This is a genomic window from Blautia fusiformis, assembly GCF_020686995.1.
Classification (GTDB): Bacteria; Bacillota; Clostridia; order Lachnospirales; family Lachnospiraceae; genus Blautia_A; species Blautia_A fusiformis.
Window position 1 is genome coordinate 113,710 of record NZ_JAJEPT010000006.1, and the last position, 44,546, is coordinate 158,255.

The following is a 44,546-nucleotide window of genomic DNA, read 5'->3' on the forward strand; positions in this document are numbered from 1 at the left end:
ATCTTAGATAATGCCTCGCAGAAGAACTGATTCACTTCGGCATCTTCATAATTCAGAACATTTGCATGATAGGCATAGGCAGCCATTCCGCGGATACCAAAGAGAATAAGAGATTTCAAGGAGCGGATATCTTCATTGGCATTCCACAGCTGCTGAAGATCATATTCCTTTGTTCTGCAGTCAGGAGCCAGTCTTTCTTTTTCAGCTCTGACTTTTTGTATCATATTTTCGATTGCTGCATTGTCAAAACTTACATTTGTAACTGTAGTAAACAGTCCTTCGATTATGATCTGTCCGGTTCTTTTTGAAATAGTTTCCGTGCTGTCGGCAGCTTTAGCCAGACTGATCAACGCACCTGTCAGTTCATCCTGTAATTTCGCTGTATCTGCTTTTTTTCCACAGACACCGGCATTTCCGGTGCAGCCGGTACACCCGACAGTCTGTTCACACTGAAAACAAAACATTTTTTTATCCATTATTGTATTCTCCTTTTATTCTGTGATTTTTTCGGAGGATCTTTCTTATTATTTTATCCTCGACCAGTAGTATTTATCCTTGGTTTCTGTTAGGAGTATAGTATAATAATTACAACGTGTATGTTTGATTTCCAACAGGAGGATTAATTTTGAAAAAATATTTACCCATTCTAAGAACGAGCCCTTTCTTTAAAGGTCTTACTGATAATGAGATATTATCCATACTGCATTGTGTAAATGCAGCAACGATCTCCAGAAAACGGGATTCTTATATTTTCAGAGCCGGAGACTCTACCGAAGTAATGGGACTTGTGGTGGCAGGCTGTGTTCTTGTTATTCAGGAAGACCTGTGGGGACATCGGAATATTCTGTCAAAATGTCATGCAGGAGATTTTTTTGGTGAACCATATGCAGCAAGTCCGGGAGCTGTTCTGAATGTCAGTGTGGTAGCAGACGAAGATTGTGAGATTATTTTATTAAATGTTCAAAGGCTTCTGGTTTCCTGCCCAACAGTATGTGACCATCATCAGAAGCTGATCCGTAACCTGGTCGGTGTCCTGGCAAATAAGATCCTGATCCTCAACGATAAGATCACACATGTGGGCAAGCGAACGACAAGGGATAAGCTGTTGTCCTATCTGTCGTCGGTATCTATCAGACAGGCATCGTTATCCTTTGATATTCCTTTTGACCGGCAGCAGCTGGCAGATTATCTTTGCATTGACCGTGCGGCAATGTCTTCGGAGATATCAAAGCTGCAAAAAGAAGGACTTATAAAAACAAACAGAAACCATTTTGAGCTGACTGTCTGTAATGATACGGATTCAGGAATAAAAATGTGATATACATCACGGAAAACGATAAACTTTTTCATTATAATACAAAAGGAAAGTGAGACTGCTTAAAGTGATCCTATTGTTATAAGCGTTCACACGATGGTATTATGGTGTATGTATAAAGAATCTATGAAACCAGTTATTGAAAAACAGGAGGAAAAATATGCTCATCAGAAAAGCAGAAGAAAAAGATATTCCGAGGATCCTGGAATTGTTAGGACAGGTGCTGCAGATCCATGCAGATATAAGGCCTGATATTTTTATTCCGGGCACAACAAAATATACGACAGACGAATTGACAGAGCTTTTGAAAAATGAAGAAAAGCCAGTATATGTTGCAGCGGATGAGGCTGATGTTTGTGTGGGGTATGCATTTTGTCAATTAAAGGAGCAGCCTTTTTCAAACAATATGGTACCGTTTAAATCTCTTTTTATAGATGACCTGTGTGTCGATCAGGAGACACGAGGACAGCATATTGGGGAAAGTCTGTTTGAATATGTAAAAAAAGAAGCAAAGCAGCTGGGATGCTATGAAGTGACATTGAATGTGTGGGCAGGAAATACTTCAGCAGAAAAATTTTATGAAAAAATGGGAATGCGGACAAAAGAAAGGCAGATGGAATACATATTATAAGATGTTGAATTGTTCAGGAAAAAACAGCCGGCTAAGATACAGACTGAGATGTCTGTACCTTAGCCGGAAAATTTATCACTGTAATGAACATGCATAGCTTCCCAGTCCATAAACAATACATAAAATACTCTTCCGTATTGCTGGCTGTCCACAATCCTTCCGTGATCAAGAACAGAAAGGTAAGAGCCGTCCGCTTTTCGGAGATGAAAGTGGATGTAATCATTTTTATTGCCGGCATCGATCTGTTTCCAGATGCTTGCTTCTATCTGCTGCTGTTCATCCTCACGGATCAGGTTGTGGAAGCTTTTATTTGTAAGGCTGAAGAGTTTATCTATAGTTTTATATCCGGTCATTTGAAGGAACTCATGGTTTGCATACAGGAGTTCATCATCATCTTTGTCCGCTCTGTATATGATAAATGCACCCGGAAGGTGTTCAGAGATATCCTTGAATGCAAATCCGAGCTGTTTGCGGACTCCTGACCGGAGCCCCTCCCTGTAAGCCATACATCCGTTTTTTCCGTGAAGCTTTATTTCATAAAGTGCTGCATCTGCACAGCGCATAAGCTGTGAACGGCTGGATGCAAAGGTTGGATATTCTGCATATCCGAGAGAAATAAAAAACGGATATTCTTTTCCCTTGCATGAAAATGTCTTTGGAAGCTTGGTAAATTGCAGCAGCAGTTCTCCCGCTTCTTTATAGGTATGATCCGGCAGAAGAATGCAGAACTCATCGCCACCGTTTCTTCCCAGTAATGTGTTTTTTGGGAAAAAAGCCTTCATGCTATCTGTAAGACTCTTTAGTGCCCTGTCTCCATAGACATGTCCGTAAATATCATTAATAAACTTAAAGTCATCAATATCAAGGAGTGCGGCCACAAAATGCGTTTTTGGATTTTTAGTGATCATCCTTTCGGCTAATTCATCAAATCCATAGCGGTTGTAAATATCGGTGAGAGAATCTGTGTGTGCCAGTATTTGAAATTTGTTTTTATTTTCTTTCGATACTAACCATACCCGGGTAAGACCTGAGAAAAGTAAAACGACAGTAGTAAACATTCCGCCGACGATTATCAGTAATCTAAGGTCTCTCCATCCGCTTTCAGGAGCTACTTCTAATTTCCAGTTCTCTTCCCCTATCGTAAAACCATAAGAAACAGTATGAGTTAATTGGTCGTCTGACTGATAAACAACTTTATAAGTATCGCTCCAGGGAGCGTCGGTTTTTGAGAGTCTGTATTCATATCCGAAATCCGAAAGTGCACTGATCGCATCTGAAAAAATGTCAGGAACACGCAGGATAACAATGGTAAATCCCCAGAAATATTCCTGGTTGTTTTCATCTTTCAGGTAGACTGGATTGCGGACAGCAATTCCACAGCCGCCCCGTTTTAAATCGAAAGGACCTTGTGTAATGATCACGTGATTGTCTCTTGCGTAACAGGAAATTTTGCTGCAATCTTTATCCTGGAGCAGATCGATCTTACTCGCTTCCGTTCCCTCAGAAGGATAAATATCTGTTACATTACCATCCGGAGCAAGCTGTATGCTTTCAATAACGTCAGACATAATATTTTCCGCAATTGTGTCAAACTGACTGATCTTTCCGTTTTCACTGATCAGGACCTGCTTTAGCGTATCTGTGATCGCAATTCCATTTGTAATCTCATTTTTTATACGTTCGCCGTAGGTTGTTGCATTTAATTGTGCTTTTATGTGTTGTTGTTCAGTTTCATGTGAGTCTATTTTGTATACAATTAAACCAACAAGGCATATGCCCAGTAAAAAAACGATAAGAGGTACAATTGTTTTTTTCTTCACCTGGTTCACCTCGTTTTATTAGTTTCACAATAAAATATTATATCATAGAAGTGAAAAAATAGAATGATTTTTTGCGTTAAAGTGATATTGTTTTTTTTATGTACAATGGAAATATGACCAGAGGGTAAAATATAGTATACAATTGAGAATTATATTGGAAAGAATACTGAAAAAACCTCGCGGTTTTGTAGGGTATATGATATACTATTCTTTATAAGTAAATATCTTATCGGAATTCACGGAGGATCTGACCGATGCTGAATAAAAAAGATTTTTTAAAATATGCATCAAAATTAGCATTTCCGATCATGATCCAAAATCTGATCGGAACATTAGTAAATGTTGCGGATACTGTAATGCTGGGATATGTAAGCCAGACTGCCATGTCAGCTTCATCTCTTGCCAACCAGTACACATTTATTCTTTTCTGTTTGTATTATGGCATGGCTACAGGTACTTCGGTTTTATGTGCCCAGTACTGGGGAAAGGGTGATAAAAAGACAGTAGAAAAGATTCTCGGCCTGGCGGAGCGGATCTCACTGATCGTTTCTCTTGTATTTTTCGTTATCTCCTTTTCCATGCCGACTACGATCATGAAGATTTTTACAAACAGTCCGGATACGATTGCTGCCGGCAGCGAGTATTTGAAGGTGATCTCATTTTCCTTTATGTTTATGGGATTCTCTCAGGTTTTCATGAGTGCCCTTCGAAGTGTCGGAAAAATAATGCTGCCTTCTGTTACATACATTGTATCGCTTTGCGTCAATGTATTTTGTAATGCCACCTTTATCTTTGGCCTGTTTGGACTTCCAAAGCTTGGTGTTACCGGTGTTGCCCTTGGTACTGTTATTGCCAGGATCGCAGAGGTATTGATCTGTCTCATCTATTCATTAAACAGCTCCGATGTCAGATTTCGGATAAAATATTTCTGTGCGAAATCCGGTATTCTGTTCAGGGACTTTATGAAAATTGCTTCTCCGGCTGTGATAAATGATGTTGTCTGGAGCTTTGCCAGTTCAGCGTTCGCAGCGATCCTTGGCCACATTGGCGATGATATGGTTGCCGCAAATGCAGTTGCTGTTATGGTGGTAAACATTGGTGCCATCGCCTGTCGCGGTTTTGCCAACGCTACTACCATCATTATCAGCCAGGAGCTTGGTAAAGATCACAAGGATACAGCCAGAGAATATGGGAAACGTATGCTGAGAATAACAATTATCGTAAGTCTCATCGGATGTGCCATTATTCTGGCAGTCCGCCCTATGATACTGGACTTCTACCGGGATAAACTGACAGAGACAGCCATTTATTATCTTGGTATTTTTATAATCATGACAACCTGGCGTCTTGTAGGAGAGGGTATCAATACCTGTCTTATATGCGGATGCTTCAGAGGAGGTGGCGATTCCAGGTTCGGAATGATCGTAGATTCCATATTTATGTGGCTTGTTGCAGTTCCTCTCACCTTCCTTGCCGCATATGTTTTAAAACTGCCGCCTGTCTGGGTATATTTTATAATGACCCTGGATGAGTTCGAAAAAATGCCTGTGGTGTTCATCCACTATTTCAGAAATAAATGGCTTACGAATATTACCAGAGATTTTGACTGATTATGTAACTAAGCAGGAGGCTTTTATAGAAATGAAATACTTTGAGGCAAAAATGTCTTATCCTCAATTTTTAAAATATCTGGTTCCATCGGTGCTGACCATGATCTTTTTATCATTTTATACAACGATAGATGGATTTTTTGTATCACGGTATGCAGGCTCTGACGCGCTTGCAGGAATTAATATTGTTATTCCGATCACCTGTGTTATTTTCGGAACATCTGTCATGCTTGCAACGGGATCAGGTGCCATCATAGGAGAGAGGATGGGACAAAAAAGAGAACAGGAAGCAAATGAGATATTTACTTTTATCACGATCGTGCTGTTCGTACTTTCAGTTGCTTTTACAGCTGTGGGAATCCTTTTTCTGAAACCGATCTGTATTTTTTTAGGAAGCAGTGAGCGCCTGATGGAGCATGTGGTGCCATACGCATTTGTCATATTTTTAGGATCAGTTTCGATGTCATTCAAGCTATTTTTTGAATATCTTGTGAGGACGGATGGGAGATCGTACATCGGAATGATCATGTCTCTGACAGGTCTGGCTTTTAATATTGTTTTCGACTATATTTTTGTGGCTGTATTCAGACTGGGAACGCTTGGAGCTGCATGGGGAACATTTCTCTCCATTACAGTAAGCATGTTGATCGGCTTTATCTATTTTCTGAAATACAGCCATATAAGGTTTTGCAGACCGAAGACCGACATGAGTGTTCTTCTGAAATCCTGCACCAATGGAAGCAGTGAAATGCTGACGGAGATGTCTACCGGGATCACTACATTTTTATTTAATCTTATTATCATGCAATATTTTGGTGAAGATGGAGTTGCGGCTGTGACGATCATTATGTATATTTACTATTTTTTCATCGCTTTTTATATGGGAATTGCCGTTGCAGCGGCTCCGATCATAAGCTATAATTACGGCTCTGAAAATCATGACAAGATCAGAGAAATAACACGATATAGTTTTATTACGATTGCCATCAGTTCAGTATTGATCCTCACGGTATCACTTGTATTTGGAAAACAGATCATCCATTTATTCGTTGGGGAGGGAAATGTATTTACATTGACATGGGATGGCCTGAAGCTGTTTAGTCCGGTCTTCCTGTTTATTGGTTTAAATGTATTTCTTTCCGGATATTTTACTGCCCTGGGAAATGGTTTTATTTCGGCATTGATCTCATCAATGCGTTCTTTGATCCTGGTGGCTGTGTTCATATTGATCCTGCCAAAGCTTATAGGGGTTGCAGGCATCTGGATGACGATGCCGCTGGCAGAAGCCGTGACTATTTTCATGGCGGTTTATCTGTATCGAACATACGGAAAAAGTTTCATGCAGGAAAATTCCAGAGCCACGTCTTAATGATATTTTGCAAAACTTTAACAAAAAAGAGGCCGTCAAGTACGACCTCTTTTTTGTTATGGCTTTATCATGTCATGGGAGTATTTATAACTCCTGTGGAGATATTTCCAGGTATTCATAGGATGGCTGGAAATCATGGCTGTCACACTGACAGTAATATTGGGTAAAAATACGTTCTATGATGTCCGGGATATGCGTTTCGTCAGGCTCAAACAGTATGATGAGATACTGCAGGGAACTGTAGCGTGTACAGATATCCACACGGCGGATATTCTGCCGGATGGCCTGTTCCATATACTCCAGAGCCTGCTCAATGGATTCGATATCAGGAACTGTATCCACAAGTGTCTCGATGGTGATCATCGCCAGATAACATCTGCACTGGCTGCGTGTGACAAGCTGACTCATGTATTCATACTGTCGTGCGAAATCCCGGTAATTCAGATCAAGAGCACCTACATAGATGCCGCTTTTCTGAAGGGACTCTGCCACAAGCGCCAGATCCTTTCCGGAACCGGATGCCGCAAGAGTGCTACGGTCGATCTGCTGGTAGAAAAAGAACTGGTTTTTGCCGTTTTGTTTTACGTAATACAGAGCTTTATCTGCTTTGGAATAGCAGTCCTCAAAGGAATCATCGGTGCTGCACAGACACAGGCCTGCGGACAGTGTGGCAAACCGGAGTTCCGGATCATCGGTAGTGATGGTGTGAAATTTCTGGAACAGATCGTCCATCTGCAGAGACAGGGAATCAGGATCTGTGTCCGGAAGGAACATCAGGAATTCATCGCCTCCAAGTCTGCAGGAAATTCCCTGATCTGCCCGTTTCTGGAGCAGCTTTCCAAGACATTTCAGTGCACGGTCGCCGGCTTTGTGGCCATAGATGTCGTTGATCTTTTTCAGGTTGTCCATATCAAGGAATACCAAACATCCATCATGTGTCTGCATAAATTCCGCGGTAAGACGTTCGCCCAGGTTACGCATGGGAAGACCGGTAAGGAAATCATAGCTTTTTGCGTCTTCCTGACTTTTTATGGTGGCCATTATGTCCGAGATGAATTTGCTGACGGTAAGCTGCATATCCGGAAGGTTATAAGTGTCCGGTTCTTCCTGGGAAGGATCCCACTGAGGCAGCCGTTTTTCATTGAGCAGTTTCAGAAAAATGTCTGTGATCTCCGGGTCGAACTGTGTACCACGGTTTTTGCGGAATTCTTCGTAAACAACCTCCGGTGGAAGCGCATTACGGTAGATTCGGCGGGAGTTCATGGCATCGTAGCAGTCGGCAACAGCCACGATCCGGGCATGGATGGGGATTTCTGTTCCGGCCAGCCCGTCCGGATAGCCTTTTCCGTCATAACGCTCATGGTGACTTCTTGCGATTTCTGCCGCATGTGGGATCAAGGTTATATCCTTCAGGATCTCGGCACCGATAACGGTGTGTTTTTTTATAAGGTTGTATTCATCATCGGTCAGCTGTGCAGGTTTGTTCAGGAACGGATCCGGGATACCGATCTTACCGATGTCGTGAAGGTGAGTAGCACGCTTCAGATTCAGGATCTCCTCCGGTGTCCAGCCCAGCTCCTCTGCGATCAGGGCTGCATATTGTGCAACCCGGTAGGAATGACCGCGGGTGTACGCATCCTTTGCCTCAATGGTGGTGGAAAGGGTCTGAATCATCTGCAGAGACATTTTTTCATTCTGTTCCTGGTTTTTGCGGATTTCGCTTTGCTGGCGTTTCAGTTCTATATCCTGGACATTTTTGATGGCTCTTACAATATTGACAAAGAGCAGGATCAGCATGCCGGCGCCCACAAACAGTCCGGACATTAATGTGACAAAGTATACGGAGGTTGCCTCAACGGCAATACACAGGATCGCTGCCAGCAGACCAATGAGCAAAAGCCGGTCGGCCTTGTTTTTTTCGGTGCGTATATATTGGAAAAGGTGTACAAATATTGTGGCAACGGTGATCGCCAGGATTCCGTGACTTACAGGCATGGTTTCGATATAATCTGCGATACCTGCAGCAGTGAGGATCGTACAGACTGCAAAGTTTATCATTGCGATGCTTCCAAGACAGACATAAAATCTGTGATGCAGCCCTTTCTGGAGACTGTCCGCAAAAAACAGGATCGGGAGCGGACACAAAAGGATCATAACGAAGCACAGAGATCCGAGAGCGGAAGCGTTGGGGACCAGGAACTGACGGAGCTTGGATTCACCCAGCATCCAGACGGCGCCCATAACCATGCACCATCCAAGATATTCCATGTCAAATCGTGTATGATAGACCAATCCCAGAGCGAAACTGAACAGGATCGTGACGATTCCGGCAAACAGGATAAAAAAAGCAATGTAGGTTTCCAGTCCGTATCTGCCTTGTTTCCACAGTAAACAGGATTGACAACTCCGGTGTAATTGGAGGTGTAGGTGGTCAGTTCAATACGGAGCTCTTTGCCGGCATCGGAAGCATAAACCGGGCAGAAAACATAACGGCTGGCGGAGTTTTTGCCCACAAGCCTTGTTTTATGCGTGGAGTAGCTGGTCCTGAGGTCGTCCCCTACATAAAAATCCACATCCTGCAGGGAAGAACGGATGGCAAAGCAGGTATCTGTAAGATCATCGGGAAGCTGGATGTTGAGGACCATCGTGTCACCGACGGGAACCTTGTAGGTGCCCGGAACGGAGATTTCCTGGGTGGTTCCATCCGGTTTCTGCCAGGTAACGGTACCGGAATAGATCACAGAGGCTGCTGAGGTGTCGGAAGAACGTTCATCCGCACCAAAAATCTGCATAAAAATGAACCAGCCAAGGATGGCGAACATCAGAATATAAAAGAAATATCTTTTTCCCTGGTTAAAGGTTTCGGTTTTTTCTTTCATGGCAATATGCCTCCTTGTAGTGGGAAAGGAGTGGTTTGTAAATTGAAAAACTCCTTTAGATCGATTATACCAGACCGGAGTGGAAAAATCAGTATAAACAGACTAAGACGGGTAATTTGGTAAGATTTTACCAAATTTTTTATGAATTCGGTGGTATTATATAAAGCAGATAGAAAACATATCCGATGCATCTGCGTGCAGGATATGATACAATGGGTAAATGTGGAGTATGACATGTAAAGCATGATATATGCAGGATAAAGGATCAGAATAAAGAATGAGAGTAAAGCGACAGGAGGAAGGATCATGAGTAAGATCGTAAATATCACATCAAAAGAGGACAAAGATCAGAAGCTGCAGGACATTGCAAATTCACTGGAAGAGCTGAAGGATGTAATGGCTGAAGTGATAGAGGCCTATGAGGAAGAAAATGCGGACAGCCGGAAGATGGACACGCTGACAGAGGCACTGGATGCGCTTGAGGACGCTTATGAGGCCGTTAACGATGTGCTGCTTGAGGAAATCTGATCATGCAGTATAAGGTTCTGAAGATAGAAGAAGACATGGATTTCGGCTGTGAAGAGCGGCAGCCGGGTGAAGCACTTATGTCAGTAGTGCTGATGGAAGATGAAAATGGAAATGAAACAAGTCTGCGACATGATGACGGCCTCCTGTATGAAAGAGATATCAATGAGGGAGATCTTGTTACCATGGACGGGCAGCATCAGCTGTGGAAATTGTAAAACAGAAAGGGACGTACATCATTGGATTTTGTCATGACTGCGTTGTTTGTGGTTATGTTCATTGATCAGTGGGAAGATGCACAAGATCATAAGCCGGCGCTGGTCGGAATTGTATGCTCTGTGATCTGCCTGGTGATCTTTGGAAGAGGGAAGTTTATCCTTCCGTCAATGGCATCGATCGTTTTATGCTTTCTGGGAATGAAGAAGCATGAGGAGAAGAGAAAAAAAGAACGTATACAGAAGTCAGGAGAATATCAGGCATGACAGTTGGGATATAGCCGGACAGGAGGGATAAGGAATGACTATGACAATAACACAGCAGATCATAACGGTTGTGGTAGTGGTCCTGGGGACTATGACAACGCGATTTTTGCCGTTTATCATATTCCCGGAAGGAAAGGAACCGCCGGCCGTGATCACCTATCTGGGAAAAGTACTGCCCTGTGCAGTGATCGGATTGCTGGTGGTATTTTGTCTGAAGGATGTGCCGGAAAGTACGCATTACGGACTGCCAGAGCTGATCGCAATACTGTTCATTGTGGTATTACATAAATGGAAGAAGAGTACATTGCTCAGCATAGGAGGGGGAACGGTGTTTTATATGGTGCTGGTGCAGACCATATTTGGTTAGTCAGAAATATGCGAAAAACAGAAAATGAAAAGCTAAGGCAGGATACGATAACCGTATCCTGTTTTTTGATTGCTGCAGTAATTTATGAAAATGCTGTAGATCAGATAAGCAGGCGCAGGATTGTATGTAAAGGTGCAATAAGCCGTGAAAAGAAGCGAGCGGTCGTGAAAATGAGCGCGTCCGCAAGGGACGCACAGATGTATTTCCTTGTTCCTGGAAAATACAGAGAAAATATGCTGGGATCAGAGGAATCTGTAATTGTAACAGAACAACGATACCCCTTACTTGTCTGTGAATCCGATTGCACAGGTCTAAAAGCCTCAGCGTAGCTGGAGGCAATAAATAGTGTGTGTGGAATGGTGTGTTATGAAAATAACAAAAATGAGTAACTTTTGCTCTCACAATGGAATAAAAAACGACAAGACACTATGCGTTTTTATGGCTGTAAATGCATGCGTTTCAAGAGTTTATACAGGGAACATGGAATACCATGAAATGTGAATAAATTAACACATAATTTCGGTAAATATACTCAAAATATAACCATACTATATTGACAAAATTAAAAATAAATGATAATCTGTGATCAGAACAAAACGAGAATGACTAAAATTTTTATGAAGTTAAGAATAAAAAGGTAAGCACGAAAGGAGTATCTTAAAATGGCTGAGATCAAAAAAATGGGTTACTGTGTAAACGGTGAGTGGAAAGAGTCAAAGGCAGAGAAATACATGGATGTTACAGATTCCAGTACAGGTGAGGTGATCGCGCAGGTTCCCTGCTGTACACCGGATGAGGTAGAAGAGGCGATCGCTTCCGCACAGGCTGCATTCCCGGAATGGTCCTCACTTTCTCTTGCAAAGAGACAGCAGTATATGTTCAGATGGAGAGATGTTCTTTATGCTCATAAGGAAGAACTTTCCGTACTTTGTGCAAAAGAGCTCGGAAAGAACATCAAAGAGGCAAGAGGAGATGTTCAGAAAGCAATTGAGCCTACAGAAGAGGCATGTGCACTTCCGACAATGATCCAGGGCGATGCTGCAATGCAGGTAACTACAGGATATGATACAGCTACATATCGCAAACCACTTGGAGTAACTGCTGGTATTGTTCCGATGAACTTCCCGGCAATGATCCCATGGGGCTGGATGGTTCCGCTTTCCATTGCATGTGGAAATACAGTAGTACTGAAAGCAAGCTCCCAGACACCACTTACAGCTATGAGGATCATGGAGCTCTTCTATACAGAGGGCGGATTCCCGAAGGGTGTTGTAAACCTTGTGACCTGCAGCCGTGTAGAGGCTGATATCCTTCTTACAGATGAGAGAGTAAAGGCTGTTACATTCGTAGGAACAACAGGTGTTGGTAAACAGGTATATTCCAAGGCAGCAGCTCATGGCAAACGAGTTCAGGCACAGTGTGAGGCAAAGAACCATGCACTTGTACTTGAGGACTGCAACCTTGAGGCTACTGTTAATGCGATCATCAACTCTACATACGGATGCGCAGGTATGAGATGTATGGCTCTTCCGGTTGTATGCGTACAGGATAGTATCGCAGACGAATTTGTTTCACTTCTTAAGAAAAAAGCAGAGGCTATGAAGCTTGGCTGTGCATATGATGAAGATACCGATCTCGGCCCGGTTGTAAATGCAGGTCATAAGGAGAAGATCTGCAACTGGATCCAGAAGGGTATCGATGAGGGTGCGGAGCTTGTACTTGACGGACGTAATGTAGTAGTTCCGGGATATGAGAACGGATTCTTCGTAGGACCGACAATTCTTGATCATGTAACACCGGAGATGACAGTTGGAAACCGTGAGATCTTCGGACCGGTAACCTGTATCAAACGAGTAAAGGATTATGAGGAAGGCATCGCAGTCATGAATGCCAATCCATTTGCAAATGGTTCCTGTATCTTTACACAGAGCGGATATTACAGCCGTAAATTCGCTATGGAGACAGATGGCGGTATGGTAGGAATCAATGTAGGTATCCCGGTTCCGACAGCATACTTCCCATTCTCCGGAAACAAGGATTCCTTCTTCGGTGATCTGCACGTTCTCGGAAAAGATGGCTATCGTTTCTTCACAAGAGCAAAAACAGTTACAACACACTGGTTCGATGAAGCTGCCGGAAAGAGAAAGGTCGGCACATGGGAAGGAAGTACTGAGGCTTAAGAAAGCTTCATAAATAAATTTATGACACTGAAAGGCAGATCGGGTAAGATCTGCCTTTCAGATAAAATCCTCTAATGAAATGAGCATATTCAAAAACGGTGCATCTGCTGGATTTCCGGCAGATGCACCGTTTTTTAGGGTCAATATCCCATTTAATCGATTGTCATAACACGGATGCCGTGCTCCTGGCAGAAGCTGTCGTATTCTTCAGGAAGTGGCTGGTCGGTTACGATGGCGTCCAGCTTTTCCATGGAAGAATAGGTCATAAGCGAGATCCGGCCGAATTTGGAATGGTCTGCAAGAAGGATCATGCTGTTGGCATTCTCTGCAATGGCTTTTTTGGTGATGTATTCCTCGGCGCTGGCATTGGTAAGTCCGCTCTTCATGGTTACACCTGTGCAGGCCATAAAAGCCATGGAAATGTTGTAGGTCTGCAGATAATCCTTGATATCCGGTCCTGTGAAGGACAGGGTCTTGCGGTTCAGCTTTCCGGGAACGGAAATGATATCCAGGTTCGGATAGGATGCTGCCTTGTTGAAGATAAGCAGGCTGTTGGTCAGGATCGTACAGTGCTTATCTGCAATAAAATCAACCAGGTTCAGGCAGGTTGTACCTGTATCGATATAGATGGTATCGTCTTCTGCCACAAGCTCTGCGGCACGGCGGCAGATTTCTTTCTTTTCGTCAGGAAAACGTCCGCCACGCTCTTCGTAAGACAGAAGGGGAAGAGTCTGTGGAGTTTCGAGTGCTGCGACACCGCCATATACTTTCATGATACTGCCACGTTTCAGAAGGATATCGACATCTCTTCTGATGGTGTTTTTGGATACGTTGAATTTCTCACATAATGTATCGAGAGAAGCGTTCTTATGCTCCAGCACATATTCTTCGATCATGTCCAGTCGCTGTGATTTCATAGAGGTCTACCTTCTTTCTATTGGTTAAGTCTTGGTTATATTTTATCATAAAAGAAGGTAGAGATAAAGTGCTTTTATAAGAACATACCAAAAATTATTTCCCTTCAAAAATATCTTGACGAAATTCTTATTTGAATGTAATATGAAAACGGTTTTCAAATTCAAATCTGCCATGTAAGGTGCAGTTGATAGAAGAGAGTAGGAAATATAATGGAAGAAAAAATGAAATACAGCACCAGGCAGCAGAAAATAATTCTGGAATGCCTGCAGGAATATGGAGATACATTTTATACCATAGATCAGTTTATGGAGCTCCTTCGTGGAAAAGAGATCCGGATCGGAAGGACAACGGTATACAGAGGACTGGAGCGGCTGCAGAAGGAGGGAGCGGTGCTGAAGGTTCCGTCTGTGGAGGGAGCGCCTGCCCAGTATCGTTTTATACGTGATGAGGAGCGGAAGAATTACGGTAAGCTTGTGTGTCTGGAATGTGGGCATACGATTCCTCTGCAGTGTGGATGTATCGATCATTTTGTGGGACATGTGCTGGATGAACACGGATTTGAGATTGATCAGAGCCGGACGATCTTTTATGGATATTGTGACAGCTGCAGGAGGCTTAAAAAATGAATGTTAACAGAGGGAAGATGACAGCGGTAGCAGTTCTGGCAGTGACGCTTCTTGTTGTGGGCGGTGTGACCGGATATGGTTTGCACAGGGCCGGAACGGTGGGACAGCCATTTGTGGAGGATGGCCGACTGAAGGTGATGGCCAGCTTTTATCCAATGTATGATTTTGCCCGGAAGGTAGGGGGTGACAGGATTCAGGTGAAGGATATGGTTCCGGCGGGAACGGAGCCTCATGACTGGGAGCCGGCGGCAACGGATATCCGGAATCTTGAGGATGCAGATGTGTTTGTCTATAATGGTGCGGATCTGGAGCACTGGGCGGAGGATGTACTGGATACTCTGGAGAATCAGGATCTGGTTGTGTCTGAGGCATCGGATGGTGTGGAGCTTCTGGATGGAGGACATGATCATGCTCATGGTGATGAAGGAAAAGATCCGCATGTCTGGCTTGATCCTATGCGTGCAAAGCAGGAAATGAAAAATATCAGAGATGCTTTTGTGAAGGCTGATCCTGGGAACGGTGATTATTATGAAGCAAATTATGAGAAATATGCCGGTGAATTCGATGAGCTGGATCAGGAGTTCAGAGATGGTCTGAAAGGTACGAAGAGCCGGGATATCATAGTGGCGCATGAGGCTTTTGGATATCTGTGCAATGCCTATGATCTGAAGCAGCTGGCTATCGAAGGGCTGACACCGGATTCAGAGCCTGATCCTGCCAAGATGCAGGAAGTGATCGAGTATGCGAAAAAATACGACATCCATACCATATTTTTTGAGGAGCTGGCAAGTCCCAAGGTGGCGAAGACAGTGGCGAAGGAAGTGGATGCGGTGACTGCTGTGTTGAATCCGATCGAGGGATTAAGTGAGGAGGATATCGAGGCCGGAGAGGATTATTTTTCTGTGATGAGGAAGAATCTGGAGGCGCTCAGGAAGGCATTGAACTGAAGGTGCAGGACAGCAGCTGTAACAAAAAAGGAGAAATTATGGGAATTTTGATAGAAAATCTTTCGTTTCACTATACAGGGACACCTGTGCTGGATCAGGTGAGTCTGGAGGTGAAGGATGGCGATTATGCCATCCTTACCGGTGAAAACGGAAGTGGAAAAAGTACATTTCTGAAGCTTCTTCTGGGCGAACTGAAGGCGCAGGAGGGAAGTATCACCGTAAATGGAAAAGATATTTCTGCCACATTCGGAAAAGGAGATCTGGGATATGTTCCACAGAACAGTATCAGCAGAAACCAGAATTTTCCGGCGACTGTGGAAGAAATCATGATGACAGGTGTGTATTCCTCTTCCTGGAAGGCACGTTTCCGGGCAAAAAAAGAGATCCCGCGTTTGAAAGCCGCACTTGCGGAGATGGAAATGGAAGAGTTCTGGAAAAGAAGGATCGGAGATCTTTCCGGAGGACAGCAGCAGAGGGTCATGCTGGCACGTGCACTGGCAGGAAAACCGAAGATCCTGATCCTGGATGAGCCTACCACAGGAATGGATATGGTTTCTGTGAAAACACTTGCAGAAGTTCTGAGGAAGCGGAATGAGGAACAGGGGTTGACGATCCTTATGGTTACTCATGGAAATTCAGGTGAGTTTAAAGGAGCAAACCGGTTCTTTAAAGCGGAAGAGGGGAGGATCGACGAAGTATGAGTATTTTACAGTATGGATTTATGCAGAGGGCTTTTCTGGTGGGAATCCTTCTGGCTGTGATCACGCCCTGCATCGGGATCACCATTGTTCTGAAACGGATGTCCATGATCGGAGATGCGCTTTCCCATTCTTCACTGGCTGGTGTTGTGCTGGGACTGATACTTGGAGTGAATCCGGTAGCCGGTGCAGTAGTGATGTGCATCGTAGCTGCTCTTGGAATTGAGGCTATCCGCAAAAAAATTCCGCGTTATTCGGAGGTGGCGATCTCCATCGTCATGTCTGCCGGGATCGGACTGGCCGGTGTGCTGTCCGGCTTTGTGGAAAACGGTGCCAGTCTGAACAGCTTTTTGTTCGGAAGTATTGTGTCCATCAGTGAAGGAGAGCTGGCGCTGGTAGTTGTGATCAGTGTGCTGGTACTGGCAGCAGTGCTGTTTTTTTACAGGGAACTGTTTTATATCGGCTTTGATGAAAATGCGGCAAGGATCTCCGGTGTTTCCGTGCGGAATATTAATTTTCTTTTTACTATTCTGACGGCTCTGACAGTTTCCATTGCGTCCCGTACAGTAGGAACCCTGATCGTTTCCTCCATGCTGGTAGTTCCGGTGGCGTGTGGGATGCAGATGGCAAAAAGCTATAAGGGTACACTGATCTGTGCCATTATCGTGGCGGTATGTACCACCATTGCCGGACTGTTTCTTTCCTATTATGCCGGACTGAAACCAGGTGGAATGATCGTTCTTCTTGAGGTTGCGTGGTTTGTAGTTGTGATGACAGTGAAAAGTTTTAACAAATAAAACACATTTTTCCCACAAAGTAAACACAATTAACCCATATACTTTGAAGCATCAAAAGGAAACAGAGAAGAATTTTTTCCCAGGGAGGACTTAACCATGAACAATAACAGAAAATTAAAAATAAAGAAAATGATGAAAAAGGGTGCAACCATCAGCCTGTGTGCAGTACTTGCCGGCGGCATTGGAGTTGGTGCATATGAAGGTATAAATTATTTCTCCGGTGCACAGTCCGTACAGGCGGCAACCGACAGCTCCGAGAATCTGACTCTTATGAAGTCTGATAAAAAATCAAATAAAGACAGCGAAGATACAGAGGATACAAAATCCTCCGATACAAAGGGCAGTCTGGATGTATCAGATGTTGCTGAGAAGGCAATGCCTTCTGTAGTTGCCATCACAACCAAGTCCGTTCAGGAGGTTCAGGATTATTACAGCATGTTTGGTTCCCAGTATGCGCCGAGCCAGGAGCAGGAAGTTGAAGGAAGCGGTTCCGGTATTATCATCGGAAAAACAGATTCTGAGCTGCTGATCGCCACAAACTATCATGTTGTGGATGGTGCCGATACCTTGTCAGTTGCCTTTGCAGATGGTAATGCTTATGAGGCTACGGTAAAGGGCTTTGATGAAAGCGAGGATCTTGCAGTTGTTTCTGTTGCAACGAAGGATGTTTCGGATGATACAATGGATGCAATTTCTGTTGCAAAGATCGGAAGCTCTGATGATCTGAAGATCGGTGAGCAGGTTGTTGCCATCGGTAATGCACTTGGCTATGGCCAGTCCGTTACTACTGGTATTGTCAGTGCTAAGAACCGTAAGACAGATGCATCAGGACAGATCGAGGGTGATTCTACAGATAACAGCAGCAGTATCAACAAAGGCGTGAACCTGATCCAGACAGATGCGGCTATCAATCCCGGTAACAGTGGCGGTGCGCTTCTGAATATGGATGGTGAGGTTGTTGGTATTAACTCTTCCAAGCTTGCTTCTACTGAGGTTGAAGGTATGGGTTATGCCATTGCAATTTCTGATGTTGCGGATTCTCTTGAGAACATGATGAATGCCAAGGCAAGAGATAAAGTGGATAATCATGGTATCCTTGGTATCACAGGCAGTACAGTAAGTACGGAGGCAGTACAGATTTATGGTATCCCGCAGGGTGTATTTGTTTCGAAGGTAACCGAGGGCGGCCCTGCCGATGATGCAGGTATTACCAAGAATATGGTCATTACAGAGTTTGATGGTAAAACGATCACCAGTATCGATCAGCTGGTTGAGCTGCTTCAGTATTATGAGCCGAAGGAAAAGATCGATGTGACGGTTGCAGTTCTGGATGGTAATGAATATAAGGAGAAGACACTCACTGTAAAACTTGGTAAAGATGACAGTTCCAGCAAGGATAGCAAGGACAGCTCTGAGGATAGCACGTCCCAGGATTCCCAGGATGCAGATATCCCAGATATCCAGGGAGGACAGGATGACTCCGATCAGGGGGATGCAGATGCATTTGCTGATGATGGAGAAGCTAGCCTGTTCAGAGATTTTGAGCAGAATGGCTTGTATGACTGATCAGTCCCTAAATTATAGATGGAGAGCATTTTCGAGGTGAAGAACCGCAATCAGTTCATCCCCTCCATGAATCCGCAGGAAAGAAACCAGAAATACAGCGGATGGAAAGACGCAGTAGAAAAAGTTCTCGTATAATAAAACGTGAGCTTCAGGCAGCGGCAATTGCTTGACCCCATGTGTATGTCAGATTATAATAAAATAACAGGCATTTTCGGATGCATTCCAGATGTATCGGAAATGACGGAAAGCCGGTCTTTGCCAGTATCATGTGCAGAGGCCGGCAAAAGTTATATTCAGAGATAAATAATCATCCATTTGCAGTAGCTGTGCAGTGGCATCCGGAGATGATGTATGATTCTTCGGAGCAGCTGAAGCTTCTACGGGCATTTGTGGAGGCAGCAGGGAAGGAGACGGAAGCATGAATATTTGTATCTATGGAGCGTCCAGCGCAGAGCTGAAAAAGATCTATTATGAGAAAACGGAAGAGCTGGGACAGCTGATGGGAAAGCGAGGACACGGCCTTGTTTTCGGAGGTGGAAAAGAGGGGCTGATGGGGGCGGCAGCCCGGGGTGTTGACAGAGAAAAAGGCTATATCCTGGGTATCGCACCGAGATTTTTTGACCAGCCGGGAGTGTTGTATGAGCATTGTACAGAGTTCATTTTTACTGAAAATATGCGTGAGAGGAAGCACCTGCTGGAAAGCCGCTCGGATGCGACCATCGTGGTACCTGGGGGAATTGGTACTTATGAGGAGTTTTTTGAGATTCTGACATTGAAGAGTCTGGGACGGATCGACAGGCCGATCGTTCTTTATAATATTCAGGGATATTACGACAGCATGCAGGCACTCCTGGAATACACAGCAGGGGAAAAATTTATGTCCAGAGATGTTGTGGGTATGTGCCGGTTCATGAAAGACCCGGAGGAGATCCTGGATTATATTGAGAATTACCGGAATTATGGGGGAAGGCTATAAATAAAATACAGTACGGCTGATACAACAGCCCTGTATATAAGATCGTGCGAAGGGGATTTTTACAGGAGAAGATATATTTTATGAGGAAAATAATGTTAAATGGCCAGTGGGAGCTGGCAGAAGCAGGAAATGACAGATTATGTGAGGTACAGGTTCCGGGATCTGTGCTTTCCGGGCTCTATGGTGCCGGGAAGATCGAAGATCCTTTTTACCGGACAAATGAGGATGTGACAAGGGAACTGTTCCGGAAGGATTATGAATTCAGCAGAACATTTGTGGCTGCAGAGGATATCCTAAAAGAAGAAAAAATAATTCTGGTCTGTGAGGGGCTGGATACTCTTGCAGATATTTATATCAATGGGCAAAAAGCCGGATCTGCAGATAACATGCATCGTACCTGGAAGCTGGATGTGAAAGAATTTCTTCATTCCGGGGAGAATCAGATCCGGATCGTATTCCGGTCGGTATTCAAGTATATCGAAGCTTATGAGTATGAAGATAATAAAGAGATCCACTATGTTCCCTGCGGTGGAATGAAAGGAAACCAGCTGATCCGGAAGGCTCATTGTATGTTTGGATGGGACTGGGGCCCCCAGACCATTGATGCCGGGATTTTTCGGGATATTTATCTGGAAGCATACAGTCATCCGAGAATTGAGGATGTGAAGATCACACAGGTGCATGGGGATAATGCTGTGGATGTGTGTACAACTGTGGCTGTAAGCGGAGATGCTGTGGATAAGTGTCAGGTGAGGGTGACGATCCAGGAGGATGCAGAGAGCGTCTGTGGACATAGAACAGGTGCTAACGACCGAAAAACGGAAGCCCATGTATGCAAAGTGGGGGAGACTGTATCAGCGAATAATAATCCAGCAGTGCTGACATCTTCGATCCACAACCCGAAGCTCTGGTGGCCAAACGGCTACGGCGATCAGCCGTTATATAAAGTTCAGGTGGAACTTCTGGACGAGTATGGCACAGTTCTGGAAACCATAACGAAGCGCATCGGTCTCCGTACCCTTACCATCAGCCAGGAAAAAGATCTCTGGGGAAAAGAGTTCGCGTTCTGTGTCAATGGCGTGAAAATTTTTGCCATGGGGGGAAATTATATTCCGGAGGACTGCATCTATTCCAGGATCACACCGGAGGTCCAGAAGTATCTTCTGGAATCCTGCAAACGTGCCAATTTTAACTGTGTCCGTGTGTGGGGCGGCGGTTATTATCCTTCGGATCATTTCTATGATCTTTGTGATGAGATGGGACTGATCGTATGGCAGGATCTGATGTTCGCATGTAATGTTTATGATCTTACAGAAGAATTTGAAGATAATATCACGAAGGAGATCACGGAAAATGTAAAACGTCTCCGTCATCATGCATCCCTTGGCCTGTGGTGCGGAAACAATGAGATGGAGTCTGCCTGGGATCACTGGCCGGAGGTACAGAGTGAGTCGAAATATCTCCGTGCGGACTACATAAAAATGTTTGAGTATGTGATTCCGAAAGCAGTGAGGGCGGCAGACAGCGAGACCTTTTTCTGGCAGTCTTCCCCAAGCTCCGGAGGCTGCTTTGATGATCCGGACGATGAGAACAGAGGAGACTGTCACTACTGGGATGTATGGCATGGTCAGAAGCCTTTTACAGATTATCAGAAGCATTATTTTCGTTTTTGCTCGGAGTTTGGCTTCCAGTCTTTTCCGTGCCTGAAAACTGTGGAGAGCTTTACGGAAGAGAAAGACAGGAATATTTTTTCCAGGGTGATGGAGAACCACCAGAAAAATCCTGCAGCTAACGGAAAGATCCTGTATTATCTTTCCGAGAATTTCCGTTATCCGGAGAATTTCCGCAAGCTTCTCTATGTGAGCCAGATCCTTCAGGGAATGGCCATGAAGTATGGAGTAGACCACTGGAGACGTCACAGAGGCCGCTGTATGGGTACCCTTTACTGGCAGATCAATGACAACTGGCCGGTGGCATCCTGGGCAAGTATCGACTACTTTGGCCGTTGGAAGGCACTTCATTATATGGCAAAAAATTCTATGGGCTACAGGCGGTGAGTATGTGCATGGATGGGGATATCATGCAGGTGTATCTGGAAAATGAAAGTATGGACGCACAGTCATATCAGGTTGCCTTTTATGTGAAAAATATGGAATGCGAGATTCTTGAGAAGCTTACCGGAACGGGCACTGTGGGTGTGCAGGAGTCCGCTCCGATCCTGGCGGTGGATGTTTCCGGATGGGAAGACAAGAAGTATGAGATCTTTCTTGAGGCGGAAGTGACACTTGCTGGCGGAGATGTGCTCTGTGATGTGGAGACCCTTGTTCCGTATAAATATCTGGAGTTGGATAAACCGGAGATCACTGCCGAGGTGGAGGAGCAAGGTGATGCATTTGTGATCCATTTAAAAAGCAGCTGCTTCAGTCCGTTTACAGCTATTGGATTTACTGATGCGGATGTTACTCTGGAGGATAATTTTTTCCATATGACAGATGGAGAGGAAATGTGTGTCCGGCTTGATAAGAAAGATATCCGAAATGGAGAGATTCTGGATGCAGCGGATCTGACACAGCAGATGGAGATCCTGACGCTGGCATAGAAAGCTTTTAAATAAAAAAGACGCGGCCTTTTATCGGAGGATAAAAAGGTTCGCGTCTTTTTTTATATGATATTAGGGGATCATCATGGGTTTGCGCGTGTTTACATTTGATTACGATATTTGGGATCAGAATTCGTAATTTTTATGTCTTTTGAAGAAATCCTTAGTTTCCTTTACAACCACACCGCTCAGGGCAAGAAGAGCGATCAGGTTCGGGAATGCCATCAGGGCATTGAAGATATCTGCGATGTTCCATACAGCTGCTACAGTCATATATGGTCCGATGAATACGCAGATGATGTACAGCCAGCGGTATGTTGTAACTGCGGCTTTGTTTCTGTTGAACAGGTATTCCAGACATCTTTCACCGTAGTAATCCCATCCAAGGATTGTTGTGAATGCAAAGAATACCAGGCACAGCATCAGTGAGAAGGATGCTACAAACGGCGGGAAAGGAAGACCTTTCTGGAAAGCAGCTGTTGTGATGGCAACACCCTCAAGACCTGTGTTCCATGTCTCTGTGATGACGATGGAAAGACCTGTCATGGTACAGATAACGATAGTATCAATGAATGTACCTGTCATGGATACAAGACCCTGACGTACCGGCTCCTTTGTCTGAGCTGCAGCGGCTGCGATCGGGGCACTACCAAGACCGGACTCATTGGAGAAGATACCGCGGGCGATACCCTTCTGCATAGCTACGACCATGGTTCCCATTGCGCCACCTGCAAGTGCACTTCCTGTGAAAGCAGATTTTACGATAGTTACGATCGCTGTAGGTACTGCAGTGATGTTTGTGATCACGATGATCAGTGCCAGTGCAACATAGAGAACTGCCATAAACGGTACAACGACCTGGGATACCTTTGCGATTCTCTGGATTCCGCCGAGAACGACAAGTCCTACACATACGGTAAGTATCAGACATGCAACTACAGTTGCCCAGGAATATGTATTTCCGAAAAGTGCTACTGTGTGTGCTTTATCCGGGTCAAAGAAATTGGTAACTGCAGATGAGATACCGTTTACCTGTGTAAAGGTTCCGATACCGAAAAGTCCCACACCTGCTCCGAAAAATGCGAAGATCTTGGCAAGCCATCTCCACTGTTTTCCCATACCGTTTTCGATGTAGTAGAAAGGTCCGCCGAGAACGTGGCCTTCTTTGTCAATGGTACGGTACTTGATCGCCAGAAGTCCTTCTGCGTATTTGGTTGCCATTCCGAAGAATGCGGCTACGATCATCCAGAAAAGTGCTCCTGGTCCGCCGGCTGCGATAGCAGTTGCGACACCTACGATATTTCCGGTTCCGATGGTTGCTGAAAGTGCAGTACACAGAGCTCCGAAGCTTGTGACCTCACCATCGCCGCCTTCTTCATTTTTTACCATGAATTTCAGTGCCTTTCCGAGGTGCCTTACCTGTAAAAGACCTAACCGAGTGGTTAACAGAATTCCTGTGAACAGGATCAGAATGATCAGCGGAAGTCCCCAAACGACTCCGTCAAACCATGTGATAAAGTTGTTGATTTGTGTAAACATTACTCTTTCCTCCATCCTTTTGCCTGAGAGATTTACAGCATTTTGTGTGCTGCGTACACCTTCGGCGCTCTTCCCTTTTGATTTGAAGAGACTCTCCTGAGTTTTTTTATTTTTGAATGATGCCAGGACCTTTTGTGTGCGGTGGTGGCGGTCATTCGTTTTGTGTAGAAAAACACTGTAACACAGAGTATCACATGAATTGATGGATTTCAATGGTTTTTTAAAAAAAATTGCATTTATTAGAAAAATTAATCGACATATAATTGGAAGTTTTGGGATTTACTTTTCTATCAGCGGATGTTCTTTGTAATACATGCGGGTGAAATGCAGAAATGTCAGCATATCGCCGCTGATATATTTGCTTTTTTTCCATACCATGCCGATTTTTATGCGGACAGGTGGATTGAGCGGGATACCGGTAACATTGGAGGTGGAAAAGTTATCGGTCATGCTGGAGTAGAGAAAGCAGCCATATTTTCCGGTTTTTACAAATTGTAGGGTGGTGTAGATCTGGCTGCTCCGCATAACGATATTGGGTGTGTGGCCATCCATCTCAAAACGCATTTTCAGGATCTGATTCTGGACGGAGTCAGCATTGAAAAAGATCAGCTGCTCTTTCGCCATATCTTTTGTTGTGACTGATTTTTTTTCTGCCAGCCTGTGGTCGTTGCTCACACAGAAAACCACTTGGTCGTTGGCCAGGACGGTGTTGTGAAATTTATCTATATTATACTGTTCCATATTGACCAAAGCTACATCCAGGGTGTCATCCTGTACCAGATTGCAGGCACGGACAGATCCGTATTCTTCCAGTACTACGGCAATTTCCGGGTGCTTTTCGTGAAACGCCGTAAGCAGCTCCGGAAAAAATACGGTACTCAACATGGGAGGGATCCCGATGCGAAGAGGGGGCTTTATCCTGGACATGCTGGAGTAATCGGCCTGAAGCTCATTACAATATTGAAGGATATAGGTAGCTTTTTTGTAGAAGGACTCTCCCTCCTGGGTCAGACTCAGCTGATTTCCTTTTCTGGAAAAAAGACTGATCCCGAATTCAATCTCCAGATCGCGGATAGCCATGGAAATGGTGGGCTGGGTCACATATAATTCTTCGGCTGCCTTTGTGATGCTGTGGCAGCGGCTGGCTGTGCAGAAATAGCGTAGTTGATTCAGTGTCATGATAAACCTTCTCTCGATGTATTGTCAGATTAAATTTTTTAGTAAAGTTTTTCATTTCCGTCCGGAAAAGATGTGACAGAGTATTTGGGTGTCTACATAAAAATAGCATAGAAATATAATTTTTGCCAGATTCATTTGCTGATACGCTGATTTTATGTTAGTAATGTACAAAAATTATCATTAAAAACTGATACTATAAATATTTTTTATGCGGATATATGTTTCATTAATTTGTTTTTTTATATGTACACCGGTTATAATGGAACCATCAAAAGAAACGTGTACGGCCTATACTTTTCAGGAAAAAACCAAATGGAAGGAGAGTACAGAAATGTCTCAGACAACTATCACATTGCTGTTTCTTGTGTTCACCATTATCAGTTTCATCCTTGAAAAAATTCCTCTTGGTCTGACGGCTTCGATCTGTGCGATCGGCCTGACCCTTACAGGAGTTGTGGATGCAACAACAACATTTTCACAGTATGTAAACAGTAACGTAATCCTTTGCGTTGGCATGTTTGTAGTAGGCCAGGCATTGTTCGAAACAGGAATGGCAAATAAGATCGGAGGACTGGTCACGAAATTTGCCAGAACAGAAAAAACACTGATCATTGCGATTATGGTGATCGTAGGTGTAATGTCTGGATTCTTATCCAATACAGGTACTGCAGCAGTGCTGATTCCGGTAGTTTGTGGAATCGCCGATGAGTCCGGTTATTCCAGAAGCCGTCTTCTGATGCCGCTGGTATTTGCCGCAGCACTTGGCGGAAACCTTTCTATTATCGGTGCACCCGGAAACCTGATGGGTGTGAATGCACTTCAGGAGATGGGGCTTTCCACAAGCTTCTTTATGTATGCGCCGGTTGGAGTTCCGATACTTCTGATTGGAATCCTTTACTTTGTCCTTATCGGATATAAATTCCTTCCGGATGGAAAGAATGCATCCGGTGCAGCTCTTGAAGATCAGCAGGATTTCAGCCATGTACCGAAGTGGAAACAGACTGTTTCCCTGGTAGTACTGATCCTTGTGATCCTTGCAATGATCTTTGAGAAAGAGATCGGCATCAGCATTGAGGTTTCCGCATGTATCGGAGCGATCCTCCTGGTTCTGACAGGAGTTATTTCCGAGAAAGACGCACTGAAGTCCATTGACCTGAAGGTTGTATTTCTTTTCGGCGGTTCTCTGACACTTGCAAAAGCATTGGATACAACCGGAGCCGGAGAACTGATCGCAGATAAGATCGTAGGACTTCTTGGAGCAGATCCGAGTCCGATCCTTCTTCTTCTGGTGATTTTTATTGTAACCTGTGTGCTGACAAATTTCATGTCAAATACAGCAACCACAGCACTGATGATTCCAATTGCGGTATCTCTTGCAAACAACCTCGGAGCAGATCCGAGAGCCGTTGTTATCGCAACTGTTATCGCAGGTTCCTGTGCATATGCAACACCGATCGGTATGCCGGCAAACACCATGGTAGTCGGTCTTGGAGGATACAAATTCAAGGACTATGTGAAATCCGGTCTGCCGCTGATCCTGGTATCCTTTGTGATCTGTATGATCCTGTTGCCGATCCTGTTTCCGTTCTATCCGTAAGGAGAGAAACTTTTGAGTTACTGTTCACTTTGTGACCAGCAACACTTTTGATCAATTAAGTTCATTCCCTCCTGTACTGATCATACAGTACAGGGGAAGTGATAAATAAGCCAAAAAGCCATCTTAACCATTAATCAGCCAAAATTAATGATGAAACAACCAACAAAAACCTATGTAACTAAAAAACATTAAACCATCGAACCATATCAGGAGGTAAATCATGACTAAGGAAAATGGAGTTAAAGTATTAACAGACATGGTAGCAGATTTTGTTGCCCATATTGGAAAAAAATTACCGGATGACGTAGTTAATAAACTTGAAGAGCTTGGGTCACAGGAAACAGCTGCACTTCCAAAGGTTCTTTATGAAACAATGACAAAGAACCAGGGACTTGCTGTAGAGCTGAACCGCCCAAGCTGTCAGGATACAGGAGTTCTTCAGTTCTGGCTGAAATGCGGAACAAATTTCCCGTATATCAATGAGCTGGAAGCACTTCTGAAAGATGCCGTTGTCCAGGCTACTTTTGCAGCACCGTTAAGACATAACTCAGTTCAGACTTTTGATGAGTACAATACAAAGAAAAATGTTGGTAAAGGAACCCCGACTGTATGGTGGGATATTGTTCCTAACAGCGATAAATGTGAGATCTACGCATACATGGCAGGCGGCGGATGTACCCTTCCTGGAAAAGCAATGGTTCTGATGCCAGGTGCCGGTTATGAGGGTGTTACCGATTTCGTTCTGGATCAGATGACAACTTACGGACTGAATGCGTGTCCTCCGCTTCTTGTTGGTGTTGGGGTAGGTACATCTGTAGAGACAGCTGCCCTGAACTCCAAGAAAGCGCTGATGCGCCCGATCGGTTCTCACAATGACAACGCAAACGCAGCAAAAATGGAGAAGCTTCTCGAGGACGGTATCAATGCCATTGGCCTTGGACCGCAGGGTATGGGCGGAAAGTATTCTGTAATGGGTGTCAACATTGAGAATACCGCACGTCATCCATCTACCATCGGTGTTGCAGTAAACGTTGGATGCTGGTCTCACCGTCGTGGACATCTGGTTGTAAATCCGGATCTTACAGTAACCTGTGATACTCATTCCACATGGAAATTTAATGCTTAATATAAACGGAGGGAAAAATCATGATCGAAATCAGAGGAGATAAAAAAGTTCTTATTACACCTATAAGCGCAGAAGACCTGGCTGATATCAAAATCGGCGATATTGTATGGCTGGACGGAGATCTGATGACCTGCCGTGACGTTGCTCACCGTCGTCTGGTTGAGTATGGAAGAGAGCTTCCGTATGATATCCGCAACAAAGCGATTTTCCATGCCGGCCCGATCGTTCGTAAGATCGAGGGTACAGAGGATGATTATGAAATGGTTTCTGTAGGACCGACAACTTCCATGCGTATGGAGAAGTTCGAGTATGAGTTTACAAAACTGACTGGTGTCAGAGTGATCGTTGGTAAAGGTGGTATGGGCCCGAATACGGAGCGTGCTTGTAAAGAGTTCGGTGCTATCCACTGTGTTTTCCCGGCTGGATGTGCAGTTGTGGCTGCTACAGAGGTTGAGAAGATTGTTGAGCATCACTGGGATGAGCTTGGTATGCCTGAGACTTTATGGTGCAACAAGGTTAAAGAATTTGGGCCGCTGATCGTATCTATCGATGCACAAGGACGTAACCTGTTTGAGGAGAACAAGGTTGTATTTAATGAGCGTAAAGAGGCTGCCAAGCAGGCAATTTATCCTGAGGTTAAGTTCATTAAATAATATTGGATATTGAAAAAATTTTTCGGGATATCTGAAATAACGAGGCTCTGCCATGAGAGCTTCGGGATTGACTGGTGATTGTGAAATTGAATTAACAGCGTGATATGAAAAAGAGAGATGTCCGGCAGATCATATAATGTGGTCTGCAGGATGTCTTTTTTTGTTGTTTCTTGGAGCTTTTGTGTTTTACAGGGGTGAGGTGGTGTGATAGAATATAAGCGTTGCAGCAGGCTGGTTATTAAGGTATTATCTGGTATGGATCTTGCGCAGTGAAGGTGGATCGTGGATATCTGCCTGACAATATTTTCAGAGAGGATGAGGTATAAGGTTTATGGGGGATTTTTTGAAGAACATTAACTGGAAGCATGTTCTGATCATGTGTATCGGAAATGTTTTTGCAGGTATGGGGATTGGAATTTTCAAGCTTGCCGGGCTCGGAACGGATCCGTTCAGTGGAATGAATATGGCGGTTGCGGATATGATTGGTATGGCGTATGGTAATTTCCAGCTGATTGTAAATATTGTGCTGCTGATCATTGAGATTGCTTTTGGCAGAAGGTTCCTTGGGATCGGTACGGTTGTGAATGCGGTTTGTCTGGCTTATATTACTACTTTCTTTTATAATATTTATACTGGTGTTTTTGGATTGGAGCTTGTGGCGCTGCCGGTACGTTTGGTGGCACTGTGTGTGGGTGTTGTGATCTGTTGTCTGGGACTGTCGATGTATCAGATGCCGGATGAGGGGGTTGCGCCTTATGATAGTCTTTCGCTGATCATGACAGAGAGATGGCCGAAGATTCCTTATTTCTGGCACAGGATGTCTAATGATGTGCTTTGTGCGCTGATCTGTTATCTGACTGGTGGTGTTGTGGGTATTGGTACACTGGTGACGGCTTTTGGGCTGGGACCGGTGATCCATTTCTTTAATAGGGTTTTTACCGGGAAGCTGCTTGCCTGGGTTGATGGTGAGTGAGTTTGTAGTTGTATGGGTTGAGCTGAACTGGCTGCGGGATGTGGCTGGTTCGGCTTTTTTTGGTGAAAAGGGACGCCCGTGAGGCGTGTGCTGCCTGCCGCCGGGGCTTCGTCGGGGCCAGCCAAGAATCAGCTCCCCTCCTGCAGAGTCCGGCGACAGGCAGCACACGCCTCACGGGCTGGCTTTTCAGGGCGGTAGGGTAGTGTGGCTGCTCGGGAGTTGGATGAGCTATCAGCGCTACGCTGGATAGCTGGGAGGAAAAGCTGATTTTGCAGTAAGTGGCTGAAAAAAATTACCGATGCGAATATCCACTTGACTGGATCTCTTTACCTTGACATCTTCCGTGAGAGTATGCACAATAAAGGTATCATAAACTTGCCAGACAGAGATAAAATATGAAACAAGAGTAATAAACATGCAGAACATTTTCATCGTAGCAGACATGCCAGATCAGACTTGTCTGTTAAGAAGGATGAAACCGCAGGAAAGGAGAAAGCTATGAAAAAGAAGCTTCTGAAAAAATTGATGGTCCTTGCGCTGTCCGCAGTAACTGCCTTCAGTGCGGTACCGGCAGCAACGGTAACAGCAGCAGGTAATCCTTATCCTAAAACACAGGATGTGGATCGAGATGGCTTATACGAGATCCCCTGCACACGCTTTGCATGGCAGTGCGTGTATGATAGACAGGGAATCGCATTGCCTGCATGGGGAAATGCGGTAAGCTGGTGGCAAAATGCTATCAATCAGGGCTATGCAGTAGGAAATGAGCCTGTTCCCGGTTCTATTGCTGTATGGAGCGGAGATTATTACGGACATGTTGCTTATGTAACAGCTAATCTTGGAAACAACAGATTTACGGTAGATGAGGGAGGAAGAACGGACAAAGATCAGACATCCTCTCATGGAGTTGCATATGGATATACACTGACCAATGCAGTCGGAGGAAGGCGCCCTTATGATTCCAACAAGGTGCTGCTTGGCTTTATCTATCCGGGCGTTCGTGTACCGGGCAAGCCATATGTGAGCGTGAATCCGGGAAAAGCGAATCAGACCACAACGTTTTCCTGGAATGCAACAAGCTATGCCAGATATTATGATGTATATGTGTATAAAGCAGGAGAATCCAATCCGACGCAATTTCAGTATGGAGTGAATGGAACAAGCTGGTCCTGCACATTGCCGGCGGGGAATTACAGGGTAGCGGTGGCATCTGTGAATCATGCACAGTATGCATATACATTTTCGGATTCTGTGAATTTCACTGTCCAGGCAGCTCCGGTCACACATACACATAACTATCAGAGAGTAACAGTAAAGGCAACCACCACTGTCAACGGATATATACAGGAGCAGTGCAGCTGCGGAAGTATACAGAATAAACAGATCATCTATTATCCGAAAAAAATACAGCTTTCCAGAACAAGCTATACTTATAATGGAAAAGTAAAAAAGCCAACGGTAAAGGTTACAGACAGCAACAACAGGGTGATCAGTGCAGACAACTATACAGTTACCTATTCTGCCGGAAGAAAATATGTTGGAACTTATCGGGTAACAGTTCGGTTTAAAGGCAATTACTCGGGAACCGTTACAAAAACCTTTAAGATCACCGGAAAAGCTCATAAACACAGCTACAAAAAACAGGTAAAGAAAGCAACTACATCCAGGAACGGATATGTGCAGTATCTTTGCTCCTGCGGTGTGGTGACCGGAAAGAAAACCATCTATTATCCGAAGACAATAAAGCTTTCTGCCACAAGCTATACATATGACGGAAAAGTAAAAACACCGAAGGTAAAAGTAACCGGTGCAAATAAAAAAACTATCAGTTCCGGCAATTACAAGGTGACATATTCCCGTGGAAGAAAAAATGTTGGTACTTATAAGGTAACGGTGAAGTTTAAGGGGAATTACAGCGGAACCGTAACAAAGACCTTTAAGATCAAGGCGAAACCTAAAAACTGGGTTTATGTGGATACGCTTCCAAAGAATATCACTTCCGATAAATATACGATCCAGTATAAACACACCTATCAGAAAACAACCTCCAGCTATGTCAACGATGGTGGTGTTTATGAGTCTGTAAGACCACTGGAGACATCTGCTTCCAGACAGCTGGTGGGCTATTATTACTATCATTTCTGTGGACCGAATACCGGACAGAATGTAAACTTTGCGCAGACGGGCTCTTATGTACATTTTGACAGTGTGGTAGCCAGTCAGGTAACCGTAGCTGCTTCCGGCGCAGATGGAGATGACCCGAGCATTACCTATTATCTGCTGAACTGGAACGGGAACGGCAACCGGGTGTGGTGCTCCAGCGGAACTACCTGTAACGGCGCCTACGGAAGCCACGGAGCCAGAGGCCAGGCCTGGTACCGTATGAACCAGTACCAGAACAAAAAAATCCAGACTCAGACCACAACCTCCGAAAGTGATTGGACAACCGGTAAAGACAGCACAGCAGTAAAAACCGTTTACCGTTATAAAGCAAAATAGATCATAGATCAGTCATAAATCAGAAACTCCCTCATGTATCAGAAAAAACTGATATGTGAGGGAGTTTTTTTGCTTAAAAAACGGCTTATTTATTTAGATTATAGTTGGTAAATTTCACAGAGCACAATACTCTGTTTCTATAAAAATACCATAAATTTTTCGGAAATTCAAGGTGCAAGTTCCTGAAAACCGGCTTTTTTATCGTGGTTTTTCGCCATATTTTACGGATAATATAGGGCGCAAATATTGTGGTGTCCGAAAAAGGACACTATTCGCCGTCAGTGTCATCGTCAGAGGATAAAAGACCGGCGGATAAAAACTCTTATTTGTGAACAGACTATAAGATTCGGCATAGCAGGAGGAAAGATCAATGAGCAGAAAAGGAGAAAACATTTACAAAAGAAAAGATGGACGATGGGAAGCCAGATATATCAAGGAGCATCGGATAAACGGAAGGATACACTATGGCTACTGTTACGGAAAAACATATCATGAAGCCAGAGATAAGGTTAATCAGGCACGTTATGCGCTGATGAATGATCAGCTCCTGCCCGTGAGAGGAAAACGGAATCGCTTTGCAGATTACTGTAATGAATGGCTGTATCTGAAACGAAGCAGCGTGAAACCATCCACTTTTGTAAAATATACAACGATCCTGGAAAAATATATCAAGCCTGATCTCGGGCAGTATTTTTCCGAGGCTGTTTCAGAAATACTTGTAGAACAATTCAGCTACAGGCTTATCCATGAAAGAGGATTGTCACCAAAAACAGTGCGGGATATCCTTTCCGTGCTGCATTCTATTCTGAATTATGCAGCAAAGCAGAATCCACTGGCAAAACCGGTGGATATCGTATACCCCAGGCAGGATCGAAAAGAAATGCGTGTGCTGACCTGTGAAGAACAGAAAAGGTTTACGGAATATCTTTTACAGGACATGGATCCGTGTAAATTTGGGGTTTTGCTGGCATTGTTGACAGGATTGCGGATTGGAGAAGTATGTGCTCTGAAATGGGAAGATATTTCTCTGGAAAATAAAGTCATCTTTGTACGTCATACCATGCAGCGCCTGAAAAATCTCAATCCTGCAAGTGAAGAAAGGACCCGGATCATAACCGGGGTTCCTAAAAGTGGAAGGTCGGTAAGGACGATCCCCATGAACCAGGATATTGAAAAGCTCTGTAACAAATGGAGAGCAGATGATGTGGAAGCATATGTTCTGACCGGAAAAGCAGGGCATTTCCTGGAGCCCAGAACCCTGCAGTATCGCATGAGGCAATACACGAAAGATTGTGATCTGAAAAATGTTCATTTTCATACTTTGCGGCATAGTTTTGCGACACGGTGTGTGGAGGCCGGATTTGAGATCCGCAGTCTTTCGGAGATCCTGGGGCACTCCAGCACACGGATCACACTGGAATGTTATGTACATTCATCCATGAACCTGAAACGTAAAAATATGGAAAAACTGAAGATTGCAGATACCGTGGAAAAAGAATTTCCGGGAGCCTGAGTTTTTTTATAAACCGTCAAAAACCGCCGTCAGAGAAGAAAGAACCGTTAAATTTACACGGATCGCAGGGAATCTTTCACAGAGTATTGTGCTCTGCGAAAGAGCAGAAATACCGGCATGGACATGTAATGAGCAGTGCCTGTTTTTGACTGCCATAGCATACAAGAAGGAGGTTTGAAGTATGATACATAATCATTCATCTGGAAAACACCGTCTGTGGAGGAAGATCCTCGCAGTCTGTATTGCGTTCGCAATGATCTGCAGTGTTTCCATCTCAGCGTTTGCGGTAGAGGCCAGCAGTGAAACAGCCAATGAAAATACTGAAACAGTACAGTCCGGATCCGCAGAGGAAGCAGAAGAGCTGACAGCTACAGAAGCGGAAAATGATCAGTCGGTGGATGAATCGCAATCGGAAGAACCTGCGGTGACAACCGGAGATGAAAATACAGAGGAACCGATAGATGTTATCGAAGCTCCATCTGAGGATCCAGAGCAGCCGGAAGAGCCATCCGTAGAGCCTAGCGAAGATAACGAACAGCCCGCAGAACCAACTGTGACCGAACAGCCGGAGGAGCCGACAGTCACAGAACAACCGAAAGAGCCAGCTGCGACGCCGGCGGGAGATGCAGATGCATCGGTAGATGAGGTTCAGGATGTGGAGCTGGAAGCGCAGGCGGATGCACAGACAGTGCAGGATATAGAGCTGGAGCAAGATCCGGTAGCAGTACAGGAACGATGGAACTTTTACAAGAAAAAGGCAGCAATTTATTATCTTGCCAATCCTGCAGGAGATCCATGGACAAATGATACGGGAGCATGGGCACCGACAGAGGAAACCAGTAATACGTTAGGAACAATTGATATAGAGAATGCAAAATGGGAAGATGGTTATGTAGGAAATACGGTTTACAAAGAGAAAAATATTAAAGAAAATGTGTCGAATCATATTACTTCATGGCCGGATGGAAGTACAGGTACAACTTGGACAGTAAAGAGTGGAAATACGACTACTGGTTCATATTTTACATTTATATTGGATTCAATCTGGGAGAATTACAAAAAAGCAATCAGTGAAGATACGGGAATTAATATTAATAATCTTGACAAATCAGATATTCTTGAAATTACATTAACTCCCCGTAAAATTTCACGAGATAACGGAGGAAAATATCCATATCACATAGACTGTGCATTGAGTATTAAAAGTAGAAGTGCATTTACTGCTAAATTCTGGGTGAAAAACCCAAATGATACAGAGTATACACAAGTTGATGCGAAAAACTATAAAACTGGAGATTCTGTTATTAAAACAGAGCAAGGTGAGAATGAGAAAGTTATCGATGGAATAACATATGTTCTGGATGGCTGGTATCCGGAAAATGATGGCGGAGGAGCATGTGGAGATCAGAAAATTACAACCTGGCCACATCGTCCAACTGATCCAGAGTTAGCAGATGGTACCGTAAATTTTTATGCTCACTATATACCGCTTTATACAACGGTAAATATTAAAAAAATTGTAACTGGAAATATGGGAGATAAAAGCAAAGCGTTTCACTTCAAAGTTTCTGTAGTAAATGGAAATATTAATCTTCCATTCAATATCGGTGCGACACAGTATAGTGGTTCAGCGGATATTACATTGTCGGATAACCAGACAACAATGGTGACAAAGGTTCCAGTCGGAGCAACGGTGACAATTACAGAGAATGATTATAGTGGCAGTAGATATACAACTTCTTATACAATAGGCGGTTCTGATTCTACTATTGGAAACACAGCGGAAATATCCAATATTCAGCAATTGAATGAGGATGAAAATACCGCACATGAAGTTACCTTCACCAACAACAAAGACGCAATCCCGGACACTGGGCTGGATCTCAATACAACACCATACATTCTGGCGTTAGGTATCGTAGCTGCCGGAGCAGGTGTGTTGTTATTCAGGCGCAGGAAGCGTTGGAGTTGAAGGCGGTTGTGATGAAGAAGAAACGGTCAGGAAAAAAAGGAAGCTGTAATGCTGGAGCAGAGCGGTTTCCGCAGACAGAGGCGTTAAATCATGAGCACGAAAAGCTGAAGGAGTGGTTCCGGACGGTCAGGTTTCGGAAGGTGCTGTTTGGCGGAGTGGATGAAGTTCATCTCTGGAAAAAGCTGGAAGAGTTAAACCAGATTTATGAAATATCCTTAAGCGCAGAACGTGCACGGTACGATGCACTGATTGCTGACCATCAGAAAAGCTGTGATGCCATGATTCGCAAATATAAGGAACTTGCTGAAAGAGGGACTACCGGACAGGATACAAATGTCTGATCTGTTCACAGGACATAGTTCCAGAGAAGAGGTGCGGAGGTGATGCGTGCTGAAAAAGATCAAACCTGTTCTCAGACAATCCGGAAAAGAAGATATTCTACAGAAATAAAGGAAGGCTACATCCGTCTTTTCTGGCGGATCGTGTTGAGCGTGGCCGTTGGCTGGCTACTGTTTACACAGGTTTTTCTTATAGGCCAGGCACCGGATAATGAAATGTTCCCGGCAGTGGAGGCCGGAGATCTTCTCATCGGTTATCGGCTGGAACAGAATCTTGAAAAAGAAGATGTTGTCGTGTATGAAGCCGGCGGCAAAACTCACGTAGGGCGTATCCTGGGATGCGAAACAGACGTGATCACAATGGATGACACAGGAACGCTTCTCGTAAACGGAACAGCCCAGACAGGAGAAATTGCATTTCCTACATATGCAAAGGAAGGGATTACATATCCCTATACAGTTCCGGAAGGCAGTGTATTTATTCTGGGAGATTACCGAACACATGCAAAAGACAGCCGTGAATTCGGCCCCATCTCCACGGAGAATGTAAAAGCAAAAGTGATCACCATACTTCGAAGAAGGGAACTGTAAAAAAGTAATTGTTCTCCCATTTCTGAGAGAACATAACAACAAATGTATAAGCTGCTTTTTATGAGCTTATAAATAAAAATTTATATTTCTAGGAGGATTTTCTTATGAAAAAGACAAAGAAACTGTTAGCATGTTTGATCGCAGCAGCCACCATGTTTACCATGGGAAGTACGGCGTTTGCGGCAGAAGCAGATGCAACACCTGTAGATCAGGAAACTGTTACTATCCACAAACAGTACAAATTAATTGGAGAGGGAACTTCACCGGAAGAGACATTTACATTAGAGCAGGTTGGAAGCGGAAAAGTAACAGATGGAGATGCAAAGTCTGCTCCACATCTTGGAACAATTACAGGTGCTTTATTTACGAAGGGAGCGGCAACTGCTAGTGGAATAACTAAAGATATTACAATTGAACTGCCAACTTATGAAAAAGTTGGTGTTTATGAGTACACATTACATGAAGTAAATAGAAATAATGCAGGTGTTACTTATTACGAAAATAATATCAAACTGGTTGTAACTGTTATTCAGGGAGAGAATGGAAAACTTCGTATTGCAGCAGTTCATACAGAAGCAGCGAATGGAGAAAAATCAGATACATTTGAAAATACTTATTCAGCAAATAGCTTACCTGTTAAAAAAGTTGTAACTGGTAATCTTGGTGATAAAGAAAAACTTTTTGATGTAACAGTAACTTTAAAAAATAATACAGGAAAGACAATGGCCAGTGATATTTCTTATACTGCTGGAGGTAAAGAAAATACTATCAAAGCCAGTGACTGGGATGGTACTACAGTAACAAAAAATATTCAGCTGAAAAATGATCAGACAATTACTTTTACAAACTTACCATTTGGTGTGGAATATGCTGTAACAGAGGCCGATTATACAGGCAACAATGGTGGATACGATGCTCCGAAGTATGAGTACAAAAACAATGATAAGAAAATTAGTGTAGCTGATCAGTCAGTAACAATTACTAACAATAAGAATAGTGACAACATCGACACCGGCATCAACCTCACAACCCTCCCATACATCCTCGTATTCGCAGGTGTGATCGTAATCGCAGGTGCAGTATTTATCACCAGAAGACGTAAATACGAAGATTAATGATCATCCAGGCAGCAGAGAGGAGGCATTATGAACGCATCTAAGTTTTTCCTGAAAGCAGCCAACTCTCTGGTTACTGCCATTGTAGCATTGTTTCTGATCCTGGCGGCGGCGTATTCCGGGTATGCACTCTGGGATAACGCACAGGTCTATGGCGCTGTGGACGACATCCAGTCCCAGCTCTTAAAACTGAAACCCGACCCGGAACAGAAAGACGGAGGCACTTCTTTTGAAGAGCTCCGCAAAATCAATCCGGATGTCTGTGGATGGATCACACTGGACCACACAAAGATCGACTATCCGATCCTTCAGGGAGAAGATAACCTGACTTACATCAACACCGATGTATACGGTGATTTTGCTTTGTCAGGAAGCATCTTTCTGGATTCCGGCTGTGACAGAAATTTTCAGGGGAAATATTCTCTCCTGTATGGTCATCACATGGCAGAGCATAAGATGTTCGGAGATCTGGATCTTTACAGAAAAAAGAAATTTTTCAACAAAAACACCACAGGTACGCTGATCCTGCCTGACCGTTCCTACAAGCTGGAAATTTTTGCATGTATGCAGGTTTCCGCATCTGAGGATTCTATTTTTGCAACGGGAAAATGGCAGGCGGACACCAGCGGACTTGTGGATTTTGTCAGAAAAAACGCGGAACATGTCCATCAGCAGACAATGGATAACATTGGAAAGTCCGAAGATTTTTCCCAGATACTGGCAATGTCAACCTGCTCTTCGGAATTTACAGATGCAAGAACAGTTCTTCTGGCGGTAATGAAACCTTATTCGCCGGAGACGTAAGGAGGGGATGAAGACGAATATACGAAAATTTCCGGCAGTGCTCCTGCTTGCGGTTCTGTGCCTGACAGTTTTTCCGATTTCAGCTATGGCAGCTGGAGTTGCGGAAGTAAAGATTCCTGTCAGCGTGGAATTGTCAGGTGAGAAGCCATCTCCGGACGAAACTTATACGATCATTCTTCAGGGTGAGGACGAAGCACCCATGCCGGAAGAAAATACGATCACGATCACAGGTGCGGGGAAAGCAGAATTTCCTGCAGTGGAATATGCTGTTCCTGGCGTATACACTTACAGCGTTTCCCAGCAGCCTGGAAAGCTGGAAAACGGACATTATGACAATACCGTTTATTATGTGAAAGTAACAGTAACGAACGGAGAGTCCGGTGATCTGGAAGCAGTTGTGGCTGCACATACCGATGCACAGATGAACAGCGAGAAACAGGATATCGGCTTTGTGAATTCCTACGATCCTGTGGATACGCCGACACCTGTACCGGAAAATACACCGACACCACTTCCGGAAAAAACTCCGACTGCAGTGCTGACCAGAACTCCGGCAGCGACCATAACGAACACGCCGATAAAACCTGACAGCAATCCGCCTGCTTCCGGAACTTCTTCCTATACGGGAACTTCTTCCTATACAGGAAATACTGGTTCCAGTCATGTAAAAGCTATGCCAAAAACAGGAGATAACACAAACATTGCAAAATGGATCGCAGTGATCTGCGTTTCCGGATGCGTGGTATTACTGGCAGCAGTATTTGTCAGAAGAAAAAAGAAAACGGATAAATAACAGGATCCGGACAGCGGTGCGGCAGGAAAAATTTCTACCGCATCGCTTTTTTTGACGAAATGTGAGGGACAGAGGATGGCAAACGGACTTAAACTGGAAGGTCAGAGATTTGGTCATCTGACGGTACTGAAAAAACTGGATGAGCGGGAAAACAGGTATGTTGTATGGCTGTGCAGATGTGATTGTGGAAATGAGATAAAAGTAAATACCAGACATCTGATGCGTGGGACTGTAAAGGACTGTGGATGTATTCCGGAAAACAGTGCCAAGAGAGGACCGGTGGCAGAAGACCTTACAGGCCGGCGTTTCGGGAAACTTGTGGCAGTAAAAAAAATGGAAAGTAAAAACGGCAGGACCAGGTGGGAATGCCGCTGTGACTGCGGGAATATGCATATTTCCACTGCACACAGCCTGAAAGCCGGAAAATGTACCAGCTGCGGTTGCGGCCATTATGTCAGAGGTCGCGGGATCACCGACATCAGCGGACAGCGTTTCGGGCGGCTGACTGCTCTCTATCATACAGATAAAAGGAGCAAAAAGGGCTCTGTGTTCTGGCATTGTCGGTGTGACTGCGGAAATGAAGTGGATGTGACAGAGGATGGCCTTCTTCATGGTAATTACAGAAGCTGTGGCTGTCTGAGACAGGAGATATGGAAGGAGCTTCCCGGGCAGTTGCATATGGTAGATGGAACCTGTGTGGAGATGCTGGAAAAAAGAAAGCACCGCAGTGATAATACCAGCGGATTCCGTGGCGTCTATCAGCTGCGGAATGGAAAATACCGTGCTACCATCGGATTCAAGGGGAAACGATTTTATATCGGAACTTTTGTGGATTATCAGGATGCGGTCCAGGCCCGCCAGGAAGCGGAATCTACCATCCACGAAGGCTTTGTCCGCGCCTGGTACAGCTGGAACCGGCAGGCAGAAAAAGATCCCGGCTGGGCCAGAAATAATCCCCTGGTATACGAGATCCAACGGATCAACGGAGAGTTTCAGGTGACAACGAATATGAAAGAAAAAGAACTGCTGAAGTAAACTGAATATTCTCACATAAGCTGTCGCATTAATGTGCTACAGCTTATTTTTTTGAAAAATACCGATAAAAATGTGGACAAAACCAAAAATAATGGTTAATATATACACATGCCTAAAAATCAAAAAATGAAAATTATACGAAATATATAATATAAACCCGGAACGGATAAAAAACATATAGACATATTTACAAATCGACATCGCGGATATCAATACCGGAAGAAGTGGTGAAATAACGGGAGGAAGAGAATATGCTGAAATTTTTTAAAGGAAAAGATAAAGGAAATTTAATCTATGCACCCTGCAAGGGTAGAGTGGTTCCCCTTGCGGAGGTTCCGGACCCTGTCTTTGCGGATAAGGTACTGGGTGACGGTTTCGCCGTGATCCCGGCAGACGGCAGGATATATGCTCCGGCAGACGGTGAGGTGGCAATGGTATTTGATACTCTTCATGCAGTTACGCTGACAAGCACTCAGGGAGCGGAAATACTGATACATATCGGACTGGATACAGTCACACTTAAGGGCGAACCCTTTAAAGCGCACGTTGCAGCAGGTGACAAGGTTAAAAAGGGTGATCTTCTGATAGAGGCTGATCTGGACAAAATCGAGAAAGCCGGTTTAAATACAATTATCCCGGTTCTGATCTGCAACACAGATGATTACGGAAAGATAAGCCTCCAGAAGGAGGGGGATGTTTCGGCGGATGAAGCCGTCCTCAAGCTTTCATGATCATCTTCATGCAGCTGACAGGCTTATAACAGCCCGGAGATAGTAGTAATTTTCGGGGTGTTATAACCGGAGTGATCCGGTCAAATATATTTATTTTAAGGGAGGGGAAATATATGAAATTTCTTCAAAAACTGGGAAAAGCGTTAATGCTTCCAGTGGCAGTACTGCCAATCTGTGGTATCCTCATGGGTATCGGATACAGGTTATGTCCGGCAACCATGCAGGGTGGAGACATTCACGGCGCAGCCAATCTGATCGGTCTGTTTTTGGTTAAGGCAGGCGGAGCGCTGATCGACAACATGGCGATCCTTTTTGCTATCGGTGTTGGTGTCGGTATGTCAGAAAAGAATGACGGAACCGGCGGAATTGCTGCACTTGCATCCTGGCTGATGCTCACAACACTTCTTTCTACAGGATTTGTTACAACCATCATTCCATCAATCGCTGACAGTGCAACAAAAACTCTTGCATTTGACAAAATTGCGAATCCTTTTATCGGAATCCTTGCCGGTATCATCGGATCTACATGCTATAACAAATTCAAGAGCACCAAGCTTCCTGACTGGCTGTCATTCTTCAGCGGCAAGCGTTGCGTAGCGATCATCGCAGGAGTGGTTTCCATTATCGTATCTGTTGTATTACTGTTTGTATGGCCATTACTTTTCAGCGCACTTGTAGCATTAGGAAAAGCGGTTGCAGGTATGGATGTTGTTGGTGCAGGTATCTATGCATTCCTGAACCGTCTGCTGATTCCTACCGGATTACATCACGCACTGAACAATGTATTCTGGTTTGATACCATTGGACTTGGTGATCTTCAGCGCTTCTGGGCAGGTGAAACCTCTGCAGATGTATCCTGGAGCCTTGGAATGTACATGTCCGGATTCTTCCCATGTATGATGTTTGGTATTCCTGGTGCAGCACTTGCAATGGTTAAATGTGCGAAACCTGCAAAGAAAAAAATCGCGATCGGTCTTGTTGCATCTGCAGCAATCTGTGCATTTATCTGTGGTGTAACTGAGCCGTTCGAGTTTGGATTTATGTTCCTTGCTCCTGGCCTCTATGTGATCTATGCATTACTTTACGGTATCTTTACCATGATCACAGTTGCTCTTGGATTCCGTGCAGGCTTCAGCTTCTCCGCTGGTGCGATGGATTTACTTTTCTCATCCTCACTTCCGGCAGCACAGAAGACATGGCTCATCCTTCCTCTTGGAATTGCAGCATTCATCGTATTCTATGTTGTATTCCTTTTTGCCATCAAGAAATTTGATCTGAAGACTCCGGGAAGAGAAGACGATGACGATCTTGAGGCAGAGAAGAATATTGAGCTTGCAAATGATGATTATACTGCTATTGCCGCAAAAATCCTTGAAGGCTGTGGCGGAAAAGAGAACATCACAAGCATTGATAACTGCATCACAAGACTGAGACTTGAGGTTAAGGATATTACAGCTGTAAATGATAAAGTGATCAAATCTGCAGGTGTTGCAGGCGTGATCAAACCTGGAAAAACTTCTGTACAGGTTATCATCGGAACCAAGGTTCAGTTTGTTGCAGATGCATTTTCTGAGCTTTGTAAATAATGGCTTTTTTGGAGTCAGGTATTTGTTAAAATAATTATGGGGGCAGCAGAACTGTGAAAACGGTTCTGCTGCTGTTTTTTTGTATACCTTATATTGACCGATACTTTCAAAAAGCGTACAATGTTACTTCGATAAAAAGCAACAGGTCAGTGCGTTTACGATTGCAATATTTCTACAGGGGGAATGAAGTTAATGAAATCCTGCGTATTTCACAAAAAATATCTTTTAGTCGGCATATATATTATTTTTGTTCTGTTTACCTGCTGTAATTCCCGATTTTATCATACACCGCTGGCAAAAATATGTTCTGTAACAGAAAAACAGACTCTGAGCAGAGAAGGAACCAGGGGCTCAAAAGAATATTACTATACTCAGAAGATTACAGCACGGATATTAAACGGTTCGCATAAAGGGGAAAAAATAACGGTCTCTAATGAATATACATCTTCTCAGGTTCAGACCAAGAAATATCATAAAGGAGACACCGTTCTTTTAAGCGGTTCAAAGGAAAGCCCCGGAAAAACGATACGTTCTGTAAAAAGGGATGGGTATCTGGTATTACTGGCAGGAGGATTATTTTTTCTTCTGATCTGCATTACAGGAAAGCAGGGATTTTACACGATCATATCACTGATACTGAATACAGTCATATTTGCGTATGGATTTCAGGCTTTTACAGAAGGGAAAAATATTTTAAATATCTGTAATGTCATCGCAGTTCTTTTTTCATTGACTACATTGATCTGCTTAAATGGAATTCATAGAAAAACATTTTCCTCAGTTCTTTCAACACTGTGTGTTCTGTTTCTGATCATGGCATTGTTTGAATTTTCTATTTATATGTACGGAGATCTGGATTATTCCAATCTGGAATACCTTGGAAGTACAGGCAATTCTGCGGATATATTCTGGGCAGATATTATGCTGACAGGACTTGGTGCAATTATGGACGTGACGGTGACGATCAGCGCAGCAGTAGGAGAAATCGTGCGGAAAAATCCATCGGTTTCTCTGAGAAGACTGATACATTCCGGTCGTGAAATCGGATATGATATTATGGGAACCATGATAAATGTACTGTTGTTTGTTCTGGCAAGTGGCATGATTCCCATGTTCATACTTAAGATGAATAATGATGTAAGCTTTATAACGATCGTGAGATATCACATTCCATATGATATCTGTCGTTTTCTGATAGAAAGTATTGGAATTGTACTGGCAATACCGGTATCTGTTTTTATTGCTTCAGCGATTATGAAAATACCATCACGGAAAAGGAGTGTCAGAGAATGATCATTTTTCTTGCATTGATTTTAATTTTTCTGGTGATCTTGATTGGCGGAGAGCGTGGAGCCATGTCAATTATGACACTGGCAGGAAATATTGTAATTTTGTTTTTTTCAATTATGCTGATGTCTGCCGGATTCCCTGTACTGCTCCTGATATTGGTGGCAGGCGCAGGTATCTGCTATAATTCTCTGTTTTATCAAAATGGAAATAATCCAAAGACGCGGGCGGCTTTTCTGGCTACACTGCTGGTAATGTTATTTTTGTTTATTCCGATTTATATTATCACATGGAGATCAGGAAGTTACGGGTTAAATGAGCTGCAGATTTCGGAAGATGATTTTATGTATTATTACAGTACGGACCTTCATATTAATATGCTTCATGTAGGAATATTTGTAACTGTTTTCAGTACTCTTGGGGCTGTTATCGATACAGCATTATCTGTAACATCTTCTGTATATGAAGTCTGGATTCATAAAAACGGTCTGACAGCGAAAGAACTTACAGCTTCCGGCTATCAGGTTGGAAAAGAGATTATCGGAACAACAGTAAATACGTTGCTGTTTGCCTATCTTGGAGGAACTATTTTATTATTCTCATACATTCAGACACAGCAATATACCATGGAGATCATCCTTAATTCCCAGTTTCTATTCCAGGATGTTGCAGTCATGCTATCTGGTGCGGTAGCCTGCCTTATTACCGTTCCGGTATCGATCGGATGTATTATTCGACAGATTCACCGTACTGATTCGGAAGAAAAATCTGAAGTTATATAATAGCGTTAAAAAACAGTCAGACCTGTGGAGAAGAATGTGAAAATGTGAAGAGGTTGAATGAAAAAGTAACTTCCACCATGTGCTAGTACTGATAAGTAAAGGGATTTCTGCAGAATTAATTTCTACAA

At 43.9% G+C, this 44,546-nt stretch carries 43 protein-coding genes and 1 riboswitch (1 of these 44 running past the window's edge); of the genes, 36 read left to right on the top strand and 7 right to left on the bottom strand.

The window, feature by feature from the left end:
* Nucleotides 1-476, bottom strand: the 5' portion of a protein-coding gene (hcp, locus tag LKD46_RS07330; RefSeq protein WP_227573958.1) for a hydroxylamine reductase. Its footprint begins 1,099 nt before the window's first position; 476 of the gene's 1,575 nt are visible here — the first part of the coding sequence; it begins with the start codon at nt 474-476; the stop codon falls past the left edge of the window.
* A gap of 149 nt (nt 477-625) precedes the next feature.
* Here hcp and LKD46_RS07335 point away from each other — a divergent pair, with 149 nt between their 5' ends.
* Both LKD46_RS07335 and LKD46_RS07340 read left to right on the top strand, forming a co-directional pair.
* Nucleotides 626-1,318: a Crp/Fnr family transcriptional regulator gene (locus LKD46_RS07335; RefSeq protein ID WP_178687511.1), complete on the top strand. Its 693-nt coding sequence runs from the start codon at nt 626-628 to the stop codon at nt 1,316-1,318.
* Nucleotides 1,319-1,475: 157 nt separating this feature from the next.
* The gene (locus tag LKD46_RS07340; RefSeq protein ID WP_021651228.1) at nt 1,476-1,946 is read left to right on the top strand and encodes a GNAT family N-acetyltransferase; all 471 of its coding nucleotides are present in this window, start codon (nt 1,476-1,478) and stop codon (nt 1,944-1,946) included.
* Between the two features lie 59 nt (nt 1,947-2,005).
* Here the strand turns inward: LKD46_RS07340 and LKD46_RS07345 are convergent, their stop codons facing one another.
* Nucleotides 2,006-3,766 carry a diguanylate cyclase domain-containing protein gene (locus LKD46_RS07345; RefSeq protein ID WP_227573959.1) on the bottom strand — a complete coding sequence of 587 codons (1,761 nt, stop codon included), beginning with the start codon at nt 3,764-3,766 and terminating at the stop codon, nt 2,006-2,008.
* Between the two features lie 254 nt (nt 3,767-4,020).
* Here LKD46_RS07345 and LKD46_RS07350 point away from each other — a divergent pair, with 254 nt between their 5' ends.
* Both LKD46_RS07350 and LKD46_RS07355 read left to right on the top strand, forming a co-directional pair.
* Nucleotides 4,021-5,376 (top strand): MATE family efflux transporter, encoded by a 1,356-nt coding sequence (locus LKD46_RS07350; RefSeq protein ID WP_059086577.1) that lies wholly within the window; start codon nt 4,021-4,023, stop codon nt 5,374-5,376.
* Nucleotides 5,377-5,407: 31 nt separating this feature from the next.
* Entirely contained in the window at nt 5,408-6,745 is a 1,338-nt protein-coding gene (locus tag LKD46_RS07355) for an MATE family efflux transporter (protein ID WP_178529564.1), read from the top strand.
* Between the two features lie 84 nt (nt 6,746-6,829).
* Here the strand turns inward: LKD46_RS07355 and LKD46_RS07360 are convergent, their stop codons facing one another.
* Together LKD46_RS07360 and LKD46_RS07365 are read right to left on the bottom strand one after the other, a co-directional pair.
* Nucleotides 6,830-8,986, bottom strand: coding sequence for a bifunctional diguanylate cyclase/phosphohydrolase (locus LKD46_RS07360; RefSeq protein ID WP_227573960.1), 2,157 nt, complete (start codon nt 8,984-8,986; stop codon nt 6,830-6,832).
* A complete protein-coding gene (locus LKD46_RS07365) occupies nt 8,896-9,624 on the bottom strand; it encodes a hypothetical protein (RefSeq protein ID WP_227573961.1) in 729 nt (242 codons plus the stop codon). Before LKD46_RS07365 ends, LKD46_RS07360 begins: the two co-directional genes overlap by 91 nt.
* Nucleotides 9,625-9,930: 306 nt before the next feature.
* Here LKD46_RS07365 and LKD46_RS07370 point away from each other — a divergent pair, with 306 nt between their 5' ends.
* From LKD46_RS07370 to LKD46_RS07395, 6 genes are all read left to right on the top strand, one after another.
* Nucleotides 9,931-10,152, top strand: a complete 222-nt coding sequence (locus tag LKD46_RS07370; protein WP_015526439.1) for a hypothetical protein — start codon at nt 9,931-9,933, stop codon at nt 10,150-10,152.
* A gap of 2 nt (nt 10,153-10,154) precedes the next feature.
* Nucleotides 10,155-10,367, top strand: a complete 213-nt coding sequence (locus tag LKD46_RS07375; RefSeq protein ID WP_015526438.1) for a hypothetical protein — start codon at nt 10,155-10,157, stop codon at nt 10,365-10,367.
* A gap of 21 nt (nt 10,368-10,388) precedes the next feature.
* On the top strand, nt 10,389-10,631 hold the full coding sequence (locus tag LKD46_RS07380) for a hypothetical protein (protein WP_110103053.1): 243 nt from the start codon (nt 10,389-10,391) through the stop codon (nt 10,629-10,631).
* 40 nt (nt 10,632-10,671) lie between these two features.
* Nucleotides 10,672-10,998, top strand: a complete 327-nt coding sequence (locus LKD46_RS07385; protein WP_059086958.1) for a branched-chain amino acid transporter permease — start codon at nt 10,672-10,674, stop codon at nt 10,996-10,998.
* On the top strand, nt 10,920-11,327 hold the full coding sequence (locus LKD46_RS07390; protein WP_146207145.1) for a hypothetical protein: 408 nt from the start codon (nt 10,920-10,922) through the stop codon (nt 11,325-11,327). The genes LKD46_RS07385 and LKD46_RS07390 overlap by 79 nt, the downstream gene beginning before the upstream one ends.
* A 333-nt stretch (nt 11,328-11,660) precedes the next feature.
* Entirely contained in the window at nt 11,661-13,178 is a 1,518-nt protein-coding gene (locus LKD46_RS07395) for a CoA-acylating methylmalonate-semialdehyde dehydrogenase (RefSeq protein ID WP_021651218.1), read from the top strand.
* 152 nt (nt 13,179-13,330) lie between these two features.
* Here the strand turns inward: LKD46_RS07395 and LKD46_RS07400 are convergent, their stop codons facing one another.
* Nucleotides 13,331-14,095, bottom strand: a complete 765-nt coding sequence (locus tag LKD46_RS07400; protein WP_227573962.1) for a DeoR/GlpR family DNA-binding transcription regulator — start codon at nt 14,093-14,095, stop codon at nt 13,331-13,333.
* Between the two features lie 210 nt (nt 14,096-14,305).
* Between LKD46_RS07400 and LKD46_RS07405 the strand changes: the two genes are divergently transcribed.
* The 9 genes from LKD46_RS07405 (at nt 14,306) to LKD46_RS07445 (ending at nt 22,305) form a co-directional block, all read left to right on the top strand.
* Nucleotides 14,306-14,722 carry a Fur family transcriptional regulator gene (locus LKD46_RS07405; protein ID WP_059086580.1) on the top strand — a complete coding sequence of 139 codons (417 nt, stop codon included), beginning with the start codon at nt 14,306-14,308 and terminating at the stop codon, nt 14,720-14,722.
* Between the two features lie 17 nt (nt 14,723-14,739).
* Nucleotides 14,740-15,669 carry a metal ABC transporter substrate-binding protein gene (locus LKD46_RS07410; protein ID WP_408611437.1) on the top strand — a complete coding sequence of 310 codons (930 nt, stop codon included), beginning with the start codon at nt 14,740-14,742 and terminating at the stop codon, nt 15,667-15,669.
* Nucleotides 15,670-15,707: 38 nt separating this feature from the next.
* Complete coding sequence (locus LKD46_RS07415; protein WP_227573963.1) at nt 15,708-16,370, top strand: metal ABC transporter ATP-binding protein; 663 nt, start codon at nt 15,708-15,710, stop codon at nt 16,368-16,370.
* Nucleotides 16,367-17,164 carry a metal ABC transporter permease gene (locus LKD46_RS07420; RefSeq protein ID WP_015526431.1) on the top strand — a complete coding sequence of 266 codons (798 nt, stop codon included), beginning with the start codon at nt 16,367-16,369 and terminating at the stop codon, nt 17,162-17,164. The genes LKD46_RS07415 and LKD46_RS07420 overlap by 4 nt, the downstream gene beginning before the upstream one ends.
* Before the next feature lie 96 nt (nt 17,165-17,260).
* A complete protein-coding gene (locus LKD46_RS07425; RefSeq protein ID WP_161209591.1) occupies nt 17,261-18,730 on the top strand; it encodes a S1C family serine protease in 1,470 nt (489 codons plus the stop codon).
* 215 nt (nt 18,731-18,945) lie between these two features.
* Entirely contained in the window at nt 18,946-19,152 is a 207-nt protein-coding gene (locus LKD46_RS07430) for a hypothetical protein (RefSeq protein ID WP_207663255.1), read from the top strand.
* Entirely contained in the window at nt 19,149-19,706 is a 558-nt protein-coding gene (locus LKD46_RS07435) for an LOG family protein (RefSeq protein ID WP_015526428.1), read from the top strand. The genes LKD46_RS07430 and LKD46_RS07435 overlap by 4 nt, the downstream gene beginning before the upstream one ends.
* An 80-nt stretch (nt 19,707-19,786) precedes the next feature.
* Nucleotides 19,787-21,763 (top strand): glycoside hydrolase family 2 protein, encoded by a 1,977-nt coding sequence (locus LKD46_RS07440; protein WP_227573964.1) that lies wholly within the window; start codon nt 19,787-19,789, stop codon nt 21,761-21,763.
* Between the two features lie 2 nt (nt 21,764-21,765).
* Entirely contained in the window at nt 21,766-22,305 is a 540-nt protein-coding gene (locus LKD46_RS07445) for a glycoside hydrolase family 2 protein (protein WP_227573965.1), read from the top strand.
* A 126-nt stretch (nt 22,306-22,431) separates the two neighbouring features.
* Here LKD46_RS07445 and LKD46_RS07450 read toward each other — a convergent pair whose 3' ends face one another.
* Entirely contained in the window at nt 22,432-23,844 is a 1,413-nt protein-coding gene (locus LKD46_RS07450; protein WP_173722238.1) for an alanine/glycine:cation symporter family protein, read from the bottom strand.
* A 1-nt stretch (nt 23,845) separates the two neighbouring features.
* Nucleotides 23,846-23,953, bottom strand: a riboswitch (glycine riboswitch).
* Nucleotides 23,954-24,123: 170 nt separating this feature from the next.
* Nucleotides 24,124-25,023 carry a LysR family transcriptional regulator gene (locus tag LKD46_RS07455; RefSeq protein WP_022427019.1) on the bottom strand — a complete coding sequence of 300 codons (900 nt, stop codon included), beginning with the start codon at nt 25,021-25,023 and terminating at the stop codon, nt 24,124-24,126.
* A gap of 331 nt (nt 25,024-25,354) precedes the next feature.
* On the opposite strand from LKD46_RS07455, the gene LKD46_RS07460 reads away from it, so the two are divergent.
* The 17 genes from LKD46_RS07460 to LKD46_RS07540 all read left to right on the top strand — a co-directional run bounded on the left by LKD46_RS07460 (nt 25,355) and on the right by LKD46_RS07540 (nt 44,418).
* Nucleotides 25,355-26,620 carry an SLC13 family permease gene (locus LKD46_RS07460; RefSeq protein WP_227573966.1) on the top strand — a complete coding sequence of 422 codons (1,266 nt, stop codon included), beginning with the start codon at nt 25,355-25,357 and terminating at the stop codon, nt 26,618-26,620.
* Nucleotides 26,621-26,840: 220 nt separating this feature from the next.
* Nucleotides 26,841-27,746 carry a L(+)-tartrate dehydratase subunit alpha gene (gene ttdA, locus LKD46_RS07465; RefSeq protein WP_178818170.1) on the top strand — a complete coding sequence of 302 codons (906 nt, stop codon included), beginning with the start codon at nt 26,841-26,843 and terminating at the stop codon, nt 27,744-27,746.
* A gap of 20 nt (nt 27,747-27,766) precedes the next feature.
* Nucleotides 27,767-28,399 carry a L(+)-tartrate dehydratase subunit beta gene (ttdB, locus tag LKD46_RS07470; RefSeq protein ID WP_021977663.1) on the top strand — a complete coding sequence of 211 codons (633 nt, stop codon included), beginning with the start codon at nt 27,767-27,769 and terminating at the stop codon, nt 28,397-28,399.
* A gap of 331 nt (nt 28,400-28,730) precedes the next feature.
* Nucleotides 28,731-29,372, top strand: coding sequence for a YczE/YyaS/YitT family protein (locus LKD46_RS07475; RefSeq protein ID WP_015526420.1), 642 nt, complete (start codon nt 28,731-28,733; stop codon nt 29,370-29,372).
* A gap of 498 nt (nt 29,373-29,870) precedes the next feature.
* Nucleotides 29,871-31,871 carry a CHAP domain-containing protein gene (locus tag LKD46_RS07480; protein WP_227573967.1) on the top strand — a complete coding sequence of 667 codons (2,001 nt, stop codon included), beginning with the start codon at nt 29,871-29,873 and terminating at the stop codon, nt 31,869-31,871.
* Nucleotides 31,872-32,241: 370 nt separating this feature from the next.
* A complete protein-coding gene (locus LKD46_RS07485) occupies nt 32,242-33,384 on the top strand; it encodes a tyrosine-type recombinase/integrase (RefSeq protein WP_227573968.1) in 1,143 nt (380 codons plus the stop codon).
* 181 nt (nt 33,385-33,565) lie between these two features.
* The gene (locus tag LKD46_RS07490) at nt 33,566-35,356 is read left to right on the top strand and encodes a DUF7601 domain-containing protein (RefSeq protein ID WP_227573969.1); all 1,791 of its coding nucleotides are present in this window, start codon (nt 33,566-33,568) and stop codon (nt 35,354-35,356) included.
* Between the two features lie 11 nt (nt 35,357-35,367).
* The gene (locus LKD46_RS07495; RefSeq protein ID WP_129975217.1) at nt 35,368-35,697 is read left to right on the top strand and encodes a hypothetical protein; all 330 of its coding nucleotides are present in this window, start codon (nt 35,368-35,370) and stop codon (nt 35,695-35,697) included.
* A 42-nt stretch (nt 35,698-35,739) separates the two neighbouring features.
* The gene (gene lepB / locus LKD46_RS07500) at nt 35,740-36,285 is read left to right on the top strand and encodes a signal peptidase I (RefSeq protein ID WP_178529425.1); all 546 of its coding nucleotides are present in this window, start codon (nt 35,740-35,742) and stop codon (nt 36,283-36,285) included.
* Nucleotides 36,286-36,389: 104 nt separating this feature from the next.
* Nucleotides 36,390-37,400, top strand: a complete 1,011-nt coding sequence (locus tag LKD46_RS07505; RefSeq protein ID WP_227573970.1) for a DUF7601 domain-containing protein — start codon at nt 36,390-36,392, stop codon at nt 37,398-37,400.
* 30 nt (nt 37,401-37,430) lie between these two features.
* Nucleotides 37,431-38,204, top strand: coding sequence for a class B sortase (gene srtB / locus LKD46_RS07510; RefSeq protein ID WP_227573971.1), 774 nt, complete (start codon nt 37,431-37,433; stop codon nt 38,202-38,204).
* A 7-nt stretch (nt 38,205-38,211) separates the two neighbouring features.
* A complete protein-coding gene (locus tag LKD46_RS07515) occupies nt 38,212-38,997 on the top strand; it encodes a Spy0128 family protein (RefSeq protein ID WP_227573972.1) in 786 nt (261 codons plus the stop codon).
* A gap of 75 nt (nt 38,998-39,072) precedes the next feature.
* A complete protein-coding gene (locus LKD46_RS07520) occupies nt 39,073-40,032 on the top strand; it encodes an AP2/ERF family transcription factor (protein ID WP_195634885.1) in 960 nt (319 codons plus the stop codon).
* 251 nt (nt 40,033-40,283) lie between these two features.
* Nucleotides 40,284-40,763 carry a PTS sugar transporter subunit IIA gene (locus tag LKD46_RS07525; protein WP_015526406.1) on the top strand — a complete coding sequence of 160 codons (480 nt, stop codon included), beginning with the start codon at nt 40,284-40,286 and terminating at the stop codon, nt 40,761-40,763.
* Between the two features lie 113 nt (nt 40,764-40,876).
* Nucleotides 40,877-42,349, top strand: coding sequence for a PTS transporter subunit EIIC (locus LKD46_RS07530; RefSeq protein WP_118515802.1), 1,473 nt, complete (start codon nt 40,877-40,879; stop codon nt 42,347-42,349).
* A gap of 192 nt (nt 42,350-42,541) precedes the next feature.
* Nucleotides 42,542-43,642, top strand: a complete 1,101-nt coding sequence (locus tag LKD46_RS07535; protein WP_227573975.1) for a YibE/F family protein — start codon at nt 42,542-42,544, stop codon at nt 43,640-43,642.
* Entirely contained in the window at nt 43,639-44,418 is a 780-nt protein-coding gene (locus tag LKD46_RS07540; RefSeq protein ID WP_227573973.1) for a YibE/F family protein, read from the top strand. Before LKD46_RS07535 ends, LKD46_RS07540 begins: the two co-directional genes overlap by 4 nt.
* Nucleotides 44,419-44,546: the final 128 nt, after the last annotated feature.

Coding starts and splice junctions, on each gene's coding strand:
- LKD46_RS07340 (WP_021651228.1), top strand. CDS start 1,476: ATGCTCATCAGAAAAGCAGAAGAAAAAGATATTCCGAGGATCCTGGAA.
- LKD46_RS07350 (WP_059086577.1), top strand. CDS start 4,021: ATGCTGAATAAAAAAGATTTTTTAAAATATGCATCAAAATTAGCATTT.
- LKD46_RS07355 (WP_178529564.1), top strand. CDS start 5,408: ATGAAATACTTTGAGGCAAAAATGTCTTATCCTCAATTTTTAAAATAT.
- LKD46_RS07360 (WP_227573960.1), bottom strand. CDS start 8,986: ATGGGCGCCGTCTGGATGCTGGGTGAATCCAAGCTCCGTCAGTTCCTG.
- LKD46_RS07365 (WP_227573961.1), bottom strand. CDS start 9,624: ATGAAAGAAAAAACCGAAACCTTTAACCAGGGAAAAAGATATTTCTTT.
- LKD46_RS07370 (WP_015526439.1), top strand. CDS start 9,931: ATGAGTAAGATCGTAAATATCACATCAAAAGAGGACAAAGATCAGAAG.
- LKD46_RS07375 (WP_015526438.1), top strand. CDS start 10,155: ATGCAGTATAAGGTTCTGAAGATAGAAGAAGACATGGATTTCGGCTGT.
- LKD46_RS07385 (WP_059086958.1), top strand. CDS start 10,672: ATGACAATAACACAGCAGATCATAACGGTTGTGGTAGTGGTCCTGGGG.
- LKD46_RS07390 (WP_146207145.1), top strand. CDS start 10,920: ATGGAAGAAGAGTACATTGCTCAGCATAGGAGGGGGAACGGTGTTTTA.
- LKD46_RS07395 (WP_021651218.1), top strand. CDS start 11,661: ATGGCTGAGATCAAAAAAATGGGTTACTGTGTAAACGGTGAGTGGAAA.
- LKD46_RS07400 (WP_227573962.1), bottom strand. CDS start 14,095: ATGAAATCACAGCGACTGGACATGATCGAAGAATATGTGCTGGAGCAT.
- LKD46_RS07405 (WP_059086580.1), top strand. CDS start 14,306: ATGGAAGAAAAAATGAAATACAGCACCAGGCAGCAGAAAATAATTCTG.
- LKD46_RS07410 (WP_408611437.1), top strand. CDS start 14,740: ATGACAGCGGTAGCAGTTCTGGCAGTGACGCTTCTTGTTGTGGGCGGT.
- LKD46_RS07415 (WP_227573963.1), top strand. CDS start 15,708: ATGGGAATTTTGATAGAAAATCTTTCGTTTCACTATACAGGGACACCT.
- LKD46_RS07420 (WP_015526431.1), top strand. CDS start 16,367: ATGAGTATTTTACAGTATGGATTTATGCAGAGGGCTTTTCTGGTGGGA.
- LKD46_RS07425 (WP_161209591.1), top strand. CDS start 17,261: ATGAACAATAACAGAAAATTAAAAATAAAGAAAATGATGAAAAAGGGT.
- LKD46_RS07430 (WP_207663255.1), top strand. CDS start 18,946: ATGCATTCCAGATGTATCGGAAATGACGGAAAGCCGGTCTTTGCCAGT.
- LKD46_RS07435 (WP_015526428.1), top strand. CDS start 19,149: ATGAATATTTGTATCTATGGAGCGTCCAGCGCAGAGCTGAAAAAGATC.
- LKD46_RS07440 (WP_227573964.1), top strand. CDS start 19,787: ATGAGGAAAATAATGTTAAATGGCCAGTGGGAGCTGGCAGAAGCAGGA.
- LKD46_RS07445 (WP_227573965.1), top strand. CDS start 21,766: ATGTGCATGGATGGGGATATCATGCAGGTGTATCTGGAAAATGAAAGT.
- LKD46_RS07450 (WP_173722238.1), bottom strand. CDS start 23,844: ATGTTTACACAAATCAACAACTTTATCACATGGTTTGACGGAGTCGTT.
- LKD46_RS07455 (WP_022427019.1), bottom strand. CDS start 25,023: ATGACACTGAATCAACTACGCTATTTCTGCACAGCCAGCCGCTGCCAC.
- LKD46_RS07460 (WP_227573966.1), top strand. CDS start 25,355: ATGTCTCAGACAACTATCACATTGCTGTTTCTTGTGTTCACCATTATC.
- ttdA (WP_178818170.1), top strand. CDS start 26,841: ATGACTAAGGAAAATGGAGTTAAAGTATTAACAGACATGGTAGCAGAT.
- ttdB (WP_021977663.1), top strand. CDS start 27,767: ATGATCGAAATCAGAGGAGATAAAAAAGTTCTTATTACACCTATAAGC.
- LKD46_RS07475 (WP_015526420.1), top strand. CDS start 28,731: ATGGGGGATTTTTTGAAGAACATTAACTGGAAGCATGTTCTGATCATG.
- LKD46_RS07480 (WP_227573967.1), top strand. CDS start 29,871: ATGAAAAAGAAGCTTCTGAAAAAATTGATGGTCCTTGCGCTGTCCGCA.
- LKD46_RS07485 (WP_227573968.1), top strand. CDS start 32,242: ATGAGCAGAAAAGGAGAAAACATTTACAAAAGAAAAGATGGACGATGG.
- LKD46_RS07490 (WP_227573969.1), top strand. CDS start 33,566: ATGATACATAATCATTCATCTGGAAAACACCGTCTGTGGAGGAAGATC.
- LKD46_RS07495 (WP_129975217.1), top strand. CDS start 35,368: ATGAAGAAGAAACGGTCAGGAAAAAAAGGAAGCTGTAATGCTGGAGCA.
- lepB (WP_178529425.1), top strand. CDS start 35,740: ATGCGTGCTGAAAAAGATCAAACCTGTTCTCAGACAATCCGGAAAAGA.
- LKD46_RS07505 (WP_227573970.1), top strand. CDS start 36,390: ATGAAAAAGACAAAGAAACTGTTAGCATGTTTGATCGCAGCAGCCACC.
- srtB (WP_227573971.1), top strand. CDS start 37,431: ATGAACGCATCTAAGTTTTTCCTGAAAGCAGCCAACTCTCTGGTTACT.
- LKD46_RS07515 (WP_227573972.1), top strand. CDS start 38,212: ATGAAGACGAATATACGAAAATTTCCGGCAGTGCTCCTGCTTGCGGTT.
- LKD46_RS07520 (WP_195634885.1), top strand. CDS start 39,073: ATGGCAAACGGACTTAAACTGGAAGGTCAGAGATTTGGTCATCTGACG.
- LKD46_RS07525 (WP_015526406.1), top strand. CDS start 40,284: ATGCTGAAATTTTTTAAAGGAAAAGATAAAGGAAATTTAATCTATGCA.
- LKD46_RS07530 (WP_118515802.1), top strand. CDS start 40,877: ATGAAATTTCTTCAAAAACTGGGAAAAGCGTTAATGCTTCCAGTGGCA.
- LKD46_RS07535 (WP_227573975.1), top strand. CDS start 42,542: ATGAAATCCTGCGTATTTCACAAAAAATATCTTTTAGTCGGCATATAT.
- LKD46_RS07540 (WP_227573973.1), top strand. CDS start 43,639: ATGATCATTTTTCTTGCATTGATTTTAATTTTTCTGGTGATCTTGATT.